This window comes from Corallococcus sp. AB018 (assembly GCF_003986945.1).
Classification (GTDB): Bacteria; Myxococcota; Myxococcia; order Myxococcales; family Myxococcaceae; genus Corallococcus; species Corallococcus exiguus.
Window position 1 is genome coordinate 1 of sequence record NZ_RAWR01000015.1, and the last position, 55,507, is coordinate 55,507.

Below are 55,507 nucleotides of genomic sequence, written 5' to 3' on the forward strand. Positions count from 1 at the left end.
GGACATGGGAGGATGACCCTTTACGGGACAGGGCGGCTTGACGGAATGTCTGGCCTACAGCGGTGTTGAGCCGGACGCCCGGGAACCCTAGGCTGCCCGCCGCCCAGGCCGACAGAGGGGACATGAACACCGACATTCGCGCGCTCACTGAACGCGTGCAGCAGGAAAGCAGCTTCGTCGAGGTCCTCAACCAGGAGACCGGCAAGGTCATCGTCGGGCAGCGGTACATGCTCGAACGCATCCTCATCGGCCTCTTGTGCAACGGCCACGTCCTCCTGGAGGGCGTGCCCGGACTCGCCAAGACGCTGACCGTGCGCACCGTGGCGGACTCGCTCAGCGCCACCTTCATGCGCGTGCAGTTCACGCCCGACCTGCTGCCGGCGGACCTCGTCGGCACGATGATCTACAACCAGCAGACGGCCGCGTTCACCGTCCGCAAGGGGCCCATCTTCGCGAACATCGTCCTCGCGGACGAAATCAACCGCGCCCCCGCCAAGGTCCAGTCCGCCCTCCTGGAGGCCATGGCCGAGCGCCAGGTCACCATCGGCGACCAGACCTTCGGCCTGCCCTCGCCCTTCCTGGTGCTGGCCACCATGAACCCCATCGAGCAGGAGGGCACCTACCCCCTCCCCGAAGCGCAGGTGGACCGCTTCATGCTCAAGGTGAAGGTGGGCTACCCGACCCGTGATGAAGAAAAGGTCATCATGGACCGGATGTCCGGCGGCTCGTCGCCCAAGGTCCAGCGGGTCATCGCGCTGGAGCACCTGGTGCGCGCCCGCGAACTCGTCCACGCCATCTACATGGACGAGAAGGTGAAGGAGTACATCCTCAACGTGGTGTTCGCCACGCGTGAGCCCGCGCGCTACGGCCTCAAGGACCTGGCGGACTACATCCAGTTCGGGGCCTCACCTCGCGCCACCATCGCGCTCGCGCAGGCGGCCCGCGCGCACGCGTTCCTGCGCCACCGCGGCTTCGTCACCCCGGAGGACGTGAAGGCCATCGCCTTCGACGTGCTCCGCCACCGCATCGCGATGACCTACGAGGCGGAAGCCGAGGAACTCACCCAGGAGAAGATCATCCAGCGCGTCTTCGACCGCGTGGAAGTCCCCTGAGAAGCTCCAGGTAAGAGCGCGCCCGTGCTGCCCAAGGACCTCATCCGCCGCATCCGCAAGTTGGAGATCCGCACCCGCAAGGTGGTCTCCGACATGCTGGCCGGCCAGTACCACTCGGTGTTCAAGGGCCGCGGCATGGCCTTCTCCGAGGTGCGCCAATACCAGCCCGGCGATGAGATCCGCTTCATCGACTGGAACGTCACCGCGCGCATGAACGAGGCCTACATCAAGGTCTTCACCGAGGAGCGCGAGCTCACGGTGATGCTCCTGGTGGACGTGTCTGCCTCCAACGAGTTCGGCTCCAAGGAACGCACCAAGGCGGAGGTCGCCGCGGAGGTGGCCGCGCAGATTGCCTTCAGCGCCATCGCGAACAACGACCGCGTGGGGCTCATCCTCTTCTCGGACCGGGTGGAGAAAGTGGTTCCGCCGCGCAAGGGCCGCACGCACGTGCTGCGGCTCGTGAGCGACATCCTCACCTTCAAGCCGAAGGGCCGCGGCACGGACCTGTCCGCGGGGCTCACGTACCTGACGCAGGTGTCCAAGCGGAAGGCCGTGACGTTCCTCGTGTCGGACTTCATGGCCACGGGCTACGAGAAGCCGCTGCGTCTGGTGGGCCGCCGCCACGACCTGGTGCCGGTGGTCATCGAGGATCCGCTGGAGCAGCGCTTCCCCGCCCACGGCCTGGTGGAGATGGAGGATCCGGAGACGGGCGAGCGCTTCGTGGTGGACACCAGCTCCACCGCCGTGCGCGGCAAGTTCATGCGCGCCATGCAGGCCCAGCGCGACGAGCGCCGCAAGCTGTTCAAGAAGCTGGAGCTGGACCACGTGGAGCTGCGCGCCGGGGATGATCACGGCAAGGCGCTGGCGAACTTCTTCCGCGCGCGGGCCCGGAGGATGGCGGCATGAGACACGCGCTCATCCTCGCGGCCGTCCTCTTCGTCAGCGCGCCAGCCGCATGGGCCCAGGCCCCCGCGCCCAAGGCCCAGGTCCAAGCCGCCCTGGAGACGGTGACGCCCACGGGCGCGTCCGGGCGGGTGGAGCCGGAAGCGGTCCACATCGGCGAACCCTTCACCTACCAGGTGACGCTCACGCACCCCAAGGACCAGCGCTACGAACTGGTGGCGCCCACGGGTGAGAGCGCGGTGGAGCTGCTCCAGCAGACGCGCCAGCGCCAGGACAACGCGAACGACGCGACCACGACGTTCGGCCTGCGCTTCTCCGCGTTCGAGCTGGGTGACGTGCAGCTGCCCGACCTCGCCTTCGACGTGGCGACGCCGGAGGGACCGCGCCGCTTCGTGCTCAAGGGCAAGACGGTGGAGGTGACCTCCACGCTGCCGCCGGACGCGCAGGGGCAGGGCGCGGAGCTGTTCGACTACCAGCCCCCGCAGGAAGTGCCCATCCGCTCCTGGACGCTGCTCTACGCGCTGGCGGTGGCGCTGGCGGTGGCCGTCGCGGCCTGGATGCTGGTGCGCTGGTGGCAGCGCCGGCCCAAGCGCGAGAAGGTGGTTCCGGTGCTGCCGCTGGACGTGCGCGTGCGCCAGTCCCTGGACGCGCTCAAGCGCGAGGACCTGCCCGGCCGCGGCCACGTGAAGGACTTCTACTTCCGCCTCTCCGAAATCGTGCGCGGCTACCTGGGCGAGCGCTACGGCTTCGAGGCCCTGGAGTGCACGTCGTCCGAATTGATGGCGTCCCTGCGCAAGCTGCCCACGCCGGGCCTGCCGGAGGACGCGCTGATGCGCTTCGTCTCCGAGTCGGACATGGTGAAGTACGCCCGCGCCGACGCGTCCCCTGAATCCTGCAATCAGGCGCTGGCCTTCGGCTACGACCTGCTCTCGAAAACGTACGTTCCTCCCGCTCCCCCCAAGCCCGATGCTGCCCCCGGACCTCGCGTTCAATAACCCGGAGGCACTCTGGGCCCTGCTGTTGGCGCCGCTGCTGCTGGCGCTCGCGTTCTGGGAACGCAAGCGTCGCGCCACGCTGCGCTTCTCCGCCGCGCACGTCTTCGCGAAGGGCGGCCGGGGCTTCCGCACGTACCTGCTGCCGCTCTTGCCCCTCCTGCGCGTGGCGGCGCTGGTGGCGGCGGTGGTGGCCATCGCCCGGCCGCAGTCGCGCGACTCGCGCGTGCGCGACCTGTCGGTGGAGGGCATCGACATCGTGGTGGCGCTGGACCTGTCCACGTCCATGGAGGCCGGTGACTTCCGTCCGCAGAACCGCCTCAACGTGGCGAAGGAAGTGCTGACCGAGTTCATCTCCGGCCGCGTGAACGACCGCCTGGGCCTGGTGGTGTTCTCCGGCGCCGCATACACGCAGTCCCCGCTGACGCTGGACTACGGCGTGCTGAAGGAAGTGCTCAAGCAGCTGCGCACCCGCGTGTTGGAGGACGGCACGGCCATTGGTGACGCCATCGCCACGTCGCTCAACCGCCTGCGCGACTCCGACGCGAAGAGCCGCGTGGTGGTGCTGATCACGGACGGTGACAACAACGCCGGGAAAATCTCCCCGCTGGACGCGGCGAACATGGCCGCGTCGCTCCACATCCCCATCTACACCATCCTGGTAGGCAAGGGCGGCAAGGTGCCCTTCCCCCAGGGCACGGACCTGTTCGGCAACACCGTGTGGCGCGAGACGGAGATCCCCATCAACCCGGAGCTGATGCAGGACATCGCGGACCGCACCGGCGGCGAGTACTACCGCGCCACCGACCCTGAAGGCCTCAAGCGGGGTCTGCAGAAGGTGCTGGACGCGCTGGAGCGCTCGAAGCTGATGGAGGGCGGCGCCAGCGCCACCTACAAGGAGAACTTCCACCCGTTCCTGCTGGTGGCCTTCGGGCTCGCCGCGCTGGAGCTGCTGCTGCGCGCCACCATCCTGCGGGTGTTCCCATGATGCCCACGATGGAGGCCTGGCGCTTCACGCTCCTGGGTTACCAGGTGGGCCTGGCGCAGCCGCTGTACCTGGGGCTGCTGCTGGTGGGTCTGCTGTTGGGGGTGCTCGCGCTGCTCAAGGCGCTGGGCCGCAGGACGCGGCTGTCGGCGCTCATCGCGGAGCGCCACGTGACGGCGCTCGCGCCCGGCGTGTCCGTGTGGCGGCCGGCGGTGCAGGGCGGCCTGTACGGGCTGGGGCTGATGTTGTTCGGGCTCGCGCTCGCGCAGCCCCAGTGCGGCACGAAGAGCGAACTGACGAAGCGCCGGGGCATCGACGTGGTGGTGGCGCTGGATGCGTCCAAGTCCATGCTCGCGCGTGACGTGCAGCCCAGCCGGTTGGACCGCGCGCGGCTGGAGCTCAACACGCTGCTGGATGAGCTGAAGGGCGACCGCGCGGGCCTGGTGGTGTTCGCGGGCGATGCGTTCGTGCAGTCGCCGCTCACGTCGGACTATTCGGCGGTGAAGTTGTTCCTGCGCGCGGTGGAGCCGGACGCGATGCCCCAGGGCGGCACGAACGTGGGCGCGGCGCTGCGGCTGGCCAAGCAGGTGCTGGACAACGCGGACCGGGGCTCCAAGGAGCGCGTGGTGGTGCTGCTGTCGGATGGCGAGGACCTCACGGGCGACGTGCGCGAGGCCACGGAGGCGCTCAAGGACGCGCGTGTCCAGGTGCTCGCGGTGGGCGTGGGTTCGGACTCCGGTGAGCCCATCCCCGTCTACGACCGGCGCGGCGAGTTCGTGGACTACAAGAAGGACTCCAACGGCGACACGGTCATCACGCGCCTGGACCGCGCGGGCCTCACGGCCATCGCGGACGCCACGGGTGGCGCCTTCTTCTACCAGCCCAACGGCGTGGCCATGGGACAGGTGGTGGAGCGCATCGACCAGTTGCAGAAGAGCGAGCTGGAGAGCCGCGTGACGGTCCGCTACGACGAGCGCTTCCAGTGGTTCGCCGTCCCCGGCCTGGTGTTGCTGGTGTTGGGCATGGCGCTCATCCCTTCGCGCCGGAGGGCCGCATGAGCACGCAACCGATGCGGCGGCGCGCGGCGCGAGCGATGGCGGTGGGCCTGGCGGGACTGCTGGCGCTGCCTTCGCCCGCGTGGGCGGTGGGGCCGCTGGAGAAGGACCACCCGCTGGTGCAGCGCGGGCGCGAGGCCTACTCGGCCGGACGCTACGAGGACGCGCTCCGGGACTTCGAGGCCGCGAAGAAGGAGCGGCCCAATGATCCGACGGTGGAGTTCAACCGCGCGGACGCGCTGGCGAAGCTGGGCCGCTCGGCGGAAGCGCGCGAGGCCTTCAAGCAGGTGGCGGAGTCCTCGCGCCAGCCCGACCTGGCGCAGAAGAGCTGGTACAACCTGGGCAACCTCGCGGCCACGGCGGGTGACCGCTCGGAGGCGCTCAAGTCCTACCGCAAGGCGCTCACGTTGGATCCCACGGATCCGCAGGCCCGGCACAACTACGAGGTGGTGCTGCGCGACCTGCCTCCGCCCCAGAACGGCCCGGATGGCGGCACCGACGGAGGCCAGGACGGCGGCAACGACGGCGGACGTCCGGACGCGGGCGAGGACGGCGGCCAGAAGGGTGACGGCGGCACGCCGCAGGACGGAGGCCAGGACGGCGGTTCGGATGGCGGCGCCGACGGTGGGGTGGATGGCGGGGCTGACGGAGGCCAGGACGGCGGCGGGCAGGATGGTGGTCAGGACGGCGGCGCGGACGGCGGCGGCGGCGATGCCGGGCCCGGTGACGGGGGTTCGGATGGGGGGCAGGACGGCGGCGGCGATGGCGGTCCCAGCGACGGCGGCGGAGATGGTGGCCAGGGCGACGGAGGCCAGGACGAGGGCGAAGGCGACTCGCGCGATGGCGGCGCGGACGGCGGCAGCGAGAGCGAGGAGGAGACGGAATCCAACCCGCGCGACGGCGGAAGTTCGCCGGGCGACGTCGACCGGCAGGAGGCCGAGCGCCTGCTGGATGCGATGAAGCAGAACGAGAAGAATCTCCAGCTCTGGCGTTTCCAGCAGAAGAAGAAGCAGAGGAAGCCCAATGAGAAGGACTGGTAGCGGACGCACGGCGCTGCTCGCCGTGCTCGCCCTCCTGGCCACTGCGCCGGCGTGGGCGGCGGACATCGAGTTCTACCAGACGGTGGACCGCACCGAGGTGGGCACCGACGACACCTTCAAGCTCACCGTGGTGATGGTGGACGCGCCGTCCAACGCCCAGGTGCGCCTGCCCGCGTCCAACGACTTCGAGGTGCTCTCTTCGTCGCGCGGCAGCCAGCGCTCCATCTCGTTGTCCGGAGGCGGCCCCGCCGTCATCCAGGACATCACCCGCCACGAGCTGCTGATGCGCCCGCTGCGCGCGGGCAAGCTCACCATTCCGCCCTCCACGCTCACCGCGGGAGGCCGCACGTACCGCACGGACGCCGTGCCGTTGACCGTGCGCGAAGGCCGCGTGGGCAACGCGCCCCAGGCGCAGCAGGGCGGCAGGCAGCAGCTACCGGATCCGTTCCGCAACTTCCGCAACATGCCGGACCCGTTCGGGGACGACGACTCGGACACTCGGGACGACGAACCGGTGATTCCGCGCGGGGACTCGGACCTGTTCCTGCGCGCGAGCCTGGACCGCGACGACCTCTACGTGGGCGAGCAGGCCACGCTGTCGCTCTACATCTACTCGCGCGTGGACCTGTCCAGCGTGGACGCGGTGACGATGCCCAAGCTGGAGGGCTTCTGGACCGAAGAGGTGGAGAGCCCCACGCAGCTCACGGGCGAGCAGAAGGTGGTGGACGGTATCCCTTACCGCGCCTACCTGCTGCGCCGCCGCGCGCTGTTCCCGGTGAAGTCCGGCACGCTGCTGATCACCCCGGCGGAGGCGGACATCACCACGGGCTTCCTCTTCGCGGGCCACCGCGTGCACCGCGTCTCCAACGGCCTGAAGGTGAAGGTGCGGCCCCTGCCGAACGGCGCGCCGCCGAACATGTCCAACGCGAACGTGGGCTCGTGGCGCATGTCGCTGGACGTGTCGCAGACGCGCGTGGAGCTGGGGCAGCCCATCACGGTGAAGGTCATCCTGGAGGGGCAGGGCAACGTGAAGAACGTCACCCCGCCGAAGCTCACCGGCCCGGCCTCGCTGAAAATCTATGAGCCCACGACGACGGACCGGCTCACGCCCAACCGCAACCGCATCCAGGGCCGCCGCGTGGTGGAGTACCTGGTGATGCCGCAGCGCACGGGCACCTTCACGCTGCCGGAGCTGCGCTTCCCGTACTTCGACCCGTCGCGGCGTCAGTACGAGACGGCGCGCACGGACCCCGTGACCATCACCGTGGAGGCGGGAGCGGGCGGGGTGTCCTCGCTGCCGTCGACGATGACGCCCTCCCAGATGGCGGACGCGGCCAACGAGCAGAAGAACGTGCTCACCACCGGGGGACTGCGTCCTGTGCGCGCTCGGGCCCACTTCGTGGAGCCGTCGCAGCCCGTGTGGACGCGGCCCTTCTTCGTCGCGGGTGTGCTGGCGCCGTTGGGCCTGCTGGCGGGCGTGGCGTTCATGGGCGGCATGCGCGGCCGGCTGGCCACGCGCTCCGAGGCGGGCCGGGGCCGTCAGCAGGCGAAGGCCGCGCGCAAGAGGCTGGCGGAGGCGGAGAAGCTCAAGGCTGGCTCGGACTCGGGCGCGTTCTACGTGGAGGTGGAGCGGGCGATGGTGGGCTTCCTGGAGGCCCAGCTGGGCTTCCCCGTGGGCGGGCTGACGCGCGAGGCGCTCGGGGAGAAGCTGGCGGCGGCGGGCGTGGACGCGGAGCGGCGCTCGCGAGTGCACTTCGTGCTGGAGGCCTGCGACCTGGGACGCTACGGCGGCGGGGTGGACCCGGGTGAGCGGCGCAAGGTGCTGGCGACCGCGGCGGCGGTGATGGAAGGCTGGGCGTGATGAGCGACGCGGCGACGCAGGGCTACTACACCGCCGAGGAAGCAGAGGCCGTCTTCCAGCAGGCCAACGACGCGTATGGCCGCGAGGACTACGCCAACGCGCAGGCCCAGTACGAGAAGCTCATCGCCCACGGCTTCGGCGGACCGGACGTGCTCTACAACCTGGGCACCACGCACCTGGCCCGCGGCGACCTGGGCCGCGCGGTACTGTCGCTGGAGCAGGCCCGGAAGCAGGGCGGACGCGCCGAGGACCTGGAGGCCAACCTGGCCCTGGCGAGGGCGCGGCAGGTGGACAAGGTCGTGGGCGCCTCCGCGGACGAGGCCTTCCTCCCCCGGCTGGCGGCGGCGACGGATGGCGCGGCCGTGGCCTGGGTCTTCTTCGTCGCGTGGCTGGTGGGCTTCGCGCTGCTGCTCTTCCGGCGCGCCTTCCCCTCGATGCGGCGCACGGCGGTGGCGGTGGTGGCGGGCCTCTGCCTCACGGCGGCGGTGCCGGCGGCGCTGCTCCTGGGCGCGCACATCTGGGTCCACCAGAACGTGCATGAGGCCGTGGTGCTGGCGCCCACGCTGGTGGCGCGGGAGCTGCCTCGCTCGGAAGGGCGCTCCCTCTTCGAGGTGCACGCCGGCCTGAAGGTGCAGCTCCTGGATGAGACGGGGAAGTACGTCCGCATCCGCCTGCCCAACGGCCTGGAGGGCTGGGCCGAGCGCGACGGCGTGGCCGAAATCTAGGCGGGGCCGGAGCGACCCCGCCCGCGTGGAAAACCGGCGGGGGACCGCTTTCGTACAGAGGGGCTACCGGGAGGTGTCGCTTCGCTGGACGTCGCCAGGGCAATGGCCTACGAGGGGCCCCGAGGAAACATGGCTGGCAACGCGCAAGCGCCCTTCCACATCCTGCTCGTTGAGGACGAGCCCGTCATCCGCGAGCTGGTTCGCTCCATGTTGAGCGACGGCGCGGTGGACGTGGTTTGCGCGGCCAATGGCATCGAGGGCCTGAAGCTGGCCCGCGACCGCGACTTCCACCTCATCCTGATGGACGTGGTGCTGCCGCAGCTGGACGGCGTCTCCGTGTGCCGCATCCTGAAGAGCGACCCGGCCACGGCGAAGGTGCCGCTCTACATGCTCACCGCGAAGGCGAAGAAGGCGGACGTGGCGAGCGCGACGCAGGCGGGCGCGGACGGCTACATCCACAAGCCCTTCCGCGGCGCGGAGCTGATGGACCTGGTGGAGCGTCTGCGCACGGCCCGTTCGGCCGCGGACTGACGCTCCTCCGCAAGGCCCTTACGGCAGGTGAGGGTGGAGGAAGCGGGCCAGGGCGATGAGGTCGTCCCAGTCCAGCTCGCCAAACTCCAGCGCGACGCCGTCCACTTCCCGGCGGCGGATGGTGCACATGGTGACGAGCTCCCGGTCGCCCGGCAGCGGCAGGGCGATGGTGAGCGCGCGCTGCGAGTCCGCTGGGTGGGCCTGGAGGAACAGGCCGTTCATGGAGATGTCGCGCGCCTGAGCCGTCACGGTGCGGCCCGACAAGAGCACCTTCACCTGGAGCCGGGCTTCGACGCGCGGGTGGTAGCGCTCGCGCTCGTTCGGACGGGGACCGTTGGAGGGGTTCATCATCGGGTGCTCACCTTCGGGTGCGACAGGACGCGACAACTGTGATGCAGGTTGGAGCGGTGGCAAGTTTTCGGGTTTTCGCCCGCCGTCCCGCGCCGTGGACGTAGCGCGCGCGCCGCGGAGACGCCTGGCACGGAGGTGACGGAGCGCGCCCCTGTCGTTTCAAGGGGTTGGCCCCTGGCACGGACGGTGGAAGGCAACCCCGGCGAATCCCTGCCGGAGGCACCCCTTGGAAGACCGTCGCATCCCGTCGTTGAGCATCGCCCCGTCCATCGCGCGCCAGACGCCGAAGACGGAGTTCGGCCCCACGCTGGCGCGAGCGGCGCGCGAAGTGGTGCGTACGGGCGCGGGGCTCGTGGGCGGCATGTTGCCGTCAGGTCCCATCTCCAGCGCGGTGGTGTCCACGCTGAGCGGCACGGTGTCCGCGGCGGTGCCGGCTGAAGCGGTGTCGTCGGTGCCGGCGGCGGGCGGTGCCTCCGCGATGTCGGCGCGCGCGAGCACGGCGGGGACGACGGCTTCGACGGGGAGCGCGGCGACGGGGCAGGGGGACGCGTGGGACCTGCTGGAGGCGCAGAAGCTGATGGCCTCGGACGGCCAGAAGTTCAACATGGCCTATGTGGCTCTCCAGAACGAGATGCAGAAGGAGAGCCGCGAGCACAACGCCATCTCCAACATCATGAAGGTCCGCCACGACTCGGCGAAGGCCGCCATCAACAACATCCGCTGAGGCGCGTTCGCGATGGCCATCGACAAGTTGGGAGCCGTGGGCGGTGCGGGCCCTTCGCCCGCGGTGGAGTCCAGCAGGGAGACGTTCGGCAAGGTGCTGGAGGGCGCGCGTACGCCCCAGTCGCGCCCCGTGCCGGTGACGACGGAGGGGCCGCCGAAGCCGGTGCGCACACCCTCTGAGGCCACCGCCGGCGCGTCGCGTGCGGACGGCGTGGAGCGGGCGAAAGCGGGCTGCGCGGAGGTGAAGCCGGGGGCCCGAGTGGATTCGGCCCAGGCCGCGCGCAGTCAGCAAGCGGTGGAGGTGTTGGACCGCGTGGGGCAGGCGCAGCAGCGGCTGGACCACATCCTGAAGCTCGCCGAGTCCGGCCGCACGTTCAGTCCCTCGGAGTTGCTCGCGCTCCAGGCCCATGTCTACCGCGCCAGTCAGGAGCTCGATCTCGCCGGCAAGGTCGTCGAGAAGGCCACCGGCGGCGTCAAACAGGTCCTCCAGACCCAGGTTTGAGGAGTCCTTCCTTCCATGCGTTCCGCTCCCCTTCGTTGTCTCTGTTTCCTCCTGCTCCTGGGCGCCTCGGCGTGCCGGGAGCGCATCCAGCACGGCCTCGACGAGCGTCAGGCCAACGAACTGCAGACAGTGCTCGTCGAGCGGGGGCTCGACGCGCGCAAGGTGCCCGAGCCGGGCAAGAAACCCACCTGGGCCATCGAGGTGACGGACGCGCAGTCGTCGGATGCGGTGCGCATCCTGGCGGAGCTGGGGTTGCCCCGGCTCGCGGCGGAGACGGGCTGCGACGTGTTTGGCGGAAGCGGGCTCGTGCGCTCGCCGCTGGAGGAGCAGGTCTGCCGCGTCCGGGGAATGGAGCGGGAGTTGGAGAGGACGCTCCAGACGGTGGACGGAGTGCTGCTGGCGCGAGTGCACCTGGTGGTCCCGCCGCCGCCGAGGCCAGGACAGGCTCCCGCGCCCTCTAAGGCCTCGGCCATGCTGCGCACGGCGCCCGGTGGGGCGACGCGCGTGCGCAAGTCGGCGGACATGCTGCGTGAGCTCATCGCGGGAGGTGTGGAGGGGCTGTCACCGGAGGCGGTATCGCTGCTGGTGGACGAGGTGACGACGCACGTGGAGGCGCCGGCCCCGAAGGGAGGACCCGTCCCGCTGCGGCTGCGGGTGGTGCTCGCCCTGCTGGGCGTGCTGGTGACGGGCCTGTCCGGAGCGCTCGTCTGGACGACGCTGCGCTGGAGGCACTACCGGGCCCTGGCGGAGCAGCCCCCCGCGGCGCCTCCTGTACCGCCCACGCCCGCGCGGCCTGTGGTGACCCCGGGCTCCACGCGCAAGCTGGCCTGAGCACGCCATGGACGTCACACGCGTGGGGCGGGTGCTACGAAAGGCCCGGAAGCTCCTGCCCGCGAGGAAGGAAGCACCGCGGGCCCCGGTGGCGGAGGTCACGCTGCCTGCGTTGTCCCTGCCCCTGGAACGCATCGCGCTGGTCGTCTGTGTCCTGGCGCGGGAGCGTGCCGCGGAGCTGCTGGGAGGACTGGTGGATGCCGAAGCGGGCAGGGCGCTGCGCCACCTGGAGCGCTTCGTAGCCATGCCCTCCGCCCAGCGGCAGGCGAAAGTGTCGGTGGAGTTCGGCGAGCGGGCGGACGGCGCGAACCGGTTGGCGCTCTTCCTGGAGACAGCTCCCGAAGCCCTGCGCCAGGAATCCTTGCGCGGGCTTCCGCCGTACCACCGCAGCCGGTTTCCCCAGTGGGAGGGGACCGCACCGCGAGCGGATGCCGCTCCGGCCCTGACCGCCCTGGCGGAGCGGCGCATCCGCGAAGCCCTGCGCTGAGCGTCCTCGGGCGTGGAGGGCCATCCCGAAGAAGGACCTCCATCCTCTGCCAACACCCTGATTCCACGAGGCGGCCACCTGGTCATGGCCGTGCACAGGGGACGTGTGTCCCATCGCCGTCCCGGAGTTCCGGATGCAAACGAATCCAGTCAGGTCCCCCAGCGCATCGAAGAAGCCCATGCGTCCGTTCCGCCCGGGAGCACGCCGGCTGACGCGAGCCCACCTGGTGCTGGGACAGCGGCCCCAGGTGGGACGGTGGGGCGCGGAGCTCCTGCGTGACGTGGGCGCGGCGCTGTCGCGGGACCTGGTCGCGGCGGTCAATGTGGAGGGGCACCTGGTGCCGGCGGCGGTCCATCCGGAGCGCGAGCTGGCGATGGGAATGGTGTTCGCGCTGGTGGAGCTGTCCGCGGTGGGGGGCACCGCCATCGTGGAGCTGGAGGTGCCGCTGGTCTTCGCGGCGCTGGCGAGGCTGGCGGGGACGGGACCGCGGCCGGCTCCCGTGGCGGAGCTGACCCGGTTGGAAGAGTCCACGCTGGTGTACCTGCTGCTGTCCGCCCTGGCCGCGATGCGCGGGCAAGGCGAATGGGTGCGACGGCTGGGACCTCGTTTGTCCGCGGTGTCGATGCGGCGCGGTGACGTGCTGACGCGAATCGACCCGAGACAGCCCTACGTGGCGGTGTTGCTGACGGCGACAGTGGAGGGCGCGACGGTGGGAGGCCGGGTGCTCCTGCCCTCCCGTGCCGTGCAGACCGCGTTCCAGGAACTGCCTACGGAGTCAGGAGGCGCGGTGGCGCCCCAGGTGCTGGCGGCATCGGTCCCCGCGCGCTGCCTCATGGGGCGCAGTCCACTGCAGGCCTCGGCGGTGGATGCGCTGTCCGCGGGAGACGTCGTGCTCTTCGATGGCGTGCGCCTCCGGGATGGCCGGGTGGAGGGACAGGGACAGCTGATCACCCGGGGCTTCTCGCTCCGGGGCGAGTTTCTCGCGGAAGGCTTTTCGACAGGGAGCGTGCACTCGCGCGCGGCCCGACAGGAGTCGGACATGGTGGCGACGAACAAGCGGAGCGAGGCGATGCCGCCGCTCCCTGTGGATGTGGAGATCGAGCTGACGCGGTTGATGTTGCCCCTGGCGGAGTTGGCCGCGCTGAAGCCGGGCACGTTGCTGCCCCTGCACGTGAACGCGAGCAGCCCCGTGCTGCTGCGCGTGGGTGACCGCGTGGTTGCGCGTGCGGAGTTGGTGGAGATCGAAGGCGAAGTGGGCGCCCGCATCCTGGCGTTGCTGCCGTGAGCACACCCGTGAACACGCTGCTGTCCTCGTTCTCCCCACGCGGCAGGTTGCTGTTCGCGTCAGCCCTGCTCGTGGGGCTGGCGACGCTCGCGCCCTTGGGAGGCCTGTCGCTGGTGGGCACCTCGCGTCTGTTGATTGGCGCGATGGCGCTGGCCGGACTGGGCTGGGTGTTGCTCCGCAAGGGAGGCATGGCTGCGCGTGCTGCTGCGGCCGCTCCGGAGCCCCTGAGCATCGTCTCGCGGACGGGGCTTTCCCAGCGCTGTGGCCTCGCGCTCGTGGAGGCGGATGGAAGGCGCTACCTCGTGGCCTACGGCGACACCTTCGCGGAGATCCATGAGCCCCGGGCCATGGCGGTCCTGCCCGGCGCCACGCCCGGTCCTACGGTGAAGCCCCGGTTCGACCTGGAGCCGACGGTGCTCTTTCCTCGCGCGCGACAGACACAGACGGCGTGTGGCGCACTCCGGAAGCGGGGTGGGGGATGAAGGCCCTCGGATTGGGATGCGGAGTACTCCTGCCCGCGAGCGCGTTCGCCGCGGAGCAGTCCCTGTCGCAGGCCTCCTATGCCGGCAGTCCGCTGGCGATGATGGGGATGCTCGCGCTCTTGTCGCTGCTGCCGTTCGCGGTGCTGATGCTAACGAGCTTCTCGAAGATCGCCGTGGTGCTTTCCCTGGCCCGCTCGGCGATGGGCACGCAGCAGGCACCGCCGACGCTGGTGCTCACGGGGCTCGCGGTGGTGCTGACGGGGCACATCATGGCGCCGGTGATGGAGCGCATGTACGACGCGGGGCAGGCGGCGTACGACGAGGTGCATTCCGGAGCGCAGATCCTCACCGCCGCGAAGCAGGTGACGGAGCCCCTGCGCGCCTTCCTCATGAAGCATGGCGGTCCGGAAGAACGGGCCCGCTTCGTGGACCTGGCTCGCGAGCTGCGTCCTCCCGAGGAAGCCGAGCAGGTGCAGGAGACGGACCTGTTCGTCGTCATCCCGGCCTTCGTCATCACCGAGCTGAAGGAAGCCTTCCAGATTGGCTTCATCGTCTTCTTGCCCTTCCTGGTGCTCGACATGGTCATCGCCAACGTATTGCTCGCGTTGGGCATGCAGACGTTGTCGCCGGGCCAGGTGAGCCTGCCCTTCAAGATCCTCCTCTTCGTCGCCGTGGATGGCTGGGCCCTGCTCGCGCGGGGACTCATCCTCGGCTACCGGTGACGCCATGAGCCAGGACGTCCTGCTCACCCTGGGGCGTGAGGCCCTGCTGTTGATGGTGCTCGCCTCGCTGCCGCCCATCGGCGCGAGCCTGCTGGTGGGCTTTCTGATGAGCCTCTTCCAGGCAACGACCCAGTTGCAGGAGAGCACGCTGTCGGTGGTGCCCAAGCTGTGCGCCGCGGTGTTGTCCCTGGTGCTCGCGGGGCCGTGGATCGCCGGACAGCTCACGCGCTTCACCCAGCACCTCCTCATGCTCATCGCGGAGGTGGCGCTGTGAATCCGGACGCGCTGGGCGAACAGCTCCTCGCCCTGGGACCGCACGTGGTCGCGGTGGCGCTGTGCGCGGCGAGGCTCGTGCCCATCGCGTTCCTCTGCCCATTGCTGGGAGGCCAGGCCGCGCCGACGACGGTCCGGCTGGGATTGGTGCTCGCGCTCTCGCTCTTCCTGCACGTCGAGGCGGGCGTTGAGTTCAGCGGCACGGTGGAGACGCCGGTGGTGATGGCGGCGCTCGTGGTGCGAGAGCTGGCCTACGGTGTCTCCGTGGGGCTCGTGGCCGCGCTGCCCTTCGATGCGGCGAGGATGGGTGGCCGGTTCATCGACCTGTTCCGGGGAACCTCCGCGGAGGCGAGCCTGCCGCAGGCCGGAAGCCGTGAGTCCGCCACGGGCGACGCGCTGTACCACCTGCTTGTGGCGAGAGTGGTGTCGGGAGCGCTGTTCCCCGTGGTGCTCTCCTCCCTGCTGCGCGGCTTCGGCGTGGTTCAACTGGGGGCCTTCGTGCCCACGGAGGCTTCGGCCCTGCACGTGGTGGTGATGGTGGGCGGTGCCATGGCCACGGGACTCGCGGTGGGCGCCCCGGTGGCGGCTGCATCGCTCGCGGTGGACTGCTTCCTGGGCATGGCATCGAGGGCCGCGGCCCAGGTGAACCTCCAGGAGCTGGGGGCTCCGCTGCGCATCCTCGGAGGTGGCGCGCTGCTGTGGCTGGGCGTGGGCCTGCTGTGTGAGCGGCTGCTCGCGGGCATGGCGTCGACGGAGGGCGCGCTGGCACTGCTGGGCGAGGTCTCCCGATGAGCGGCGAGAAGACGGAGCAGCCCACCGCGAAACGGATGCGGGAGGCCCGGCGCAAGGGCCAGCTTCCGCGCAGCCGGATGTTGACCTCCAGCGCGACGACGCTGGGCGGGCTGCTGGGCTTCATCGCGTTCGCGCCAGATGGCTTTGCTCGGCTGAGGGACTGGACCGGGCGGTTGATGCTGGAACAGACCGCCGCTGGCGCTTGGGAGGAGGGGGCCTGGGTCGCCGCCCGGCTGTGCGGCCCTGCCTTGGGCGGAGCGCTTGCGGCCTCGCTGGCGGTCTCCGTGGCCACCGTGGGCTTCGAACTGGACGCTCGCCATGCCGCGCCGAAGCTCGAGCGCATCAACCCCGCCGCGGGCCTCAAGCGCCTCTTCAGCGTCCGGCCATGGGTCGAGCTGGGCAAGGCGCTGCTCGTGGCCGCACTGCTGGGCCTCATCGTCTGGAACGAGGTGGATGCGGTCGGCCCCGATGCCTTGCGGACCGCGTGGCTCGAAGGAACCCGGGGAATGGAGTTCCTGCTCGGCCGGCTGGCGGCGCTGCTGACGCGACTGGCGTGGGTGGTGCTGGGGTGCGGTGTCGTGGACTACGCGCTCGCCCGTCGCAGTCACCGGCGCGAGCTGATGATGACCCGCGAAGAGGTCAAACGGGAGCACAAGGAGAGCGAGGGCGACCCGCGTCACAAGGGACAGCGGCGCGCCCTGCACCGCCAACTGGCGCAGGGCGGTCCGGCACGTGGAGTGCAGAAGGCCACCGCAGTGATCGTCAACCCCACGCACATCGCGGTCGCGCTCCGTTACGACGCGGGCGAATGCGACGCGCCCTACCTCGTGGCGAAGGGCCGCGAACAGGACGCGCTCGCGCTCAAGGAGGAGGCGCGCCGGCAGGGCATCCCCGTACTTCGGGACGTGCCACTGGCCCGCAGCCTCATCCACTTCGACGTAGGGGAGTCCATCCCCGAAGAGCTGTACCAGGCGGCGGCCGTCGTGTTGCGGACCGCGATGGAGCTTCGCGAGCCGGACGACCGTCCACGGAGACAGACGTGATGCCCCCTTTCCTGAAGGTCTTGTTGAAGGCCCGTCAGTCCTCGGAAGTCGTGCTCGCGGTGGCGATGGCGGCGGTGCTGGGGGCGCTCATCATCCCGCTGCCAGCGTGGCTCCTCGACATGGGGCTCGCGGTGAATCTGGCCGCGGCGGTGGCACTGCTGGTCGCCGCGCTGAACGCGAAGGACGCGCTGCGGGTGACGTCGTTCCCCACGTTGCTGCTCTTCACCACGCTGTTCAGGTTGTCGCTCAACGTGTCGTCCACCCGGCTGGCGCTCTCCGAGGGCCATGCGGGCGAGGTCATCCAGGCCTTCGGCGAGTTCGTGGTGCGAGGCGACTACGTGGTGGGCGCGGTGGTGTTCGCCATCCTCACGCTGGTTCAGTTGCTGGTGGTGACCAAGGGCGCGGAGCGGGTCGCGGAGGTGTCCGCCCGATTCACGCTGGACGCCATGCCCGGCAAGCAGATGTCCATCGACGCGGACCTGCGCGCGGGTGCCATCGACCAGACCCAGGCCCGGCGCAGGCGGCGCGATCTGGAGCGCGAGTCCCAGATGTTCGGCGCCATGGACGGCGCGATGAAGTTCGTGAAGGGGGACGTCATCGCGGGGCTGGTCATCGTCGCGGTGAACCTGCTGGGCGGCACCCTCATCGGCGTGTTGCAGAACGGCCAGTCCTTCTCCGAGGCCGCCGCCACCTTCGCCCTCATCGCCATCGGCGACGGGCTCGTGTCCCAGGTGCCCTCGCTGTGCATCGCGGTGGCCGCGGGCCTCGTCGTCACACGGGTGGCGTCGGAGAAGGAAGAGGACTCGCTCGGGGCGGAGATCGGCTCCCAGTTCTTCGGCGACTTCCGCACCTTGCTCACCGTCGCGGGCCTGTGTGTCGCGCTGGCCTTGATGCCGGGCATGCCGCACCTGACCTTCCTCTCGCTGGCGGCAGGCCTCGGCGGGCTCGGGTATGCGCTGCGGCGCAAGGGGCAGGCGCCGGAGAAGTCACCCTCGAAGGATGGCGCCTCCTCGGAAGCCGCGGTGCCCGCTGGAGCCGCGGGCAAGCCGCCGGAGAGCGCGAAGGCACCCGTCGGGGTGACGCCGCTCACGTTGGACCTGTCCGCGCAGCTGACACCGCTCGCGGAGGCCGATGGAGGCGCCTTCGTGCACTCCGTGCTGAACGCCGTGCGTGACGAGCTGTTCTTCGAACTGGGCGTGCGCATCCCCGGCATCCGGGTGCGGACCCATGCCGCCTACCTGGGCCCGGGCGAGTACCGCATCCTCCTGGACGAAGTGCCCGCCGGTGGCGGCGTGGTGCAGCCCGGCGCCCTGTACGCGCTCGTTCCTCCCGGCGAGCTGGCCTTCCTGGAGGTCCAGGCGGAAGCGGCGGTGGAGCCCTCCAGCGGGCGCCCCATCAGCCGCGTGGGGGAGGGGGCCCGCTCCCGGTTGGAGCTGGCCCAGGTGCCGGTGCGCAAGCCCTCGGAGCTCATCGCGGACCACCTGCGGGCCGTGCTGCGCCTGCGCGCCGCTGCGCTGCTGGGACTCCAGGAGGTGCAGGGACTGCTGGAAGGGCTGGAAGCCCAGTCTCCCGTGCTGGTGAAGGAAGCGCTCCAGAAGGTGCCGCTGCCGCTGCTGGTGGACGTGCTGCGGCGGCTCGTGCAGGAGCAGGTGAGCATCCGCGACCTGCGCGCCATCCTGGAGGCGCTCGTGGCGCCCACCACGGAAGGCGACGCCACGGCCCTGGCAGAGCGCTGCCGTCAAGCCCTGCACCGCTACCTGAGCCACCAGTTCGCGCCCACGGGCCCGCTGTACGCGTACCTCGTGGACCCGGACGTGGAGGAGGTGCTGCGCGCCAGCGGTCCCCGGGGGCACGCGCCGGAGCCGGAGCGCATCATGGAGATCCTGGAAGGGGTGCGAGTCATCGCCAACGGGGGCCGGGCGGTGCTGCTCACGGCTCCGGACATCCGTCGTCCGCTGCGCAAGCTGTGCGAGGGCCCGTTCCCGGACGTGGCGGTGCTCACCTACGGCGAACTGGACGGGGACCTGCAGATTCGCCCCATCGGCCGGCTATCGCCGGTCGCCGTGGGGCGGTGAGGCCTAGAGGGTGCCGGTGCCGCTGCTGCCCTTGAACTCGGAGGAGGGCGGCAGGTCCGACTGGGCCTGCAGCGGCGCGGGGCGGTTGACCCGGTCGCGCAGCTCCTTGCCCGTGCGGAAGAGCAGGCCGCGCTTGGGCTTCACCGGGATGACCTGGCCCGTCTTCGGGTTGCGGCCCTGGTAGCCCTGGTAGTTCTTCACGTGGAAGGCGCCAAGCCCGCGGATCTCGATGTTCTCCCCGCGGCAGAGGGCGTCCTTCATCGACTCGAAGATCGTCTCGATGGTCGCCTCCGCCTGCTTCTGGGTCACGCCTCGTTTGGCAACGAGGATGTTGATCAGATCAGACTTGAGCATCGGACGCTCCCGCAAACCCCGTGACCCCTTGGTGACAGGGCTCTCTGGCCCGTTGTCGAGACCTGAATACATAACAGAACACCTCCTCCTTGCAAGCCGGGTGGGCTTCCAACCCTCTAAAAACGTTACGGATTTCCGCCGCTGGCCGCTGCCTTGGGGGCCTCGGGGGCGGGCGGGGCGACCAACCCCGGGCGCAGCGGCGTGACCAGGTCCAGCCACCGGGTGCGGCGCAGCAGGTCGACCCCGGCACAGTCGGCCGCTTGGAACAGGGGTTCGAACTGTTCGAAGCCGGGGGCCTTGGGGCTCGTCCAGGTATCGGGGCCGCCGGTGATCATCACTCCGTGCACTGCGAGCGTGGTGTCGGCGAGCGTGATTTCCGCGGGGTCCCGCGTGGGGCGCAGGCCACCCCGCCGTCCCCGCTCCAGCAGGCGGGCATCCACCATGCGGTCCACGACCTCGTGTACCAGCGACTCCGGCACGCGCAGCCGCGTGGCCAGCTCCCGGGGCAGGGGCGGGGTGGCGCCATCCACCCAGCACAGGGTGACGTCCTGGGCGACGCGCGCGGCCACCAGCTCGTGCGCGCGCGGGTGGGTGCCGAAGGCGAAGAGCGAGTCGCGGAAGGAGACGTGCTCCACCGCGTAGGACAGCCGGGCGCCGAACAGCATCACCAGCCAGCTGACGTACACCCAGGCGAGGAACAGGGGCAGGGCGCCCAGCGACGCGTAGAGGGGGTTGTAGAGGAAGCTGCGCGCGGCGAACTCGGCGTACACCTGCTTCGCCAGCATCCAGCCCAGGCCCGAAACCAGCCCGCCCGCAAGCGCCGAGCGCACGCGCACGTGGGCGTAGGGCGTCCACAGGTACAGCAGCGTCAGGCTGCCCATGGCGATGAGCATGGTGCCCACCCCGATGAAGAACGGCGCGGAGGGGGCGTAGGTCTGCAGCAGCACGCGGACCCGGCCGGTGCCGGAGAACGAGATGGCCATGAAGATGGGGCCCAGGAGCAGCAGGCCCGCGTAGATGGACAGGCGCGTCAGCCACGGGCGCTGGCGCCGGATCCCCCACAGCTCGTTCACCGCGCCGTCGATGTGGCGCAGCAGCGAGCCCGCAGACAACAGCACCGCGAGGAAGCCCACGCTGCCCACCGCGATGGAGTCGCCCGGGTGCAGGAACCGGTCGAGCAGGGTGGCGGACTCCTCGCTGACCCCCGGCGCGAGCACCTCGGAGATGACGAAGCGCAGCTTCCGCTGGAACTGGTCCTGGTGGAGCGTGCGCAACAGCACGATGCCCACGGTCAGCAGCGGCACCAGCGAGAACATGCTGATGTACGTGAGCGCGGCGGCGCGCAGGCGCAGGTTCTCGCCCATGAAGCCGCGCGCCACGGTGCGCCCCGCGAAGAAGATGTCCGCCGCGAAGCGGCCCGCTGACGTGGCCCCGATGGGCGCCCACACGCGGGCCGCTGTCTGGACCGCCCAGGCCCGTGCACGCACCAGCGCGCGCCGCGCGCGCCAGGACAGCTTCCGGAGCCTCACGACTCCCTCCCGGTGTGCTTCCAGCCCGATGCGGCCGGGGCGCGGGAGTCCAGGAGCGTGCGAAGGCGCGAAGGCGAGCGGTTCATCCCAGGCGATTCAGATGGGCCAGGGACTCGACGACACCCCCGGCGTGGAAGTGCCACCGTAGCCAAACCCCGCCCCGCTGAACCAGCCCTCCCACCCCAACAGAGCGGACGTTGTCAGCACCTGCACGGGCCTCGGCCGCCTGGTCGGTCACCATGCGGGAGGCCGTATTCCAGCTCCAATGCAGAAGGCCCGGCGGGATGTACCCACCGGGCCTTCGCGGTCACTCACGGTCCGGACTCAAGGGTCCGGCGTCACTCGAGCGCTCAGCCTTCGCTGCTCCCACTGGACGGCTCGGACGAGCCCCCGCCGGACGCCGCGGGAGGCGCGCCGCCGCCATTGCCACCGTTGTGGCCTCCGCCGGAGCCGCCTCCGGACCGCTCGCCGCGCTCCCCGCCACGGCCCTCGCCACCGCCGCGACGCTCACGGTCGCCACCCCGGTTGCGGTCACCGCCGCGCTCGCCGCGCTCGGGACGGCGGCCCTCGCGACGGTCACCGCCGCCGCGCTCGCCTCCGCGTTCCCCGCCACGGCTCTCCGCGCCACGGCTCTCTGCGCCACGGCTCTCTGCGCCGCCACGGCTCTCACCGCCGCCGCGCTCACCACGGTCGCGGTCCCGGCCACCGCCACGGCGGCCCTGGTCCTGACGGCCGCCGCCGTAGTTGCCCTCCGGACGGCGCTGCTGCATCGCCAGCTCGCCGTCACCGGAGCCCGGCGACGAGGCCACCTTGTGCTCGGGGCCCGTGGCCGACCGGCCGTAGATGTCGTACTGCTCGCGGTGGTAGTTCTGCTGCGCCTTCACCTGGATGGACTTGTTGTAGCGGTCCATCAGGTGCCGCAGCTCGTTGCGCTCCTCGCCCTGCAGCAGCCGCGCGACCTCCGCGTTGCAGTTGATGACGAGCGTGGAGTCCTTGTAGCCCGGCGCCTCGCGACGGATCTCCCGGAAGATTTCGTACGCGACCGTGGTGGCCGTCTTCACGAAGCCCTTGCCGTCGCAGTACGGGCAGTCCTCGTGCAGCACGCGGCCAATGGACTCGCGCACGCGCTTGCGCGTCATCTCCACCAGGCCCAGCTCGGAGATGCGCAGCACGTTCGTCTTGGCCTTGTCCCGGCCCAGCGCCTCCTGCAGCGACTTGAAGACCTTGTCGCGGTTCTGCGCCTTCTCCATGTCGATGAAGTCGCAGATGATGATGCCGCCGATGTTGCGCAGCCGGAGCTGGTAGACGATTTCCTTGGCCGCCTCGACGTTGATCTTGGTGATGGTCTCCTCGAGGCTCTTCTTGCCGACGTAGCGTCCCGAGTTGACGTCGATGGCGGTGAGCGCCTCCGCCTGGTCGATGATCAGGTAGCCGCCGCTCTTCAGCCACACCTTGCGCTGGGTGGCGCGCTGCAGCTCCTGCTCGATGCCGTAGGCGTCGAAGACGGGCTCGTCGGTCTCGTGCAGCACCACGCGGTCGCGCAGCGCCGGGTCCTGCGCGGTGACGAAGCCCTGGATGCGCTCGTACTCCTCCGCGTCGTCCACGACCAGCTTCTCCACGTCGTGGGCGAACAGGTCGCGCGTGGCGCGCAGGATGAGGTCCAGGTCCGGGTGCAGCAGGCCCGGTCCGCCGCGCTTCTCGTTGCGGCGCACCACCTGGTTCCACACCTCGATGAGGAACCGGATGTCGCTCTCCAGCTTCTCCTGGGGAACGTTCTCCGCCACGGTGCGCACGATGAAGCCCGTGCCGGGCGGCCGCAGCCGGTCCACGATTTCACGCAGCCGGCGGCGCTCCTTCTCGTTGGAGATGCGGCGGCTGATGCCCACGTGGTCCACCGTGGGCATGAACACCAGGTGACGGCCGGGGATGGAGATGTGCGAGGTGAGCCGCGCGCCCTTCGTGCCGATGGGGTCCTTGGAAATCTGGACCACCACCTCCTGGCCCACCTTCAGCAGGTCTTCAATCTTGTCCGTCTTGCGCTGCTTGGGCTTCTCCTTCTCCTCGTCGCGCTTCTCGCGGCGGGGCGGCTCCTGGCGGCGCTTGTCCTTGTCCTTGTCCTTGTCCTTCTCGCGGCCTTCCCGGTTGCGCGGCTCACGGGCCTCGCGCGCCTCACGCGGCGTGCGGCGCTCGCCGGAGACCTCGGCGGGACGGGCGTCGGCGGCGGGGGAGGGGATGAGCTCGCCCAGGGCGGCCGCGTGCGGCGGCGGCTCGGCGGCGCTGCCGTCCGTCGCGGGCGCCACGCCGGACTCGGCGACGGCGGCGACGGCGCTCTCCGCGGGCGTCTCCTGCACCACCGCGGGGGCTTCCACCGAAGGCGTGCTGTTCTCCGTCAGCGGCACCGCCACGGCGGCGGTGGACACCTCGACCGGGGACTCCTGCGTGGCACCTTCGGCCGGGGTCTCCACGATGACGGCCACGGATGACGCGGGCTCGGCCGGCTCGGACGAAGCCTGGGCCTCCACAGGGGCAGGAGTGGCCTCCGGCGCCGGCTTCACGGCCTCGGGCGTCGCGTCATGCGACGCTTCCAGGGACTCCACCTGGGGGGCGGCCTGGGTCTGGACGTCCAGCGCCAGCGCGCCGTCGTGCGCCAGCACCGGCTCCGGAGCGCCCGTGGGGGCTTCCGTGCCAGCGGGCAGCGCGTGCGTGGCGTCCGGGACGTTGGCGGCCGCGAACTCCACGGCGTCGGCCTCGGATTCGGTGGGGACGTCCGGGGCGTCCTCGTGCTCGCCCTCGGTCAACTCGAACTGCGCGCGGGCGAAGTCCGGGTCGTAGACGACGTCGCTGACGTACAGGAAGGCGGCCTTCTCCAACCCGATGTCCACGAAGGCCGCCTGCATGCCCGGGAGCACCCGGACGACGCGACCCTTGTAGATGTTTCCGACGACGCCCTTGTCCTTCTTACGCTCGAGGTAGAACTCCGCGATATGGCCGCCCTCGACGAGGGCGACCCGGGTCTCCCGACCCGCGGCATTGATGACGAGCACACTGCTCATGGATGAATCCTGGTAGCGCGCGCGGTAGGGGGGACCTCACCGGACGGGAGGCGGCGAGACGCCACACCTCCGAGCACGCCGCGAGGGGAGAGGCGGCCAGCAGCCCCCCGGCGTGTGGACGCCTTCCGGTAGACCCGGAGGGAGAACGCAACACCTGGGTGGGGGCCGAGGACATCGCCGCCTGCTCCTCCGAGTTCATGTCGCCCCGCATTGCGACCGGCACCGTGCCGGGCGGGGCTGCTTCTCTTCACGCGCTCGAGGCTTCCACCACGCCCGTGCCGTCCGCCCCCTCTTCCGCACCCGGTCGGTGCCCGTCATGTGGGCCACCTTGGGGGGGTGTCTGGGGGCCCCGGAGCAGCAGGGGCATCCGGAGGAAACCGGAAGCGCAACCCGTCGAAATTCCTGCCTGGGCCTGATGTCCCGCCAACGCGGGGCGTCACACAACCACCCAGAAACACGGAGAGTTTTCCACGCCCCTCCAGGTGTGTAAAGGCCCGATGCACCCGTTCATCCACTGTCGGGCAGATGGAGGGCGGGCCCGCCCGCCGGGTGCACGGGCGCTCGGAAACGGACGTTCAGGCCTGGGCAGGGGCCTGCTTGCGCCCTTCCGGCTTGTCCAGCTTCCCTCGCGGACGCCGCACCAGCCGCAGGCCGGTCCAGGTCTCGTCGATGATGCAGATCTTGTTGTCGACGAGGCCGATGTCGAGCGCCGCCTGGCGCACGAAGTCCTCGGACAGGCGCGTCTTCACGCCCTCGCCAGCGGGCCAGCAGACCCAGATGCCGCCGTTGAGGGTGGTGGCGCGCGACAGCGCGGGCAGCCGCTGCACCAGCTCCGTGGCGTCGGAGGTGAAGAAGAGGATGACGTCCAGCCCCGTCTGGGCCGTGACGAGGAACTCCACCCCGTCCGGCAGCGGGTTGAGCTTCTGCACGAAGCCCCGCGGGGGGTTGATGACGGAAACCTTGGTGCCGGACCGGATGCCCAGCATGGCCGGCAGGGAAGCCAGCGCGTAGGGCGTCATGATGTGCGCTCCACGGTGAAGGTGCGGAATTCGCCAGAGGCCTGCCCGTCCGTGCGCGCCACGTCCGTGACGCGCGCCATGCGGGGACCCGAGTGACACCAGCGGATGAAGTCTTCCAGCGCGCCCGGTTCGCCTTCCACCGTGGCCTCCACGGAGCTGTCGCTCCGGTTTCGCACCCAGCCAGACAGGCCGAGGCGCAGCGCCTCCTGGCGGGCGCTCTCCCGATAGGAGACGCCCTGGACCATGCCCTGGATGCGCAGGGTCACCCGGCGCTGCGTGCTCATGCCTCTGGCCTCATGCTCTGGCATCCCCTTCTAGCAGCTTCAGGAACGCCTGCTCATCCAGGATTCTTACGCCCAATTCCTGAGCCTTCTTCAGCTTGGTACCCGCGTCCTCGCCGGCGACGACGAAATCGGTCTTGCGCGAGACACTTCCGGAGACCTTACCGCCGCGCCGTTCGATTTCCTCCTTGGCCTGCTCGCGCGCAAGCCGCTCCATGGTGCCGGTGAGCACCACCGTCTTGCCCACGAAGGGGCCGCCCGTGGCGACCGCCGGGGGGGCAGGGTGGACTCCCGCGTCCAGGAGGGCCTGGATGGCGGCCTGGTTCTGGGGCTCCTGGAAGAAGGTGTGGATGACCTGTGCCATCACCGGGCCCACGTCCTTCACCCGGCTGATGTCCTCCAGGCTGGCCGTGAAGAGCGACCTCACCTCCGGGAAGGACTCCGCCAGGGCGCGCGCCGTGGAGTCGCCCACGTGGCGGATGCCCAGCGAATACAGGAAGCGGCGCTGGGTGGTGTCCTTGCTGCCCGCGATGGAGGCCAGCAGGTTGTCCGCGCTCTTCTCCCCCATGCGCTCCAGCTTGAGCAGCGAGTCCCGGGTGAGCGCGAACAGGTCCGCGAACGTCTTCACCTGCCCGGACGTCACCAACTGCATGGCCAGCTTGTCCCCCAGGCCTTCAATGTCCAGGGCGAGGCGGCTGGCGAAGTGGCGCACCTTCTCCACCAGCTGCGCGGGGCAGGACGCGCCCGTGCAGCGGATGATGGCGCCGTCCTCGTCCTTGGCCGCCACCGCGCCGCACACCGGGCAGTGGGTGGGGAAGGTGAAGGGCTGGGAGTCCTCCGGGCGCTTGGACAGCACCACGGAGACGATCTCCGGAATCACGTCACCCGCGCGGCGCACGAAGACGGTGTCGCCCTTGCGCACGTTCTTGCGGCGCAGCTCGTCCTCGTTGTGCAGCGTGGCGCGCGACACCGTCACGCCGCCCACCTTCACCGGCTTCAGGTGCGCCACCGGCGTGAGCGCGCCCGTGCGGCCCACCTGGATGCCGATGTCCTCCACCGTGGTGGACTCCTCCTCCGGCGGGAACTTGTAGGCCACCGCCCAGCGCGGGCTCTTGGACACCTGGCCCAGGCGGCGGCGCAGGTCCTCGTCGTCCACCTTCACCACCATGCCGTCGACTTCGAAGGGCAGGGCGTGGCGGCCCTTCAGGGACTCGTCGTAGCGCTGGCGCACGCCGTCCGCCCCGTCCGCGTGCTGGTAGCGGTTGATGGGCAGGCCCAGCGTCTTCAGGTACTCCAGCTTCTCCGTGTGCGTCTTGAAGGCGGGCACGCCGTCGCCGGGCACGCATTCGTACAGGTAGACGGACAGGGGCCGGGCGGCGGTCTCCTTGGGGTCCAGTTGGCGCAGGCTGCCCGCGGCGGCGTTGCGCGGGTTGGCGAAGAGCGACTCGCCCGCCTCTTCGCGCTTCTCGTTGAGCTTGCGGAAGTCCTCCTTGCGGATGAAGACCTCGCCGCGGACCTCCAACCGCCTGGGCACCTTCACGCCGTCCTGGGGGAACAGCTCCAGGGGCAGGCTCTTGATGGTGCGCAGGTTGCCCGTGACGTCCTCGCCGGTGGTGCCGTCGCCGCGCGTGGCACCCTGCACGAAGCGGCCGTCCTCGAAGCGCAGGGAGATGGCCAGGCCGTCCAGCTTGGGCTCGCACACGTAGCCCACCTGCGACAGGCCCGTCAGCTTGCGGATGCGGTCGTCGAACTCCGTGAGCCCGGCGTCATCGAAGATGTTCGCCAGAGACAGCATCTGCGTGGTGTGCACCACCTGCCCGAAGTCGTCCACCGCCGCGCCGCCCACGCGCTGGGTGGGCGAGTCCGGCGTCATCAGCTGGGGGTACTGCTCCTCCAGCCCCTGGAGCTCACGCATCAGCGTGTCGTATTGGGCGTCGCTGATTTCCGGCGCGTCCAGCACGTAGTAGCGGTGGTTGTGGTGGGCCAGCTCCTGACGGAGCGCTCGGGCGCGGGCTTCGGCTTTCGGGAAGGTGTCCACGGGGTGTGTCCTTACCCCAATTCAGGGGCGCGGCCAGTTGCGCACGCCCCGCGTTGGAGGAGGAGCACTCTACCGGCACCACCTGACAGGGCCGCCTCACGCACTCGGGAAGGGGAACCCGGGGACGCGTGTTCACGGCAAGAGAGCGCATCCGCCGCCCCAGTAGGCCCGAATTTCAGCTACATAGCGGATTCCCTGTTCGCAATACCCCCACCCTCCAGTGCAACCCCCTGAAAAACGGGACAGAGCCAGGCACGGATGCCTTGACAGCTCTGGAGTCGGTCAATAGTTTCCAGCGCGGTTCCTGGCGCAGGGGTTCCCCCGGCGCCGTCTCTTCCCAACCACAGGCCCACGCGCCCTCCGGTCCGCTCCCAGGACTTGGGTGGTGCTGCCCCCTGGAAGGTGCTTCCGAGCGCCGCGCGGACGGATCGCCGTCCCGCGTACAGCCTGCCCGAGCCTTCGGGCGCTTCCCCCCCTACTTCCGTACGCAGACCGTCATGGCCAAAGCCCGTTCCCCCCGAGAGAAGGTAGTCCAGCCGGTGTTCACCGAGGAGAAGCCCCGGCGCAAGCGCGCGGCGGCGAAGGAGGCGGAGAAGCCCGCTCCCCGGACGCGTCGTGCGCCGGCTCGTCGTGAAGAGGCTCCCGCCGAGGAGGCCGAGGCCCCCGAGGTCGCCGCGGAAGCGCCCCGTCCGGTGCTCACTCCCATCTCCCGTCCCGTGCGCGACGACGAGCTCCAGGAGCTGCGCGGCACGGAGGAGGAGACGCCCGCCGAGGAGGCCGCTCCGGCCGCCCCGCAGGAGTCCGCGGAAGGCCCCGCCATCACGGAGGTCGAGCGCGACGGCACCCCGATGCAGGTCATCAAGCTCAATGACCTGAAGCGGATGAAGATCGTCGACCTGGCGAAGATGGCCCACGACACGGGCATCGAGGGCTACCAGGGTCTGAAGAAGCAGGACCTCATCTTCGCGCTGCTGGGCGGCATCGCCGACAAGCGCTTCGAGGTCCACGCGGAAGGCGTGCTGGAGCTCTTGAGCGACGGCTTCGGCTTCCTGCGCAGCGCGGACAGCGACTACCAGCCGTCCCCGGACGACATCTACGTGTCGCCGTCGCAGGTGCGCCGCTTCAACCTGCGGCCCGGCGATACCGTGACGGGCCCCATCCGCCAGCCCCGCGAGGGCGAGCGCTTCTTCGCGCTGCAGAAGGTGGACAAGGTCAACTTCGCGGACCCCATGTCGGACGCGGCGCGCGAGCGCATCCTGTTCGACAACCTCACGCCGCTCTATCCGACGCGCAAGCTCAAGCTGGAGCACGAGTCGTCGGAGATGACCACGCGCATCATCGACATGTTCTGCCCCATTGGCCTGGGCCAGCGCTGTCTCATCGTGGCGCCTCCGAAGGCCGGCAAGACGGTGCTGCTGCAGAACATCGCGCACGCCATCAGCCGCAACCACCCGGACGTCTACCTCATCGTGCTGCTCGTGGACGAGCGCCCGGAGGAAGTGACGGACATGGAGCGCAGCGTGCGCGGCGAGGTGGTGTCCTCCACCTTCGACGAGCCCGCCACGCGCCACGTGCAGGTGGCGGAGATGGTCATCGACAAGGCCAAGCGCCTGGTCGAGCAGAAGTACGACGTCTGCATCCTGCTGGACTCCATCACCCGTCTGGCGCGCGCCTACAACACGGTGGTGCCCGCGTCCGGCAAGATCCTCTCCGGCGGCGTGGACGCCAACGCGCTCCACAAGCCCAAGCGCTTCTTCGGCGCGGCCCGCAACATCGAAGAGGGCGGCAGCCTCACCATCATCGGCACGGCGCTCATCGACACCGGCAGCCGCATGGACGAGGTGATTTTCGAGGAGTTCAAGGGCACGGGTAACTCCGAAATCGTCCTGGACCGGAAGTTGATGGAGAAGCGCATCTTCCCAACGCTCGACATCAACAAATCCGGCACCCGCAAGGAGGAGCTCCTCTTGTCTCAGGCGGACCTGGTGCGCATTACGGCGTTGCGCCAGGTGCTCCACCCCTTCACCCCCATCGACGCGATGGAGTTCGTGCTCAAGCACATGCGTCCGACGGCGGCGAACGCGGAGTTCCTGGGCTCGATGAACCGGTAGTTCCCTTCCGGCCCAAGGAGCCCCCCATGCGTCGTGCCCGCCTCCCTCTTCTTGTCGCCCGCGCTGTCGCGGGCCTCACCCTGGGGCTGTTGGCGGGCTGCGACCTGGGGGTAGAGGACCTGCCCATTGGAGACACCCCACCGGTGCTCTCCAGCCAGGTCTGCTACGACGACTCGGACTGCGTCGCGAACGCGTGCTGCGGTGAGGGCACCGCCATCACCCACCGCGACGTGGGACCGGACTGCACGAACGTGCGGTGCGACGGGACGTGTACTCCCAACAGCGTGGACTGCGGCCGGTGCATCCCCACGTGCCGCAACGCGCGCTGCGCCGCCGCCTGCCAGTAGCGGGCGGCCGCACGTCCGGATTTCAGCTGGCCAGCCCGGTGGCCACGTCCACCGGCGGGTCCCTCAAGGGCAGCGTCACGCGGAAGGTGGTGCCGCCGCCCGGCGTGTCCTCCACGTCGATGCGGCCCTGGTGCGCTTCCACCACCTGACGCGACACCCAGAGCCCCAGGCCCAGGCCACCGTAGTGGTGCGTGGACACGGCGCGCTCGAAGCGGTCGAAGATGCGCTCGCGGTCCTCCGGCTTGATGCCGATGCCGTGGTCCACCACGGACAGGCGCACGACCTCTCCATCCGGCTGCAGCGTCACGTCCACCGGACGGCCCCGGCCGAACTTCAGCGCGTTGGCGACCAGGTTGTGCACCACCTGCGAGATGCGTGACGGGTCGAAGGTGCCCATCACCGGGCCCTTCACGTCCACGGTGAGCGGCGTGCCGTCACGGCGCGCTTCTTCTTCCGCGAAGCGCGTCACCTCCACCAGCAGGTCACCCAGGTCCACGTCCGTGCGGGTGATTTTCAGCCGGCCGCTGGTGATGAGCGACACGTCCATCAGCACGTCCACGAGCATCGCCAGCCGGCGGATGAAGGACCGCGCCTGCTTCAGGCGCTCCAGCGCCTTGGGCGGAGCATCCTTGCCCAGGCCGCGCTCCACCAGTTCCAGGTGCAGCTGGAAGGCCGCCAGCGGCGTGCGCAGCTCGTGCGCCGCCACGGAGAGGAAGTCGTCGCGGGCGCGCAGGGCTTCCGTCAGGTTCTCCGCGCGGACGCGCTCGTTGGCCATCTCTCCGCGCATCCTCGCGAGCTTCAGGTTGGAGGCGATGCGCGCGAGCAGCTCACCCGCGGAGAAGGGCTTCACCAGGTAGTCGTCCGCGCCGGACGTCAGGCCCTGCACCGTGGCCTCTTCTCCGGCCTTCGCGGACAACAGCAGGATGGGCAGCTCGCGGGTGGTGGGCGCGGCGCGCAGGGCCCTCAACAGGCCCATGCCGTCCAGCTTCGGCATCATCACGTCCGACAGAACCAGGTCCGGTGGCCGGATCAGCGCGGCCTCCAGGCCTCTCTCGCCGTCCGTCGCCACCTCCACGTCGTACTCGGTGGAGAGCACGCGCTGGATGTAGTCGCGCATGTCCCGGTTGTCGTCCACCAGCAGGATGCGCGCGCGAGGCGCGGGGGCCACCGCGTGGCCGTCCGCGGACGCCGGGTGCTGGTGGTGCGAGGACTGCGTGCGGTCCTTGGGCTTCGCGCTGCCCCACAGCAGCGCCTCCTCGACGTAGGCGGACGTGGCCTCGCGCGCCGCGGAGCGCTGCCGGGCGGTGGTGCGGATGCGCTCCTGCGGCAGGTGCGCATGGCCCAGGGGCAGCTCCACGCGGAAGGTGCTGCCTTCGCCCTCCGTGCTGCTCGCGGACACGGTGCCGCCGTGCAGCCTGGCGAACTCCTGCACCAACGCGAGCCCGATGCCGCTGCCCTCCACCGTGCGCGACGGCGAGCCCGTCACGCGGTGGAAGCGCTCGAAGAGGCGGGGCAGCTCGTGCGTGGGGATGCCCGAGCCGGTGTCCTCCACCTCCAGCGACACCCGCTGCCCGTGCTCGCGCAGGCGCAGCGTGACGCCGCCCTGGAGCGTGAACTTGAACGCGTTGGAGACCAGGTTGAGGACGATCTGCTCCCACAGGTCCGGCGCCACGTAGACGGGCTGGGACAGGGGAGGGCAGTCCACCGTGAGCTTGAGGCCCGCGCGCTCCATGGCGGAGCGGAAGCTGGACGCCGCGTCCTTCGTCAGCGCGGCCAGGTCCGTGGGCGCGAAGCGCTCCTCCTTTGGGCCCGCCTCCAGCTTCGACAGGTCCAGCAGCGCGTTCACCAGCTTGAGCAGGCGCCCGGCGTTGCGGTGCACCCGCTCCATCTCCTTGCGGACCTCGTCCGACAGCGGGCCCGCACGCCCGGCGAGCAGGTCCTCCGTGGGGCCCAGCATCAGCGTCAGCGGCGTGCGGAACTCGTGGCTGACGTTGGCGAAGAACTCCGACTTGAGCCGGTCCAGCTCGCCCAGCTGCTCGTTCGCCACGCGCAGCTGCTGGTTGGCCTCTTGAATCTGCTGGGCGCGCCGGAAGATTTCGCCCTCCATCTCGTCCGCGCGGGCGCGGAGCTCGGCGTGCTGGCGGCTCTGCTCCTCGTCCAGGTGCTTCAGGCGGATGAAGTCGGTGACGTCCTCCACGCGGTGGATGACGTAGCGCACCGCACCATCCTCGCCGCACACCGGGGTGTTCAGCGGGCTCCAGTAGCGCAGCTCGAACCCACCGCCTGCCTGCTCGGGCCGGGGAATGTCGTACTTCTGGACCGCCATCGCGTCCGGAGTGCGCGTCTTCACCGCGCGCTCCAGCGACGCGCGCAGGTTGGTCACCCCGCTGGCCCGTGGGTCCCGCGGGTTGTCCGGGAAGACGTCGAAGATGTTGCGGCCCAGGATGTCCTCGCGCCGCGTCCGCGTGGCGCGCAGGTACGTGTCCGTCACCGCGATGATGACGAACTCCGGTGTCAGCACCAGGTACGGGTTGGGTGCGGCTTCGAACAGGCTCCGGTAGTCCGGGGCCGGTGAGGGGCTCGGGGGCATCACACGTCCTCAGAGGCGGAGGCGTGCCTGGAATTAGTCATTCGCCCCTGGGATGACCAGGGGGGAAGTGGGAGACAGCCCCAGGTTTTCCACCGGTGGACGCTTGGGGACGCCCGTCGTTCAAGCCGCGGGGGCGGCGTCCGTGGAGGCGACCGCCTGCTGGGTCGTCGCGGCCACCAGCGGAGGCGGCTGCGCCTTGAGGCGCGCGTAGTCGAAGCAGGCCACCGCGATGGAGGCCACCGGCACCGCGAACAGCGCTCCCCAGAGGCCGAAGAGCTTCTCGCCCGCGATGAGGGAGAAGGCCACCACCACGGGGTGGATGCGCGCGGCCTCGCCCATGATTTTCGGGTTGAGGAAGTACGCCTCCAGCGCGTGGATGCCGATGATCCACAGCAGGAGCGCGACGCCCTTCTGGAAGCCGTCCGCCAGCGCGATGAGGACGATGGGCACCGAGCTGATGATGGTGCCGAAGATGGGGATGAGGCTGAAGAGCGTGGCGATGGTGGCCAGCAGGAACGCGAACTTCACGCCGAACAGGAGCAGGCCCACCAGCGTGAGGCCGCCGTTCACCAGGCAGATGGTGACCTGCCCGCGCACCACGCCGGACAGCGACTTGTCGATGCGGGCCACCAGCGTCTTCGCGTCCGGCAGGAACTCCGCGGGGACGAGCGTGCCGAAGTAGCGGCGGATGGCCTGCGCGTCGATGGAGAAGAACGCGGCGACCATCAGGATGAAGAACAGCATGAAGACGCCGGTCAGCACCTCCGTGACGATGTGGCGCGACACGTTGACGATGTCCGCCAGGTTCTCCTTCGCGAGCGACGTCACGCGCGCCACCGTGTCCGTGAGCATCTGCTCCAGGTCCAGCGCCAGGCTGAAGCCGCCGGACGAGCCCGCCGCCGCGCCCTCCATGGCCCGGTCCGACAGGGCCACGGGGATGCCGTAGGTGTTGAGCCACTCCTCCGCGCGCTGCGCGAGCCCCTGCACGTGCTCCGGCGTGAGCGCGCTGGCGAAGGTGGCCATCTCGCGGCTGATGCGCGCCACCTCGCGGTAGAGCTGCGGCACCAGCGCGACGAAGAAGAGATACACCGCGAGGAAGAACCCCGCGTAGATGAGCAGGATGGCCACCCAGCGCGGCACGTAGCGGCCGGCCACCTTCAGCCGGGTGATGCGCGCCACCAGCGGCTGCACCAGGTACGCGATGAGCGCCGCGCCCGCGAAGGGCATCACCACCGAGCGCAGGGCGAAGAGCGTCACCGCGATGGCCACCCACAACCCGGCGAGGAGGAGCAGGCGCTTGCGGCGTTCGTCGGGGGCGGTGGCTTCCACGGGCTGCGACATGCACCCGGGCTTAAGGCAGCGGCCTCCCTCCTGACAAGTTCCCGGCGGAAAGCTTCCGGCGGGCCCGGGCTCCTATGCCCCCCAAGGGTCCGGACCCCCTCTGAAGAAAGGCAGGCAGCCGGCCCGGGGCATGCCCGGGCTTCAGGCCTGGGGCATCCGGGACCGGTCGCCCAGCCGGGGCTCCAGGCGGTCCAGGCACTCGCGCATCAGGGGGCGCTTGATGCGGCCCTGGGTGGCCTCTCCCAGGCCCAGCATCTGCTCGGTGAGCCAGCGGGTGAGGAAGAGCAGGGGGACGCGGTCCTCGGGGACCAGGCCCCGCTCCAGGTAGCGCTTGTTGCGCACGTAGTCGTCGAAGGCGTCGAACTCGCGGGCCAGGTCCCACTTCGCCAGCCGCAGGGCCTCCGTGTAGACGGCCGGGTCGGGGCGCCGGGTGGCCTCCTGGAACAGCGGGGCGAACTCGCCCAGGGTGGCGGGGTCCAGGTCCTGGACGGGTGGGGGCCAGGACTCCAGGTCCTTGGCGAGCAGCCGCGCCACCTCGTTCAGCAGGTGGTCCATGAGGGCGACGGGCTTGAGGTCGAAGAGGTGGTCCCAGCGCGAGGGCATGTGTCAGGGGCTGGCGGCGGCGGGCAGGGCCACCGGAAGGGGAGGGAGCGGAAGCGCGGCGACGGGTGCTGCCACGGGTCTGTCAGCATAGCCCAGGGCCAGCTCGCGCTGGATGACCTCCCACACGGCCCTGCGCGTGAGCAGCTCGCCGTGGGGTACCACGCCCGACAGCTCCACGTTGAAGACGTTGGGCTGGCCGTCCACGTCCAGCACGGAGGACGGGTAGGGCGCGATGACGTCGTCGCGCGAGTAGATGGAGGTGAGCCGCACGTGGCGTGGGAAGGCGCCCACGCCCAGGCCCTTGATGAATCGCGACGTCGGCGTGAGCTGCCACATGCTGCGGCTGAACCAGCCGAGCGTCGCGCAGCCCAGGTAGGCCATGCGCGTGCCCCGGTGCGGCGTGCCCAGGGTGATGAGGCTCTTCACGCGCGTGTCCCCGCCCAGCCGCTTCACGTAGTACGTGCCGATGAGGCCGCCCTTGGAGTGGCCGATGATGGTGAGCGGCCCCATGCCCGGGTGGCGCTCGTAGAGCCGGTCCACCTTGCCCTGGACCTTGCGCGCCAGCTCGTCGATGCGGTGCGTGTTGAAGCGGTCCATGGTGCCGCCCAGGTGGATGGACCAGACGCAGTAGCCCTCGCGGCGCAGGCGGTGCTCCAGCACCTCCAGGACGCGGCGCGTGCTGAAGAAGCCGTGCAAGAGGAGCACCGGCCTCTGGCAGCGCTTGAAATCCGTGCGGCGCACGACCTGGTTGCCGCGTGGATCCAGATCCACGTAGCTGGCCAGGTACTTCAGCTGGCACTTCAGCTTCCGGTACTGCATCACGAACGGATTCATCCCAGCGCCCCCGTCCCTCCTGAACGGGAGAAAGCTAGGGAGCGCGTCAGCGCGCGGCCCGGATCAGCGCCCGTCCGGTCAGGTGAAGTGTTCGAGGAAGTTCATCAGCACCCGGTGCGCGTGCGGCGTCGGGGTGATGCCGGACAACAGCCGGGGAACGTACTCGCCCTCGGGAATGCCCTTCTCCCGCCCGAGCGACTCCAGCGTGTCCTCACGAGCGAGGATGACCGCGCGCATGGCGTCCGTGGGCATCTCCGGGTGGAACTGCACGCCGCGCACGTTGGGCCGGAACGCGAGCGCCTGGTTCGCGGTGTTGGCGTTGCCCGCGAGCACCATGGCGCCTTCCGGCAGGCGGGAGACGATGTCCTCGTGGGTCTGCTGCACGGTGAAGCGCTCCGGCAGGCCGGTGAACAGCGGATCCGCGCGGCCCTCGGGTGAGAGCGTCACCTCCACGGTGCCCGTCTCGCGGCCGTTGGGGTTGCGCGACACCTTGCCGCCGTAGGCCTCCGCGAGCAGCTGTTGACCAAAGCACACGCCGAGCACGGGGATGCCCTGCTCGCCCGCCTCCACCATGAAGGCGCCCGCGCGCTCCATCCACGGCTCGCGCTGCGTCACCGACAGGGGCGAGCCCGTCATCATCACCGCGTCGTAGCCCTTCGCGTCCTTGGGCAGGGGGGCGCCCTTGTGCACGGGAAGGATGTCGAAGCGCTGACCGGACAGTCCAATGGTTTGCAGAAACCACCGCTCATAGTCGCCCACGGAGAGCTGGACGGAGGTCGCCGCGTCGCCGGCTTTCAGCAGGAGGACGTTCTTCATGGGGGCAGGTTGCCGCGTCATGTCCTCATTCCTACCGTGTCCAGCCGTCCGTGTCCGGTGCCCGCCACTCCCAGGTCGCTCGCGCGCCGTGCTCACCCGAGGCCTCGCCATGACCGACGCTCGTTCGCTCACTCCCAAGCTCCCTGTGCTCAAGCTGCTCATCGACGGGCAGCAGGTGGACCCCATCGAAGGGGGCACCTTCGCGGTGGTGAATCCCGCCACCGGCCAGAAGATCGCGGACGTGCCCGCGGGCACCGCCGCGGACGTGGACCGCGCGGTGAAGGCCGCGCGCCGCGCCTTCGAATCCGGGCCGTGGGGGAAGATGACCGGCCGCGAGCGCGGCAAGCTCATCCGCAAGCTGGCGGACCTGCTCTACGAGCGCCGCGAGGAGTTCGCGCTCGTCGAGTCGCTGAACAACGGCAAGACGTTCAAGGACGCCATCCGGGGTGACGTGGCGCCGGCCTCCGCGACGCTCGCGAACTTCGCGGACATGGCCAGCACCATCACGGGCGAGGTGCTGCCCGTGGACGGCCCCTTCCACACCTACGCGCTCAAGGAGCCAGTGGGCGTGGTGGGCGCCATCGTGCCGTGGAACTACCCCACGTGCATGCTGGGCTGGAAGCTGGGGCCCGCGCTGGCCGCCGGCTGCACGGTGGTGGTGAAGCCGTCCGAGTACACGCCGCTCACCGCGCTGAAGCTGGGCGCGCTGGCGCTGGAGGCGGGCTTCCCGCCCGGCGTCATCAACATCGTCACCGGCCTGGGTGACCCCGCGGGTGAAGCCATCGCCCGGCACCCGGACGTGGACAAGATTTCGTTCACCGGCTCTGGCCGCACCGCGCGCCGGCTGCTCCAGGCGTCCGCCGCGAGCAACCTGAAGAAGCTGACGCTGGAGCTGGGCGGCAAGAGCCCGCAGATCATCTTCCCGGACGCGGACTTCGACCGCGCGGTGGAGGCGTGCTTCTGGGGCATCTTCGGCAACAAGGGTGAGACGTGCAACGCGGGCAGCCGCGTGCTGGTGCACCAGGACGCCTACGAGTCCTTCGTCGCGAAGCTCGCGGAGAAGGCGCGCACGATGAAGGTGGGCGACCCGCTGGACGTGTCCACGGAGATGGGCGCGCTGGTGAGCCAGAAGCAGATGGACGTGGTGCTGGGCTACATCGAGAGCGGCAAGCAGCAGGGCGCGAAGCTGCTCGCGGGCGGTGGCCGAGACACGGAGGGCTTCAAGGCGAAGGGCTGCTTCGTGAAGCCCACCATCTTCGGTGACGTGAAGCCGGACATGAAGATTGCCCAGGAGGAGATTTTCGGCCCGGTGCTCAGCTGCCTGCGCTTCCGCGACGACGCGGAGGCCATCGCGATGGCGAACAGCACGCAGTACGGCCTGGCCGCGTCCATCTGGACGGGCGATGTCGCGAAGGCCCACGCGCTGGCGAAGCAGGTGAAGAGCGGCGTGGTGTGGATCAACTGCTTCAACGAGTTCGACGACGCGGCGCCCTTCGGTGGCTACAAGGAATCCGGTTGGGGCAAGGACCTGGGCCACCACGCGCTGGATGGTTACCTCCAGACCAAGGCCGTGTGGACGAAGTTGCCGTCTCCCTGACTCACCCCGCGCGCTCCACTCCATTCCATCGCTTCACCGCCGCATGACGAAGAAAAGGAAGGTCCGCATGGCGTCGCGTCCCAAGGCCAAGGTGCTCACCCATCCGGCGATGGCCCGCCGGGCTCGCGCGAAGGAGCGGAGCGAGGGAGGGCCGCGAGCGGTGCCCGGACAGCAGGGGGACATGGACTCCCTGCGCCGGTGGATGGACGAGAAGGGCGTCCGCAAGGTAAAGGTGGGCGCCATCGACATGGATGGCGTCTGGCGCGGCAAGTACATCTCGCTGGAGAAGTTCTACAGCGCCGCGAAGAGTGGCCTGGGCTTCTGCGACGTCGTCTTCGGCTGGGACCTGGGCGACGAGCTGTTGGACAACACGAAGGTGACGGGCTGGCACACGGGCTACCCGGACACGCCCGCGAAGGTGGACCTGTCCACCGCGCGCATCATCCCGTGGGAGCCGGACACCGCGGCGTTCCTGCTGGACTTCGTGAACCCGGACGGCACGCCCTTCGAGGCGAGCCCGCGCCAGTTGCTCCAGAAGATGGGCCAGCGTGCGCGCAAGCTGGGCTTCCTGCCCAAGTTCGGCGCGGAGTACGAGTTCTTCCTCTTCAAGGAGGGCCCGCAGAGCCTGCATGAGAAGGGCTTCAAGAACCTCACGCCGCTGACGCCGGGCATGTTCGGCTACTCGTGGCTGCGCACGTCCATGAACGCGCCGCTGGTGCACGCGCTCATCGACGGGTGCAACGCGTACGGGCTCAACATCGAGGGCTTCCACACGGAGACGGGCCCCGGCGTCTTCGAGGCCGCCATCCGCTACGACACGCTGGAGCTGGCGGCGGACCGCGCGGCGCTCTTCAAGACGGTGGTGAAGGAGATCTGCGCGAAGCACGGCGTGTCCGCGTGCTTCATGGCGAAGGTGGATCCGAAGCTGCCGGGCTGCTCCGGCCACGTGCACCAGTCGCTGTGGAACCTGAAGGAGGAGGAGAACCTCTTCCACGACCCGTCGCAGAAGCACGGGATGAGCAAGCTGATGCGGCACTACATCGGCGGGCAGGTGGCGCTGATGCCGGAGCTGACGGCGCTCTACTGGCCCACCATCAACAGCTACAAGCGCAGCGTGGAGAACACCTGGGCGCCCACCACCGCGACGTGGGGCCTGGAGAACCGCACCTGCGCCATCCGCGTCATCGGTGACAGCGGCAAGTCCATGCGCATCGAGTACCGCCAGCTGGGCGCGGACATGAACGCGTACATCGGCATGGCGGTGAGCCTGGCCGCGGGCCTGTGGGGCATCGAGAACGAAATCGAGCCGCCCGCGCCCGTGCTGTCCAATGCCTACGAGGCGAAGAACACGAAGCCGCTGCCCCGCACCCTGAAGGACGCGGTGGCCCTCTTGAAGAACAGCGAGCGAGCCCACGAAATCCTGGGCGAGGGCTTCGTGGATCATTTCGTGCGCACCCGCGAGTGGGAGGTGCGCCAGTACGAGCGGGCGGTCACCTCCTGGGAACTGGAGCGCTACCTTGAGCTCATCTGAAGGAGGACCTTCCATGAAACCTTTCGACATTCCCTCCGAGCCGCGTGTCACGGAGATGGCGTGGCCCACGCGCATCGTGTTCGGCGCGGGCGCGCTCCAGAAGCTGCCCGCGCACGCGGCGCGCTTGAACATGAAGCGCCCGTTGCTGGTGACGGACGCGGGTGTGGTGAAGGCGGGCCTCGCCGCGCGCGTGGCGGACGTGCTCAAGGGCGCGGGCCTGGAGTGCGCGGTGTTCGACCGCGTGGAGCCCAACCCCACGGAGCGCGACGTGTTCGCGGGCCTGGAGGCGTACCGCGCGCACAAGGCGGATGGCATCGTCGCCCTGGGCGGTGGCAGCGCGCTGGACGCGGGCAAGCTGGTGCAACTGCTCACCACGCACGAGCCGCCGCTCAGCCGCTACGACGACGCGAAGGGCGGCGACCAGTACGTGCGCGACGACCTGCCTCCGCTCATCGCCATTCCGACGACGGCGGGCACGGGCTCTGAGGTCGGGCGCTCCGGCGTGGTGACGCTGGCGGACACGGGCCGCAAGACGGTCATCTTCAGCCCGCACCTGCTGCCGAAGGCCGCGGTCATCGACCCGGAGCTGACGCTGGGCCTGCCCCCGTCCGTCACGGCGGCCACGGGCATGGATGCGCTCACCCACTGCATCGAGGCGTATGTCGCCAATGGCTTCCATCCGCTCGCGGACGCGGTGGCCATCGACGGGGTGATGCGCGTGGGGCGCTCGCTGGTGACGGCGGTGAAGGAGGGCCGCGACCTGGCGGCGCGCACGGACATGATGGTGGCGGCGATGGAGGGCGCCATGGCCTTCCAGAAGGGCCTGGGCGCGAGCCACGCGCTGGCGCACGCGCTCACGCCCATCTCCAACGTGCCGCACGGCCTGGCGAACGCCATCGTCCTGCCCGCGGTGATGGAGTTCAACCGCGCGGCCTGCACGGCGCGGCTGGCGCGCATCGCCACGGCGCTGGGGGACACGTCCAACGCGCGCGAGGAGGTGCTCGCGGCGAACGCCATCGACCGCGTGCGCAAGCTGGCGGCGTCCGTGGGGATTCCGACGCGGCTGCGCGAAGCGGGCGTGCAGGAGAAGGACCTGGAGCACATCGCGCAGAAGGCCTTCCAGGACGCGTCCCACCAGGGGAATCCGCGCACCGTGACGGAGGCGGATCTGCTGGCCATGGCCCGCGAGGCGTACTGAAAAGCGGCTTCACTCCGACTTGATTTCAGAGTGTTTCAGCGGGGCCTCTTCCGAGGGAAACGGGAGGGGCCCCGTGCCTTTGGTGCGCTTGAATCAAGCAGGGCCTCCCCCGTCAGAAGGTTCAGAACGCAGCAACAACGCGGCTCAACGGAGGCAGGTCATGAAGGCGATGCTCAAGAAGATGGTGGTGGCTGTGGCGCTGGTCGCGAGCTCCCCGGTGATGGCGGCGGACTACCACGGCGCCTCCCCCCTCGTGAGCCGTCAGGACCAGGCTCGCATGGAGCGCGAACGGCACGAGCGGGAGCGGACGGCGCGGCTGGAGCGCGAACGGCAGGAGCGGGCGCGGATGGAGCGCGAGCGTCAGGCCCGGCTGGAGCGTGAGCGCAAGGAGCGGGCGCGGATGGAGCGCGAGCGTCAGGCCCGGTTGGAGCGCGAGCGGTTGGAGCGGGAACGGCAGGCGCGGATGGAGCGGGAGCGCAGGGAGCACGAGCGTCTGGCTCGGCTGGAGCGCGAGCGGCAGGAGCGGGAGCGCCTGGCCCGGCTGGAGCGCAGCCGCTACCGGGGCAGCTGGGTGAACTAAGCCGCGATGGTGCCACAGCCTGAAGCAGCACGGAGGCCCGGGGGCGGATGACCACCCTCGGGCTTCTTCGCGTCTGGAGGTCAGTGGGCGGTGCTGCCCGCGTCCACGACGGCGCCTGTCTCCGGCGTGAACTCCAGCGTCTCCACGAAGATGCGCCCCGGCAGCCGCAGGTCCATGGCGGTGATGTGCTCGCGGTCGCGCAACTCATAGAGTTGCCGTGCCACCCAGTTCGCCTGCACGGGTTCGTCGGAGAAGAAGACGTAGACGCGCACCTTCCCCTCCTGCACCGGCACACGGAAGCGGGTGTTGGCGACAGGCCGGTTCGCCTCGCAGCGGATGGAGCGGTTCTCCCGAGTGAGCGTGAGCTGCCGGATGATGCCCTTCTCGGACGTCGTGAAGAGCATGCAGTAGGGGAGCTGTCCCTCGACGGGGATGATCTCCATCGTCGCGGGGCCCGTGCGCTTCACCTGCGCGCGCGTCACCTTCGCGGGCTTCGCGTCGTCGCAGCGCACGGAGCCCGCGCCCAACGCCATCACCGTCAACAAGCCCGTCCAGCGCGTCACGTGTTCTTCCCAGGGAAGGATGCCGACCGCGAGCCTACCCCTCCTGTCCGCGTGAGAAGCGGCTTCACTCGGGCTTCATTTCAGAGTGTTTCAACAGGGCCATCTTCCGATGGCGCGGTTGAATCAAGCAGGGCCTCCCCCGTCAGTAGGTTCAGAACGCAGGACAACGCGGCTCACGGAGGCAGGTCATGAAGGCGATGCTCAAGAAGATGGTGGTGGCTGTGGCGCTCGTCGCGAGCTCCCCGGTGATGGCGGCCGACTTCCACGCCGCCACCCCCCTCGTGAGCCGCCAGGACCAGACCCGCATGGAGCGCGAGCGGCAGGAGCGCGAGCGGCAGGCCCGGCTGGAGCGGGAACGGCAGGAGCGCGAGCGGCAGGCCCGTCTGGAGCGCGAGCGGCAGGCGCGGGAGCGGCAGGCCCGGTTGGAGCGCGAGCGGCAGGAGCGGGAGCGGCAGGCGCGGGTGGAGCGCGAGCGGCAGGAGCGGGAGCGCCTGGCCCGGCTGGAGCGCAGCCGCTACGGCGGTGGGTGGCTGAACTAGGCGGCCACGGTGTCACGGCTTGAAGCAGCACGGAGGCCCGGGGGCGGATGACCACCCTCGGGCTTCTTCGCGTCTGGCGCTCAGTTGGCCAGCGGCTCCACGGTCAGCTCGCGGGTACCGGCGTCCGGGGCCGTGCCTCCGTCGGACGTCACCACGCCGCCCGCTCCCACGATGCCGCCCGTCGCTTCCGGCTCGCCCGTCTCCGGCGTGAACTCCAGCGTCTCCACGAAGATGCGCCCCGGCAGCCGCAGGTCCATGGCGGTGACGCGCTCGCGGTCGCGCAAGTCGTAGAGCTGCTGCGCCACGGAGCCCGCCGGCACGCGCTCGTCGGAGAAGAAGATGTAGACGCGCACCTTCCCCTCCTGCACCGGCACGCGGAAGCTGGTGTTCGCGACGGGGCGGCCCGGGTCGCAGCGGATGGAGCGGTTCTCGCGCGTGAGCGTGAGCTGCCGGATGACGCCCTTCTCGGACATCGTGAAGAGCATGCAGTAGGGGAGCTGTCCCTCGACGGGGATGATCTCCATCGTCGCGGGGCCCGTGCGCTTCACCTGCGCGCGCGTCACCTTCGCGGGCGGCTTCGCGTCGTCGCAACTCATGATGCCCGCGCCCAGCACCATCACCGTCAACAAGCCCGTCCAGCGCGTCATGTGTTCCTCCTCGGGAAGGTGGAATGGCCGACACCGCCAGCCTACCCCGGCCCCATGCCTTCCGGTCCTGTCCGCTTTTCGTGGACGCCCGTGAGGCCGCCGAGTGCACGGTCGTGCACATGGCTTCCTGCGTCATCCGGGCCCGGACCTACTCCGGGCGTTGGTAGACAATGACCTGCGGCGTTTCGTCCAGGTACAGCCCGGTGACCGGCGTGCGCGTGCCGAAGGCCTGCCACGTGAGGAACTCGTGCTCGCGGAACTCCTGGTGGTACTGGTACGCGACGATGTCCGCGTCGAACGGGCTGTTCACCGCTCGCACGTCCGCGCGCAGCATGCCGTTGCGCTGGTAGTCGCGGAACGAGAAGCCGTTCACCTCGTGCAGGTAGACGCGTGCGCCCTGCTTCGCGTGTTCGTTGATCCACGGCAGCACGCCGGTGACGTGGCTGGACCAGAACTGCCGCTGCATCCCCAGCGTCGCCGAGCCTGGCAGCCCGCCCGCCAGCTCCGAGTACGCCGCCGTGCCGTACGGGAACACCCGCACCAGCCCCAGCAGCGCGGGCGCCATGAGCAGCGCGAACACCGGCACCGTCACCGCCAGCGGTGACACCGAAGGCCGCCGCGCCTTCAGCACCTCCCACAGCGCGAAGCACCCGCGCGCCACCGCCGCGCCCGCGAGGATGCCCAGGAAGGGCATGGACGGGAACCAGTGCTTCACGCCGCCGAAGTGCGGCACCTGCGGGTGGCTGATGATGAGGATGGACGTCACCGCGTTGACGCCCACCAGCGCCTCCGCCGCCGTGGGCATCCGCACCCAATCGCGCGTGCGTTCACTCACGCTGAGCAGCGCGCGGCCCACGAGCGCCACGAAGCCCGTCACCATGGGCGCGAAGAGGCTGGTGGGCACCGTCAGCGCCGTCTTCACCAGCACGTAGCTGAGCGGGAAGGGCGGCCCTCGCATCAACGTGCCCAGGTAGAACCAGGCGTAGTGGTTGTGCGTCGCGTGGAAGGCCAGGTACCACGCGGTGCGGTCCACCGGCGCGTGCCAGAGGTAGGGCCAGTGCAGGTAGAAGAGGACGGGGCCCAGCACCGCCATGGCCGCCAGCGGAACCAGCGCCTGCGTCACCGGCAGGCTGACGCGCCGCAGCTCCCTCAGCAGCACCGCGCAGCCCACCGCGAGCCCCACGAAGAACAGCGTGTGCGGGCTCAGGAGCAGGAACTTCTTCTGGAACCCGGCGGGCCCGCCCAGGAACACCACCAGCAGGCCGTACAGCACCGCCACCGCGGCGAAGAGCCCCACGAAGCGGAAGAGCCGCACGCGGGCCTCGGGGTTGCCTTCGCTTGCCTGCCAAGCGCGCCACAGCGCGAACGGCGACAGCACGAACGGCAGGAAGAGGGCGTTGTGCTTCGTGGCGAGGGCCAGGCCGAACGCCACGCCGCACGCGACGCCCCAGCGGGTGCTCTCCAGCGCGCGCCAGAAGCAGTACACGACGAGCAGCCACATCGCGGCCACCGGCATGTCGAAGCACGCCAGCTCCGCGTTGAAGTACTGGCGCGGCACCAGCAGGAAGGAAAGGGCGGCGAACCACCCCGCGGTGCGGCCGTACAGCGCGCTGCCCAGGAGGAAGCACAGCGCGGGCACCAGCGCCGCCATCGCGAACGCGGGCAGCCGGTAGGCCGTCGCGTCGCGCATCACGCCCAGCGTGTCGTGGAAGAGCAGGTGGCTCAACCCGAACAGCGTCTTCATCAGCGCCGGGTGCTCGTGGTTGTAGTCCCACGAGCGCACGATGGCGCTGTCCGTGAATGCCTGCGCGGGCGAGTGCAGCAGCAGCCGGAACCACTGCGAATAGCCCTCCGCCGCGGCGAAGTAGACGCTCTCGTCGCGCGTGAAGCCCACGGCGGCTTCCGTGCTCCACAGCGCCGCGAACGCCAGCACCCACAGCGCCAGGGCCGTGAACTTCTCCTCGCGCGTGGCGGGGCGTCCGGTCATCTGAAACGTCACCGGAGCTGTCATGGCTTCACCCCCACCGCGGGCTCCAGCGCCATCACGTCCAGGCACACCTGCCGCGACTCCGCGTTGTCCGCCTGCACCCAGACCTTCACCGTGCGCGGCGGCCCGGGCGGCAGCACCACCTCCGCCTTCTGCACGCCCTCGCGGCCCGGGGGAATGGGCACGTCCAACAGCCGCTCGCCCGAGGCCGCGTCATCCACGCCCAGGTACGAGGTGGACAGGCGCGGGTCCTTCGGGTGCGCGAACTCGAAGATGATGCCGCCCTCCAGCCGCAGGCCCATGCCGGACGGCACGTTGGCGAACTCCGCCACCAGCCGCTGCGCGCCTCCGGGCGCGTGCATCCACAGGCAGTGCCGGGGCTCGTAGAGGATTTCGTGCCACTCCGGCGCCACGTACAGGTGCGGCGGGCCAGGGCAGCGGTGCACACGCCCGTCGAAGGGGCAGTCCCGGCGCGAGCCGTCCGGCTGCTCCAGGTACACGTGCGCCGCGTTCGCGGACTCGCTCGCCACCCAGTGGCGCGGGCGGTAGCGGCCGTTCTCGTAGAGGCGCAGCGACAGCGGGCCCATGCGCGACTCGGGCCCCAGCGCCTTGCGGCTGGGGAGGAAGGCCGCGTCGAACGCGCCCACGTCGGAGCGGGGCAGCTCCGGCTGGCCCAGCACCCAGATGCGCGGGTGCGCGCTCAGGTCCGCGCCGTCCGACTCCAGCCACCCGTACACGGGCACGGAGGACGGCACGAACAGACGGGCGCGCTCGGTCCACCAGGGGAACAGCAGCACCGCGTCCCCGGGGCGCGCATCGCGGGCCAGCACGTCCGCCATGGCGCGCTCGTCCGCGTCCGTGGGCAGCCGGCCCGGAAGCCTCAGCTGGAAGACCAGGCACAAGAGCGCGACGAGCAACAAGGCCCCCAGCTCCACCAGGGGCAGGGCGCGCAGGGCCTTAGGACTTGGCAAGACGGATCTTCTGCTCGCTCTTTTCGCGGCAGAAGGTGCAGAAGATGTGGTCGCCCTGATTGAAGGACGGCGTCCAGGGCGGGTACATCGAGCAGCGCGGATCCAGGCAGTGGTGCAGCTCCCAGAGCGTGCCCAGCTGGTGCAGCGCGTGGCGCGCGATGGGCTTGAAGTCCTTCTCCAGGTCCTTGAACGGCGCGATGGAGAGGATTGCCCGGTCCTTGCCGTATCTGGCGAAGCCCGACGTGGGCGCCTTGCCGCTGGGCAGGTCCCGGTCCTTCAGCTTGCGCGAGGTGAGCAGCAGCACCTTGTCGTCCTTGTAGGCCCGGATGCCCTTCACCTCATCGAGCAGCTTCTCCGCGTCCAGGGGCTCGGACATGCCCGCGGGGACTTCCGCGGAGCCGCTGTGCTCGCTGCCCACGCCAAAGGCCGTGTAGAGCGTGCGGTTGAACTTGGCGAGCTGCTTGTCGTCGAAGGGGTCCAGCGTCACGACGCGAATCACGGGGCGTCACCTCGGCGGGAAGGCCCTCGCGGTGCCGGGCGCGCGCTTGCGGCGCGACGCGGGCGGCCGGAGGGCCGTGGGGTTCACTCGTCCTCGGGCGGCTTCGCCTTGGGAGGACGGCCACGCTTCTTGGGCGCGGCGGGCTCCGCGGGTGCGGCGCCCTCGGGTGGTTTGGCCTTGGGCGGACGGCCGCGCTTCTTCGGGGCGGCGGGCTCGGCGCCCTCCGCCACCTCGGGCTTCGGCTTGGGCGGACGGCCGCGCTTCTTCGGAGCGGCGGCCTCCTCGCCTTCGGCCGGCTTGGCCTTGGGCGGACGGCCGCGCTTCTTGGGAGCATCCTCGCCCCCCTCCTCGCCGCCTTCCTCCTCGCCGCCTTCTTCCTCGGAGGACTCCGCTTCGGACTCGGACTGCGGCTCCTCGTCCGAGGGCAGGTCCAGCTCCCCGCCCTCCAGACCCATGAGGTCGCCGTCCAGGTCCATGTCGTCCTCGTCGCCACCGGGCCGCGCGAACTCCGCGGCGGTGCGCTTGGGACGCTCCTTCCCGGGCGGGAAGAGGACGATGTCGATGGAGTCCTCGGCGTTGGCCTCGGCGGTGCCCAGCGCGGCGGCGACCTCCGAGACCAGCAGGTGCCGGGCGTTGTCGTAGAGCTCGCGCTCCTTGGTGGGCAGCGGCCGCAGCTCGCTGAGGACCTGGAGGCCCTTGACGACCTCCGCCAGACCCAGGATGCCGCCCTGGGTCATTCGGTCCAGGTTGGTGCGCGCGCGTTGCTTCCAGTCCAGGTCGGCCTTGTCACTGTCCGAGCGGAGGAACGCGTAGATCTCCTCCACGTCGGTGGGACTGGCCACCTTGCGCACGCCGATGGAGAGGATCTTCCCCTGCGGCACCATCACGACCGCGCCGTCTTCCTCCCGGCGCATGGTGACGAAGGTGAGGCTCTGGCCCGCCACCTCCTTCACGTCGATGGCGGCAACGCGGCAGACCCCCTGGTTGGGGTAGACGACCCGGTCTCCAACCTGGAGCTGGAGTGCAGCGGACCCTTCTGGCATGGCCCCCTCGTGGGCGGGTGGGATGATCACCGAAGCGAGCGCCGGTCGTAGCACCGAGCCTCGCCGGATGCCACGAGATTACCGGGGAAGCATTGTCATCCGGTTGGCATTGCGCTGCGCTTCCAACAGCTTGGCCATGACCTCGTGCGCCTGTGAGTCCAGGACAGCGTCGATTTGGGCGTCGGTCGGCCCCTCGTCCGCCGTGCTTCCGGGCCGTGCGTCCACGCGGGTGGAAAGTCCCACCGTCGCCATCACCGCGATCCCCAGGGCCAGCACCGCCAGCAGCTTCTTCATGAGCGTCCTCCGTGGCGGCCCAGGGTAGGGGCGGCGCCCGGATGATCAATTTTTCGGCTACAGGCTGGCGGTGTCCTGTAGCGGCCCGTCGCTCGCTACTGGTGCAGCGGCGCCACCGGCGTCACCTCCAGCGTGAGGCCGCCGGAGTTGTCCTGGACGTCGTCATCCGGGAACGCGAGCCGCAGCCAGCTCGCGCCGCGCATCACCGTGGGCTGGTTGACCTCCAGCACCTCCAGCGTGCCCGGGGCCACGGCCGGGGACGGTCCCGCGCCGTGCAGCGCGAGCACGCCGCCCACCTCGCCGCCGCCGAAGCCGCGCGTGCGCGCCGGTTCCCCGGCCGAACGCACGACGACGCGGTAGGTGGTGGACGGATCCAGCTCCCGGAGCGTGAAGCCGTCGTGGGGTGACAGCGAGACGGCGTGCCGGCGCGCGTCCAGGAGCAGGGTGGTGATGGCGCCGCTCGCCTGTTCGCGCACGTGCACCTGGAGCGCGCCGCGGTTGTCGTCGGGCCGGTCGTCCCAGAGGAACACGTAGAGGACGGAGGCGTCGCGCACCAGCACCTCGTCGGCGCCCACCAGTCCGAAGCTGTCGCGCGCCGTCAGCGCCGTGCCGCCCTCCAGGAAGTACACGGCCTGGGCCACCGGCAGCGGGCCGCCCACCGACACGCGGCCCTCCACGCGCAGGCCGTAGGCGCGGGAGGGATCCAACCGCATGCGCGCCGCCTGGGACGGGGGCACGCGCAGGGCATGCGCGACCGCGCTGAGCGCGAACGGGCCGCCGGAGGAGTAGCGGGCGAAGGATGCGGGCGTGTCGCCCGGACCCGCGCGGGGCAGGGCGCGCGCCGCGACTGCTTGCTTCGGCGCGAGCCGCGCATGGACCGCCAGCGTGGTGCCGCGCTCGGCGTGCACGCGCTGGCTGAAGGGCACCATGCCCGGCATCAGCACCTCCAGCACATGGTCGCGGTCCGACGGCAGCTGGGTGATGAGCGTGGGCGTCGTCTCCGCCAGCGTCCGGCCGTCCACGCGGATGACGGCGCCCGCGGGAGAGGAGCTGAGCTCCACCGCGAACGTGTTGGAGCCGCCCATCACCAGGCCCAGCCACATGGCTACGAGCGCCGCCACCGCCACCGGCGCGCCGCGCACCGCCCAGCCGCGCAGGGAGCGGTGCCACGCGGGCGGCGGCTCCGGAGGCATCGCTTGCGGGGGCAGGGGCTGCGTCGTCAAATCGCCTCGGGGCTCACCCCCGGGCTCGGAGTCGTGGAGGGGGACCTCCGGAGGCGTGGCGATGGGCGGCGGTTCGGCGACGCCGCTCCAGCGGCCCACCCGTGCGACGAACTCGCGCGGCAGCTGCACCGGGCGGCCGGACTCCACGAGCTCCGGCTCGAAGAGGTAGCCCATGAAGTGGCCCAGGTCGCTGGCGGACACGTCCGGCGCGGTGACGTGGAGCTGTCGCGCCAGCGCCTCCGCGAAGGCCTGAGCGGTGGGGTAGCGCTGCTCCGGGCTGGTGGCCATCGCGGTGAGCAGGATGCGCTCCAGCGCGGCCGGGATGTTCGGCGTCCACTCGCGCGGGCGGGGGAAGTCGCCCTGGGAAATCTTGCGCAGCACGTCCTGGAGCGAGCCCTCGAAGGGGCGCCGTCCGCAGAGCATCTCGTAGAGGACCGTGCCCGCGGCGAACACGTCCGTGCGCGCGTCCAGCGCCTCGCCGCGCGCCTGCTCCGGCGCGAAGTAGACGTACTTGCCCTTCGCGGGGTCCGCCTTCGTGTCGGAGCGCCCGGCGAGCCGCGCCCGCGCGATGCCGAAGTCCACCAGCTTCACCTGCCCCTCGAAGGAGAGGAGCACGTTCTGCGGGCTCACGTCCCGGTGGACGATGTGCAGCGGGCGGCCGTTGTCATCCAGCCGCGTGTGCGCGTACGCCAGCCCCCGCAGCATGTCGATGGCCACCAGCACCGCCAGCGGCGGCGGCAGCGCGGGCAGCCCCTTCTCCCGCGCCCGGCGAAGCACGTGCGAGAGCGGATGGCCGTCCACCCACTCCATCGCGAGGAAGTACTCGCCCTCCACCTCGCCGAAGTCGAAGATCTGCGCGATGTTGCCGTGCGACAGCCCCAGCGCGATGCGCGCCTCGTTGATGAACATGGACACGAACGCGCTGTCGTCCGCGTAGCCCGGGAGGATCTTCTTGATGACCACCGGCTTCGTCACGCCCGCCACCGCCGTCATCCGGGCGCGGTAGATCTCCGCCATGCCGCCCGTCGCGATGCGCTCGAGCAGTTTGTACTTGCCGAACTGGAAGCCGGCGGAAGGCGGCGGCACGTTCGAATCGGCTCCGGTGGAGGGGAGTCCTTCGCAAAAACCGCGAGAAGCTATCATGAGGCCATTCAGACGCTCTGGGTGGAATATTCCGCTACGCTCGCCAGCCTGTTCCCGTAACCGTGCATTCTTCCTCCTGGTGTGGAGCACCCTCACATGGGGTGGCTGCCGGGAGTCACCTCCCGCCGAACCGGCACGCACGGTAGCCCCGGAGCCAGCACTCCGTGTGGATCCGGGAGCCCCTCCACCCGCTCCCGCGGACGCGGGCACCTGGGCGGATGCGACCGTCACGCCCGTGTCCGCGCCCGTCTGGGGCGAGCCTCTCCCGGAGGACGTCCTCCGGCTGGAGCTGTCGGGAGATCAGGTGCGCCTGGGCGCGGAGACCTTCACGCCAGCCCGCGCCCGGGACGCGGCCAGCCTGGCGGAGCGGGTTCGGGGCAAGGACGTGCTCGTCGCCGTGGAGGACTCGGACACGTTCCTCGCGCAGGTGTCGGACGCGCTGGCGGTCTTGCGCGCGCAGGCGGCGGAGGTGTGGCTCCAGCACCCGGACGCGCCGGTGGCCTACCGGTTGGTGCTGCGCGACGAGCAGGGCTTCCGGGCGTGGCTGGAGGAGGTGGCGCCCGGCAAGCTGCGCATCATCCAGCGCGCGGACGGCTTCGAGCTGAGCACCAGCGTGGGCAAGCTGCCGGGGCCGGACCGCAACGGACCCTCCGTGCCGGTGCGCGGCGGGCGCCAGGACATCGCGACGCTGCGGCGGGAGCTGGCCCGGCTGAAGACGCGCTTCACCACATCGGACGACCTGTGCCTCGTGCCGTCGTTCGGTACGGAGGTGGGGCAGGTGGCGCGGGCGCTCGGCGGCACGTACGTCGCGCCGGAGGAGGGGCTCTTCGACACGCTCTGCCTCGTGTACCCCACGCCCCGGTCCGCTCCGGACGCGGGTTCCCCGTAACACAGGGACCAGGAAGCCTGCCGCCTGCAGGCCGGGCACGCACCCCGGGTGGAGTCCCACGTCGCCTTGAGGTGGTGGGGCCGCGCCGCTACTACCCGTGACAGTCCGCGCGCCCTAATGTCCCGCGCGCGTTTCCCCTGAAGGCTTCGGAGGGCAATGCTCCCTCCCCGGAGGTCGTTGATGGTCGCCGCAACCGAGCCCGCTTCCCGTCCCCAGGATGTTCTCGCCGGGGCCACCTTCCTCTTCCAGGAGGTGGGCTCCACCCGCATCCTCACGCCGGAGGGGTTCTCCGAGGAGCAGCGGCTCTTCTTCAAGACGGCGCTCCAGTTCTGCCGTGAGCAGGTGCTGCCCCAGGCCGCGCGCATCGAGGGCAAGGACAACGCTCTGCTGCGCGACCTCCTGCGCCGCGCGGGCGAGCTGGGCCTCTTGAGCGTGGACATCGCGGAGACCTACGGCGGCACGGGTCTGGACAAGACGACGTCGCTGCTGCTCGCGGAGGCCATGAGCCTGTTGGGCTCGTGGTCGGTGACGTCCAGTGCGCACACCGGCATCGGGTCGCTGCCCATCGTGTGGTTCGGCAACGAGGCGCAGAAGGCGAAGTACCTGCCCAAGCTCGCCACGGGTGAGTGGGTGGCGGCGTACGCGCTGACGGAGCAGGGCAGCGGCAGCGACGCGCGCGGGGCGAAGACGAAGGCGGTGAAGTCCGCGGACGGCAAGCACTACGTCCTCAACGGCTCCAAGCTCTACATCACCAACGCGGCCTTCGCGGACGTGTTCGTCGTCTTCGCGCAGGTGGACGGCGACAAGTTCACCGGCTTCATCGTGGAGAAGGACACCCCGGGCCTCACCGTGGGCCCGGAGGAGCACAAGATGGGCATCCGCGGCTCGTCCACGTGCCCGCTCTACTTCGAGGACGCGCAGGTGCCCGTGGAGAACCTGCTGGGCGAGCTGGGCAAGGGCCACCGCATCGCCTTCAACATCCTCAACTACGGCCGCCTGAAGCTGGGCGCGGGCGTCATCGGGAGCATGAAGCTGCAGCTGCGGAGCGCGCTGAAGTTCGCGCAGGAGCGCAAGCAGTTCAAGGCGCCCATCGCCACGTTCCCGCTCATCCGCGAGAAGCTCGCGCGCATGGCCACGCTCGTCTACGCGGTGGAGAGCATGACGTACCGCACGGCGGGCCTGGTGGACGGGCGGCTCGCGTCCAAGGAGCGCTCGGACGCGGACTACGACGCGCACGTCATCGCCGCGATGGAGGAGTTCGCCACCGAGGCCTCCATCATGAAGGTCTTCGGCTCGGAGGCCCTCGGCTTCCTGGTGGACGACGCGGTGCAGGTGCACGGCGGCGCCGGCTACATCGAGGAGTACCCGGTGGAGCGCGCCTACCGCGACGCGCGCATCAACCGCATCTTCGAGGGCACCAATGAAATCAACCGGATGCTCATCACCGGCATGCTCCTCAAGCGCGCCGTGAAGGGCGACCTGCCGTTGTTCGCGCAGGCGCGCTCCGTGGCGGAGGAGCTGAGCCGCGGCGAGCGGCCCCGCGCCGGCCGTCATGACGCGCTCGCCAACGAGGAGATCGCCGCCGAGTGCGCCAAGCACCTGGCCATCCACGGCATGCGCCTGGCCGCGGAGACCTTCGGCACGGAGCTGGACAAGCACCAGGAGGTCATGGCCGCGCTGGCGGACGTGGTGATGGACGCGTACGCGCTGGACTCCATGGTGACGCGCACCCGTCAGGCGGCCACCGGTGGCGTGCAGGACCCCGTGCGCGTGGCGCTGGTGCGGCTGTACGCGATGGAGTCCACCACGCGCGCCTTCGAGCGCACCCGCCGCGCGCTCTGCGCCACGCTCAAGGGTGACGCGCTCACGCTGGAGTTGAAGCGCCTGTCCGCGCTGGACGCCTTCACGCCGTACGACCCGGCGGAGCTGCGCGAGACCATCGTCGCGGGCCTGGAGGAGGCCGACGGCTACCCGTACAACCCGCTGTAACGGATGAAGCGCGCGGGTGCCCTGGACGCAGCGTCAGGGCATCCGCGACACGGCATCCAGGCCGAAGCTGACCCGGGCCCGCCAGGGCGCGGGCGGCAGGTGCTCCAGCGCCATCAAGGCCTCCAGCCGCTGGAGCATTTCCGGCCGCAGCCGGCCGAACGTCGCGCCGAAGCCCGGCGTCACCGCCTGCGCCACGCCCTTGCGCGGCACGGACGACGTCCACGCCACCTCGCCGTGGAGCAGCAGCGGCCCCTCCTTCATGTCCATCTCCATGAAGAAGGGCGTGCCCACCAGCACCTCGCGGGGCAGGGCGGGGGCGTCCACCTCCAGGCCCACGCCGCCGCGGGAGATGTCGCGCACATAGAAGAACGGCGCCCGGGGGTCGGCCTCCCTCGCGCGCAGGTGCAGCGGCAGGCGCGGGAAGCGGCGCAGGCCGTTCTGCTCCTCCTGGGCGAAGATGAACTGGAGCACCGCGTCCAGCGCGCTGCGATCCTCCGCGCCGTCGTAGCGCACGGTGAGCATGAAGCGCTCGCCGGGGCGCGGCTCCACCTTGACGACCTCGCCCAGCACCTCCACCGGCCGCGGCATGCCGCCCGCGTGCAGTTCAAAGGTGAAGCGGGTGCCCAGGGGGAGGGCCTTGCGCGTCTCCAGGGTGACGCCGCCCTGACCCACGCTGCGGGTGTACTCACCGACCAGCGACTGTGGCGTTTTGTAGGCCACCTTCAGTCGAACGTTCGTGTTCACGCGCTCGCCAGTCTCAGCCTGGGAGCGAAAGAACTCAAGTTTACCCCACCCCCAAAGGTAGGCCGTCCGGCATGTGCCCCAGCGGATGTCCGCCGGCGGGCGCGCGGTGTTCCAGCCTGTTGCGCGCTTTCTTGACCCCCCTGGGGGGGGCGCGTATGTATGCCGGCCGCAGAGGGGTAAGAAGTGGGAAGGAGTGGTGGTCCGTCCCGTGCTGGGCTGAAAAGGTGGATCGTCCCGCGTGTTCCGAGGCGTCTATGAGCACCAGATCGACGCGAAGGGGCGCACCAGCCTCCCGGCGAAGCTTCGGGAGACGTTGGTGGGCGCCTACGACGAGCGGCTCATCGTCACCACGGCCCTGGACCCCTGCCTCCACGCCTATCCGGTGCGGGAGTGGGAGGCGTTGGAGACCGCGCTCGCCCGGCGCAACCCCATGGAGCCGGGGGTCAAGACGTTGATGCGGCTGTACGTGGCCAGCGCGCAGGAGTGCCCGCTGGACAAGCTGGGCCGGTTGCTCATCCCGCCGTCGCTCAGGGCGTACGCGAAGTTGGAGAAGGAAGTGGTGTGGGCGGGGATGGTGAAGGTGATTGAGCTTTGGAGCCAGGAAGGCTGGGCGAAGGCGCAGGAGGACGCGCGCCAGGAAGCCACCTCCCCGGACGTGTTGCGGGTGCTGGGCGAGCTGCGCCAGCCGTAGCCAGGAAGTCGACAGCTTTTGTTTCGCGAGAGAAGGGTGGGCAGGCGCATGGACCAGCTTCAGGAGGTTCGTCGGACCAGGGCGGTGGTGGCGGCGTCCGAGCGCGTGGAGACGCTGATGCTGGAGGGCGAGCTGGAGGAGGCGGACCTGCTCAAGCTGTGCGAGGACCTGATGCACCGCCTGCACCGGGGCACCCGTCAGGTCGTCCTCGACTTCGCGGACGTGTCTCACCTGAACTACCGCGGCGTGCGCCCGCTGATGGCCCGCACGGACGCGTTCCGCCGCTCCGGTGGTGACGTGAAGCTGTCCGGGCTGTCGCCGTACCTGGCCGCCATCTTCCGCGCGGCCGGCGCCCATGACGCCTTCGAGCTGTACCCGCACATGAACGATGCCCGGGCCGCCTTCCAGCTCGCGCGCGCTCCCTTCGTCTGACCCTGCACCCAAGGCCCCCTCCCGTGGACTTCCAGCACCAGACCGTCCTGCTCCACGAGACGGTGGAGCTGCTGAACCCGGCGGAGGGCAAGGTCATCCTCGACGGCACGCTCGGTGGCGGAGGCCACACGCAGGCGCTGCTCGCCCGAGGCGCCACGGTCGTGGGCGTGGACCGGGACCCCGTGGCGCTGGCCGCGGCCACCGCCCGCATGGGCGTCAACGCGCGCTTCCAGGCCCGGCAGGGCAACTTCGCGGACCTTCTCAGCGTCGCGCAGGACCTGCTGCCCGTGGACGGCGTGCTGGTGGACCTGGGCGTGTCCTCGCCCCAGCTGGACGTGGCCGAGCGCGGCTTCTCCTTCATGAAGGAGGGCCCGCTGGACATGCGCATGGGCGACAGCGGCATCACCGCCGCGGAGCTCATCGCCGAAACGGACGAGCGCGACCTGGCGAAGCTGCTCAAGGACTACGGGGAAGAGCCCTTCGCGCGCCCCATCGCGCGAGAGCTGAAGAAGGCGCTGCCCCAGCGCACGCTGGAGGCCGCGGAGGTGGTGAAGCGCGCCGTGCCTCGCAAGGCGTGGCCGGACCGCATCCACGTGGCCACCCGCACCTTCCAGGCGCTGCGCATGGCGGTGAACGGGGAGCTGGAGGCGCTGGACTCGCTGCTCGCCGCGCTGCCCTCGCTGCTCAAGGTGGGCGGCCGCGCCGCGGTCATCTCCTTCCACTCCCTGGAGGACCGGAAGGTGAAGGAAGCCTTCCGTGCCCTGGTGGGCGGGTGCACCTGTCCGCCGGGCTTCCCGGTGTGCGTGTGCAACAGCCAGGGTGACTTCGTCCTCGTGTCCAAGAAGGCCGTCGCGGCTTCCGAAGCGGAAGTCGAGGCCAACCCCCGCTCTCGCAGCGCGCACCTGCGCGCGGTGGAGAAAATCCGATGAGCAAGGCCCTCTCGCGTCCCTCCGTGTCCGTGGCCGGCGTGCTGATGCACCTGCTGCCCGCCGTCATGCTCTTCACCCTGTTCGCGGCCGTGGGCATCCTCCACGTCACCAGCCGCGTGCTGGTGGTGGACATGGGCTACCGCCTGTCCAACGCGGAGGGCGAGAGCCGCTCGCTCACCCGGGAGAACGACCGGCTCAAGCTGGAGCTGGCCACGCTCAAGGCGCCGGGCCGGTTGGAGCGCGTGGCCCGTGAGCAGCTGGGCATGGCCATGCCCAAGGGCGGCGCGGTGGTGTCCCTGGCGGACGAGCGCGTGAAGGGCTCCGGCACCGCG

The 55,507-nt window shown here is 70.3% G+C and carries 54 protein-coding genes (1 of these 54 cut by a window edge); 33 read left to right on the top strand and 21 right to left on the bottom strand.

The features are described from left to right. The first annotated feature begins 122 nt into the window (after window positions 1–122). The 9 genes from D7Y11_RS05400 (at window position 123) to D7Y11_RS05440 (ending at window position 9,204) form a co-directional block, all read left to right on the top strand. The gene (locus D7Y11_RS05400; RefSeq protein ID WP_120579511.1) at window positions 123–1,112 is read left to right on the top strand and encodes a MoxR family ATPase; all 990 of its coding nucleotides are present in this window, start codon (window positions 123–125) and stop codon (window positions 1,110–1,112) included. 24 nt (window positions 1,113–1,136) lie between these two features. Then, the gene (locus D7Y11_RS05405) at window positions 1,137–2,018 is read left to right on the top strand and encodes a DUF58 domain-containing protein (protein ID WP_121755349.1); all 882 of its coding nucleotides are present in this window, start codon (window positions 1,137–1,139) and stop codon (window positions 2,016–2,018) included. Continuing rightward, on the top strand, window positions 2,015–3,010 hold the full coding sequence (locus tag D7Y11_RS05410; RefSeq protein WP_126933179.1) for a hypothetical protein: 996 nt from the start codon (window positions 2,015–2,017) through the stop codon (window positions 3,008–3,010). Before D7Y11_RS05405 ends, D7Y11_RS05410 begins: the two co-directional genes overlap by 4 nt. Next, window positions 2,985–3,995, top strand: a complete 1,011-nt coding sequence (locus tag D7Y11_RS05415; RefSeq protein WP_126933199.1) for a VWA domain-containing protein — start codon at window positions 2,985–2,987, stop codon at window positions 3,993–3,995. Before D7Y11_RS05410 ends, D7Y11_RS05415 begins: the two co-directional genes overlap by 26 nt. After that, window positions 3,995–5,050 (top strand): VWA domain-containing protein, encoded by a 1,056-nt coding sequence (locus D7Y11_RS05420; RefSeq protein WP_120579529.1) that lies wholly within the window; start codon window positions 3,995–3,997, stop codon window positions 5,048–5,050. Before D7Y11_RS05415 ends, D7Y11_RS05420 begins: the two co-directional genes overlap by 1 nt. Then, the gene (locus tag D7Y11_RS05425; protein WP_126933180.1) at window positions 5,047–6,087 is read left to right on the top strand and encodes a tetratricopeptide repeat protein; all 1,041 of its coding nucleotides are present in this window, start codon (window positions 5,047–5,049) and stop codon (window positions 6,085–6,087) included. The genes D7Y11_RS05420 and D7Y11_RS05425 overlap by 4 nt, the downstream gene beginning before the upstream one ends. Beyond that, entirely contained in the window at window positions 6,071–7,948 is a 1,878-nt protein-coding gene (locus tag D7Y11_RS05430) for a BatD family protein (protein WP_126933181.1), read from the top strand. Before D7Y11_RS05425 ends, D7Y11_RS05430 begins: the two co-directional genes overlap by 17 nt. After that, on the top strand, window positions 7,948–8,673 hold the full coding sequence (locus D7Y11_RS05435; protein ID WP_120579516.1) for an SH3 domain-containing protein: 726 nt from the start codon (window positions 7,948–7,950) through the stop codon (window positions 8,671–8,673). Before D7Y11_RS05430 ends, D7Y11_RS05435 begins: the two co-directional genes overlap by 1 nt. Window positions 8,674–8,802: 129 nt before the next feature. Further along, window positions 8,803–9,204: a response regulator gene (locus tag D7Y11_RS05440; protein ID WP_120566860.1), complete on the top strand. Its 402-nt coding sequence runs from the start codon at window positions 8,803–8,805 to the stop codon at window positions 9,202–9,204. Window positions 9,205–9,222: 18 nt separating this feature from the next. Here the strand turns inward: D7Y11_RS05440 and D7Y11_RS05445 are convergent, their stop codons facing one another. Beyond that, window positions 9,223–9,555: a PilZ domain-containing protein gene (locus D7Y11_RS05445; RefSeq protein ID WP_014398934.1), complete on the bottom strand. Its 333-nt coding sequence runs from the start codon at window positions 9,553–9,555 to the stop codon at window positions 9,223–9,225. Window positions 9,556–9,781: 226 nt separating this feature from the next. On the opposite strand from D7Y11_RS05445, the gene D7Y11_RS05450 reads away from it, so the two are divergent. The 11 genes from D7Y11_RS05450 to D7Y11_RS05500 all read left to right on the top strand — a co-directional run bounded on the left by D7Y11_RS05450 (window position 9,782) and on the right by D7Y11_RS05500 (window position 18,770). Then, a complete protein-coding gene (locus D7Y11_RS05450; protein ID WP_120579518.1) occupies window positions 9,782–10,279 on the top strand; it encodes a hypothetical protein in 498 nt (165 codons plus the stop codon). A gap of 12 nt (window positions 10,280–10,291) precedes the next feature. Further along, window positions 10,292–10,780 carry an ATP-dependent helicase HrpB gene (locus D7Y11_RS05455; RefSeq protein WP_120579519.1) on the top strand — a complete coding sequence of 163 codons (489 nt, stop codon included), beginning with the start codon at window positions 10,292–10,294 and terminating at the stop codon, window positions 10,778–10,780. Window positions 10,781–10,795: 15 nt separating this feature from the next. Continuing rightward, entirely contained in the window at window positions 10,796–11,611 is an 816-nt protein-coding gene (locus D7Y11_RS05460) for a flagellar M-ring protein FliF (protein ID WP_126933182.1), read from the top strand. A 7-nt stretch (window positions 11,612–11,618) separates the two neighbouring features. Further along, window positions 11,619–12,098: a hypothetical protein gene (locus D7Y11_RS05465; protein ID WP_120579521.1), complete on the top strand. Its 480-nt coding sequence runs from the start codon at window positions 11,619–11,621 to the stop codon at window positions 12,096–12,098. 178 nt (window positions 12,099–12,276) lie between these two features. After that, the gene (locus D7Y11_RS05470; RefSeq protein WP_233607204.1) at window positions 12,277–13,383 is read left to right on the top strand and encodes a FliM/FliN family flagellar motor switch protein; all 1,107 of its coding nucleotides are present in this window, start codon (window positions 12,277–12,279) and stop codon (window positions 13,381–13,383) included. Next, window positions 13,380–13,865 (top strand): flagellar biosynthetic protein FliO, encoded by a 486-nt coding sequence (locus D7Y11_RS05475; protein ID WP_126933184.1) that lies wholly within the window; start codon window positions 13,380–13,382, stop codon window positions 13,863–13,865. Before D7Y11_RS05470 ends, D7Y11_RS05475 begins: the two co-directional genes overlap by 4 nt. Next, window positions 13,862–14,587, top strand: coding sequence for a type III secretion system export apparatus subunit SctR (gene sctR, locus D7Y11_RS05480; RefSeq protein ID WP_126933185.1), 726 nt, complete (start codon window positions 13,862–13,864; stop codon window positions 14,585–14,587). The genes D7Y11_RS05475 and sctR overlap by 4 nt, the downstream gene beginning before the upstream one ends. 4 nt (window positions 14,588–14,591) lie before the next feature. Continuing rightward, on the top strand, window positions 14,592–14,861 hold the full coding sequence (locus tag D7Y11_RS05485; RefSeq protein WP_120579524.1) for a flagellar biosynthetic protein FliQ: 270 nt from the start codon (window positions 14,592–14,594) through the stop codon (window positions 14,859–14,861). Further along, on the top strand, window positions 14,858–15,652 hold the full coding sequence (locus D7Y11_RS05490; protein ID WP_126933186.1) for an EscT/YscT/HrcT family type III secretion system export apparatus protein: 795 nt from the start codon (window positions 14,858–14,860) through the stop codon (window positions 15,650–15,652). Before D7Y11_RS05485 ends, D7Y11_RS05490 begins: the two co-directional genes overlap by 4 nt. After that, window positions 15,649–16,695: a flagellar biosynthesis protein FlhB gene (locus D7Y11_RS05495; protein WP_126933187.1), complete on the top strand. Its 1,047-nt coding sequence runs from the start codon at window positions 15,649–15,651 to the stop codon at window positions 16,693–16,695. The genes D7Y11_RS05490 and D7Y11_RS05495 overlap by 4 nt, the downstream gene beginning before the upstream one ends. Further along, window positions 16,695–18,770 (top strand): flagellar biosynthesis protein FlhA, encoded by a 2,076-nt coding sequence (locus D7Y11_RS05500; protein ID WP_121755342.1) that lies wholly within the window; start codon window positions 16,695–16,697, stop codon window positions 18,768–18,770. The genes D7Y11_RS05495 and D7Y11_RS05500 overlap by 1 nt, the downstream gene beginning before the upstream one ends. Before the next feature lie 3 nt (window positions 18,771–18,773). On the opposite strand, the gene D7Y11_RS05505 is transcribed toward D7Y11_RS05500, so the two are convergent. The 6 genes from D7Y11_RS05505 to ligA all read right to left on the bottom strand — a co-directional run bounded on the left by D7Y11_RS05505 (window position 18,774) and on the right by ligA (window position 27,044). Next, entirely contained in the window at window positions 18,774–19,124 is a 351-nt protein-coding gene (locus D7Y11_RS05505; RefSeq protein WP_043321998.1) for an HU family DNA-binding protein, read from the bottom strand. 125 nt (window positions 19,125–19,249) lie between these two features. Continuing rightward, window positions 19,250–20,638: a YhjD/YihY/BrkB family envelope integrity protein gene (locus D7Y11_RS05510; RefSeq protein ID WP_126933200.1), complete on the bottom strand. Its 1,389-nt coding sequence runs from the start codon at window positions 20,636–20,638 to the stop codon at window positions 19,250–19,252. Window positions 20,639–21,003: 365 nt separating this feature from the next. Continuing rightward, window positions 21,004–23,706 (bottom strand): Rne/Rng family ribonuclease, encoded by a 2,703-nt coding sequence (locus D7Y11_RS05515; protein WP_126933188.1) that lies wholly within the window; start codon window positions 23,704–23,706, stop codon window positions 21,004–21,006. 575 nt (window positions 23,707–24,281) lie between these two features. Then, window positions 24,282–24,725, bottom strand: a complete 444-nt coding sequence (locus tag D7Y11_RS05520) for a DUF3052 family protein (RefSeq protein WP_014398919.1) — start codon at window positions 24,723–24,725, stop codon at window positions 24,282–24,284. Then, window positions 24,722–25,009, bottom strand: coding sequence for an acylphosphatase (locus D7Y11_RS05525; RefSeq protein WP_120575454.1), 288 nt, complete (start codon window positions 25,007–25,009; stop codon window positions 24,722–24,724). Before D7Y11_RS05525 ends, D7Y11_RS05520 begins: the two co-directional genes overlap by 4 nt. Window positions 25,010–25,019: 10 nt before the next feature. Continuing rightward, entirely contained in the window at window positions 25,020–27,044 is a 2,025-nt protein-coding gene (gene ligA, locus D7Y11_RS05530; protein ID WP_126933189.1) for an NAD-dependent DNA ligase LigA, read from the bottom strand. Between the two features lie 497 nt (window positions 27,045–27,541). Here ligA and rho point away from each other — a divergent pair, with 497 nt between their 5' ends. Both rho and D7Y11_RS05540 read left to right on the top strand, forming a co-directional pair. Continuing rightward, on the top strand, window positions 27,542–29,155 hold the full coding sequence (gene rho, locus D7Y11_RS05535) for a transcription termination factor Rho (protein ID WP_120575452.1): 1,614 nt from the start codon (window positions 27,542–27,544) through the stop codon (window positions 29,153–29,155). Window positions 29,156–29,181: 26 nt separating this feature from the next. Continuing rightward, on the top strand, window positions 29,182–29,502 hold the full coding sequence (locus D7Y11_RS05540; RefSeq protein ID WP_120575451.1) for a hypothetical protein: 321 nt from the start codon (window positions 29,182–29,184) through the stop codon (window positions 29,500–29,502). A gap of 22 nt (window positions 29,503–29,524) precedes the next feature. On the opposite strand, the gene D7Y11_RS05545 is transcribed toward D7Y11_RS05540, so the two are convergent. The 5 genes from D7Y11_RS05545 to D7Y11_RS05565 form a co-directional block, all read right to left on the bottom strand. Then, window positions 29,525–32,092 carry an ATP-binding protein gene (locus D7Y11_RS05545; protein ID WP_126933190.1) on the bottom strand — a complete coding sequence of 856 codons (2,568 nt, stop codon included), beginning with the start codon at window positions 32,090–32,092 and terminating at the stop codon, window positions 29,525–29,527. Between the two features lie 120 nt (window positions 32,093–32,212). Then, window positions 32,213–33,433 (bottom strand): AI-2E family transporter, encoded by a 1,221-nt coding sequence (locus D7Y11_RS05550; protein ID WP_120575449.1) that lies wholly within the window; start codon window positions 33,431–33,433, stop codon window positions 32,213–32,215. 141 nt (window positions 33,434–33,574) lie between these two features. Beyond that, on the bottom strand, window positions 33,575–34,036 hold the full coding sequence (locus D7Y11_RS05555; RefSeq protein ID WP_126933191.1) for a hypothetical protein: 462 nt from the start codon (window positions 34,034–34,036) through the stop codon (window positions 33,575–33,577). 3 nt (window positions 34,037–34,039) lie between these two features. Continuing rightward, window positions 34,040–34,870: a triacylglycerol lipase gene (locus D7Y11_RS05560; protein WP_120575447.1), complete on the bottom strand. Its 831-nt coding sequence runs from the start codon at window positions 34,868–34,870 to the stop codon at window positions 34,040–34,042. Window positions 34,871–34,948: 78 nt separating this feature from the next. Beyond that, window positions 34,949–35,707, bottom strand: coding sequence for a glutamine amidotransferase (locus D7Y11_RS05565; protein WP_172808344.1), 759 nt, complete (start codon window positions 35,705–35,707; stop codon window positions 34,949–34,951). 88 nt (window positions 35,708–35,795) lie between these two features. On the opposite strand from D7Y11_RS05565, the gene D7Y11_RS05570 reads away from it, so the two are divergent. The 4 genes from D7Y11_RS05570 to D7Y11_RS45130 all read left to right on the top strand — a co-directional run bounded on the left by D7Y11_RS05570 (window position 35,796) and on the right by D7Y11_RS45130 (window position 40,592). Then, window positions 35,796–37,283, top strand: a complete 1,488-nt coding sequence (locus D7Y11_RS05570; protein ID WP_120575445.1) for an aldehyde dehydrogenase family protein — start codon at window positions 35,796–35,798, stop codon at window positions 37,281–37,283. Between the two features lie 67 nt (window positions 37,284–37,350). Continuing rightward, window positions 37,351–38,814, top strand: coding sequence for a glutamine synthetase family protein (locus D7Y11_RS05575; protein ID WP_169824918.1), 1,464 nt, complete (start codon window positions 37,351–37,353; stop codon window positions 38,812–38,814). A 13-nt stretch (window positions 38,815–38,827) separates the two neighbouring features. After that, window positions 38,828–40,012 (top strand): iron-containing alcohol dehydrogenase, encoded by a 1,185-nt coding sequence (locus D7Y11_RS05580; protein WP_121752275.1) that lies wholly within the window; start codon window positions 38,828–38,830, stop codon window positions 40,010–40,012. A gap of 160 nt (window positions 40,013–40,172) precedes the next feature. Next, complete coding sequence (locus D7Y11_RS45130; protein ID WP_121752276.1) at window positions 40,173–40,592, top strand: ATP-dependent DNA helicase; 420 nt, start codon at window positions 40,173–40,175, stop codon at window positions 40,590–40,592. An 80-nt stretch (window positions 40,593–40,672) separates the two neighbouring features. On the opposite strand, the gene D7Y11_RS05590 is transcribed toward D7Y11_RS45130, so the two are convergent. Further along, complete coding sequence (locus D7Y11_RS05590) at window positions 40,673–41,155, bottom strand: hypothetical protein (RefSeq protein WP_233607205.1); 483 nt, start codon at window positions 41,153–41,155, stop codon at window positions 40,673–40,675. A gap of 188 nt (window positions 41,156–41,343) precedes the next feature. Here D7Y11_RS05590 and D7Y11_RS05595 point away from each other — a divergent pair, with 188 nt between their 5' ends. Then, window positions 41,344–41,694 carry an ATP-dependent DNA helicase gene (locus D7Y11_RS05595; protein WP_126933192.1) on the top strand — a complete coding sequence of 117 codons (351 nt, stop codon included), beginning with the start codon at window positions 41,344–41,346 and terminating at the stop codon, window positions 41,692–41,694. Between the two features lie 80 nt (window positions 41,695–41,774). On the opposite strand, the gene D7Y11_RS05600 is transcribed toward D7Y11_RS05595, so the two are convergent. The 7 genes from D7Y11_RS05600 to D7Y11_RS05630 form a co-directional block, all read right to left on the bottom strand. Continuing rightward, on the bottom strand, window positions 41,775–42,341 hold the full coding sequence (locus tag D7Y11_RS05600; protein WP_120575441.1) for a hypothetical protein: 567 nt from the start codon (window positions 42,339–42,341) through the stop codon (window positions 41,775–41,777). Window positions 42,342–42,489: 148 nt separating this feature from the next. After that, window positions 42,490–44,328: a glycosyltransferase family 39 protein gene (locus D7Y11_RS05605; protein WP_121752290.1), complete on the bottom strand. Its 1,839-nt coding sequence runs from the start codon at window positions 44,326–44,328 to the stop codon at window positions 42,490–42,492. 20 nt (window positions 44,329–44,348) lie between these two features. Beyond that, window positions 44,349–45,299, bottom strand: coding sequence for a hypothetical protein (locus D7Y11_RS05610; RefSeq protein WP_126933193.1), 951 nt, complete (start codon window positions 45,297–45,299; stop codon window positions 44,349–44,351). Then, window positions 45,286–45,798, bottom strand: a complete 513-nt coding sequence (locus tag D7Y11_RS05615; protein WP_121752279.1) for a hypothetical protein — start codon at window positions 45,796–45,798, stop codon at window positions 45,286–45,288. Before D7Y11_RS05615 ends, D7Y11_RS05610 begins: the two co-directional genes overlap by 14 nt. A gap of 83 nt (window positions 45,799–45,881) precedes the next feature. After that, a complete protein-coding gene (locus D7Y11_RS05620) occupies window positions 45,882–46,841 on the bottom strand; it encodes a CarD family transcriptional regulator (protein WP_121752280.1) in 960 nt (319 codons plus the stop codon). Between the two features lie 78 nt (window positions 46,842–46,919). Beyond that, window positions 46,920–47,135 carry a hypothetical protein gene (locus tag D7Y11_RS05625; protein WP_120575436.1) on the bottom strand — a complete coding sequence of 72 codons (216 nt, stop codon included), beginning with the start codon at window positions 47,133–47,135 and terminating at the stop codon, window positions 46,920–46,922. Between the two features lie 95 nt (window positions 47,136–47,230). Further along, window positions 47,231–49,444: a serine/threonine-protein kinase gene (locus tag D7Y11_RS05630; RefSeq protein WP_120575435.1), complete on the bottom strand. Its 2,214-nt coding sequence runs from the start codon at window positions 49,442–49,444 to the stop codon at window positions 47,231–47,233. A gap of 223 nt (window positions 49,445–49,667) precedes the next feature. Between D7Y11_RS05630 and D7Y11_RS05635 the strand changes: the two genes are divergently transcribed. Then, window positions 49,668–50,390 (top strand): hypothetical protein, encoded by a 723-nt coding sequence (locus D7Y11_RS05635; RefSeq protein ID WP_120575434.1) that lies wholly within the window; start codon window positions 49,668–49,670, stop codon window positions 50,388–50,390. 180 nt (window positions 50,391–50,570) lie between these two features. Next, window positions 50,571–52,379 carry an acyl-CoA dehydrogenase family protein gene (locus D7Y11_RS05640; protein WP_120575433.1) on the top strand — a complete coding sequence of 603 codons (1,809 nt, stop codon included), beginning with the start codon at window positions 50,571–50,573 and terminating at the stop codon, window positions 52,377–52,379. Window positions 52,380–52,412: 33 nt separating this feature from the next. Here the strand turns inward: D7Y11_RS05640 and D7Y11_RS05645 are convergent, their stop codons facing one another. After that, entirely contained in the window at window positions 52,413–53,123 is a 711-nt protein-coding gene (locus tag D7Y11_RS05645) for a PilZ domain-containing protein (RefSeq protein ID WP_126933194.1), read from the bottom strand. Between the two features lie 238 nt (window positions 53,124–53,361). On the opposite strand from D7Y11_RS05645, the gene mraZ reads away from it, so the two are divergent. The 4 genes in view from mraZ to D7Y11_RS05665 are tightly spaced (at most 48 nt apart) and all read left to right on the top strand, a layout consistent with a single transcriptional unit that may run on beyond the window. Continuing rightward, on the top strand, window positions 53,362–53,814 hold the full coding sequence (gene mraZ, locus D7Y11_RS05650) for a division/cell wall cluster transcriptional repressor MraZ (RefSeq protein WP_120566798.1): 453 nt from the start codon (window positions 53,362–53,364) through the stop codon (window positions 53,812–53,814). 48 nt (window positions 53,815–53,862) lie between these two features. Continuing rightward, a complete protein-coding gene (locus D7Y11_RS05655) occupies window positions 53,863–54,246 on the top strand; it encodes an STAS domain-containing protein (RefSeq protein WP_120594392.1) in 384 nt (127 codons plus the stop codon). 23 nt (window positions 54,247–54,269) lie between these two features. Next, window positions 54,270–55,175, top strand: a complete 906-nt coding sequence (gene rsmH, locus D7Y11_RS05660) for a 16S rRNA (cytosine(1402)-N(4))-methyltransferase RsmH (RefSeq protein ID WP_120594391.1) — start codon at window positions 54,270–54,272, stop codon at window positions 55,173–55,175. Beyond that, window positions 55,172–55,507, top strand: the 5' portion of a protein-coding gene (locus D7Y11_RS05665) for a cell division protein FtsL (RefSeq protein WP_120575430.1). The gene runs 57 nt beyond the window's last position; the window shows 336 of its 393 coding nt (coding positions 1–336); the start codon lies at window positions 55,172–55,174; the stop codon falls past the right edge of the window. The genes rsmH and D7Y11_RS05665 overlap by 4 nt, the downstream gene beginning before the upstream one ends.

Excerpts from the sequence above, each read along its gene's own strand:
- D7Y11_RS05400 (WP_120579511.1), top strand. The coding sequence starts at position 123 with ATGAACACCGACATTCGCGCGCTCACTGAACGCGTGCAGCAGGAAAGC.
- D7Y11_RS05410 (WP_126933179.1), top strand. The coding sequence starts at position 2,015 with ATGAGACACGCGCTCATCCTCGCGGCCGTCCTCTTCGTCAGCGCGCCA.
- D7Y11_RS05420 (WP_120579529.1), top strand. The coding sequence starts at position 3,995 with ATGCCCACGATGGAGGCCTGGCGCTTCACGCTCCTGGGTTACCAGGTG.
- D7Y11_RS05425 (WP_126933180.1), top strand. The coding sequence starts at position 5,047 with ATGAGCACGCAACCGATGCGGCGGCGCGCGGCGCGAGCGATGGCGGTG.
- D7Y11_RS05430 (WP_126933181.1), top strand. The coding sequence starts at position 6,071 with ATGAGAAGGACTGGTAGCGGACGCACGGCGCTGCTCGCCGTGCTCGCC.
- D7Y11_RS05435 (WP_120579516.1), top strand. The coding sequence starts at position 7,948 with ATGAGCGACGCGGCGACGCAGGGCTACTACACCGCCGAGGAAGCAGAG.
- D7Y11_RS05440 (WP_120566860.1), top strand. The coding sequence starts at position 8,803 with ATGGCTGGCAACGCGCAAGCGCCCTTCCACATCCTGCTCGTTGAGGAC.
- D7Y11_RS05445 (WP_014398934.1), bottom strand. The coding sequence starts at position 9,555 with ATGATGAACCCCTCCAACGGTCCCCGTCCGAACGAGCGCGAGCGCTAC.
- D7Y11_RS05455 (WP_120579519.1), top strand. The coding sequence starts at position 10,292 with ATGGCCATCGACAAGTTGGGAGCCGTGGGCGGTGCGGGCCCTTCGCCC.
- D7Y11_RS05460 (WP_126933182.1), top strand. The coding sequence starts at position 10,796 with ATGCGTTCCGCTCCCCTTCGTTGTCTCTGTTTCCTCCTGCTCCTGGGC.
- D7Y11_RS05465 (WP_120579521.1), top strand. The coding sequence starts at position 11,619 with ATGGACGTCACACGCGTGGGGCGGGTGCTACGAAAGGCCCGGAAGCTC.
- D7Y11_RS05470 (WP_233607204.1), top strand. The coding sequence starts at position 12,277 with ATGCGTCCGTTCCGCCCGGGAGCACGCCGGCTGACGCGAGCCCACCTG.
- sctR (WP_126933185.1), top strand. The coding sequence starts at position 13,862 with ATGAAGGCCCTCGGATTGGGATGCGGAGTACTCCTGCCCGCGAGCGCG.
- D7Y11_RS05485 (WP_120579524.1), top strand. The coding sequence starts at position 14,592 with ATGAGCCAGGACGTCCTGCTCACCCTGGGGCGTGAGGCCCTGCTGTTG.
- D7Y11_RS05495 (WP_126933187.1), top strand. The coding sequence starts at position 15,649 with ATGAGCGGCGAGAAGACGGAGCAGCCCACCGCGAAACGGATGCGGGAG.
- D7Y11_RS05500 (WP_121755342.1), top strand. The coding sequence starts at position 16,695 with ATGCCCCCTTTCCTGAAGGTCTTGTTGAAGGCCCGTCAGTCCTCGGAA.
- D7Y11_RS05505 (WP_043321998.1), bottom strand. The coding sequence starts at position 19,124 with ATGCTCAAGTCTGATCTGATCAACATCCTCGTTGCCAAACGAGGCGTG.
- D7Y11_RS05515 (WP_126933188.1), bottom strand. The coding sequence starts at position 23,706 with ATGAGCAGTGTGCTCGTCATCAATGCCGCGGGTCGGGAGACCCGGGTC.
- D7Y11_RS05520 (WP_014398919.1), bottom strand. The coding sequence starts at position 24,725 with ATGACGCCCTACGCGCTGGCTTCCCTGCCGGCCATGCTGGGCATCCGG.
- D7Y11_RS05525 (WP_120575454.1), bottom strand. The coding sequence starts at position 25,009 with ATGAGCACGCAGCGCCGGGTGACCCTGCGCATCCAGGGCATGGTCCAG.
- rho (WP_120575452.1), top strand. The coding sequence starts at position 27,542 with ATGGCCAAAGCCCGTTCCCCCCGAGAGAAGGTAGTCCAGCCGGTGTTC.
- D7Y11_RS05540 (WP_120575451.1), top strand. The coding sequence starts at position 29,182 with ATGCGTCGTGCCCGCCTCCCTCTTCTTGTCGCCCGCGCTGTCGCGGGC.
- D7Y11_RS05545 (WP_126933190.1), bottom strand. The coding sequence starts at position 32,092 with ATGCCCCCGAGCCCCTCACCGGCCCCGGACTACCGGAGCCTGTTCGAA.
- D7Y11_RS05550 (WP_120575449.1), bottom strand. The coding sequence starts at position 33,433 with ATGTCGCAGCCCGTGGAAGCCACCGCCCCCGACGAACGCCGCAAGCGC.
- D7Y11_RS05555 (WP_126933191.1), bottom strand. The coding sequence starts at position 34,036 with ATGCCCTCGCGCTGGGACCACCTCTTCGACCTCAAGCCCGTCGCCCTC.
- D7Y11_RS05560 (WP_120575447.1), bottom strand. The coding sequence starts at position 34,870 with ATGAATCCGTTCGTGATGCAGTACCGGAAGCTGAAGTGCCAGCTGAAG.
- D7Y11_RS05565 (WP_172808344.1), bottom strand. The coding sequence starts at position 35,707 with ATGACGCGGCAACCTGCCCCCATGAAGAACGTCCTCCTGCTGAAAGCC.
- D7Y11_RS05570 (WP_120575445.1), top strand. The coding sequence starts at position 35,796 with ATGACCGACGCTCGTTCGCTCACTCCCAAGCTCCCTGTGCTCAAGCTG.
- D7Y11_RS05575 (WP_169824918.1), top strand. The coding sequence starts at position 37,351 with ATGGCGTCGCGTCCCAAGGCCAAGGTGCTCACCCATCCGGCGATGGCC.
- D7Y11_RS05580 (WP_121752275.1), top strand. The coding sequence starts at position 38,828 with ATGAAACCTTTCGACATTCCCTCCGAGCCGCGTGTCACGGAGATGGCG.
- D7Y11_RS45130 (WP_121752276.1), top strand. The coding sequence starts at position 40,173 with ATGAAGGCGATGCTCAAGAAGATGGTGGTGGCTGTGGCGCTGGTCGCG.
- D7Y11_RS05595 (WP_126933192.1), top strand. The coding sequence starts at position 41,344 with ATGAAGGCGATGCTCAAGAAGATGGTGGTGGCTGTGGCGCTCGTCGCG.
- D7Y11_RS05600 (WP_120575441.1), bottom strand. The coding sequence starts at position 42,341 with ATGACGCGCTGGACGGGCTTGTTGACGGTGATGGTGCTGGGCGCGGGC.
- D7Y11_RS05605 (WP_121752290.1), bottom strand. The coding sequence starts at position 44,328 with ATGACCGGACGCCCCGCCACGCGCGAGGAGAAGTTCACGGCCCTGGCG.
- D7Y11_RS05620 (WP_121752280.1), bottom strand. The coding sequence starts at position 46,841 with ATGCCAGAAGGGTCCGCTGCACTCCAGCTCCAGGTTGGAGACCGGGTC.
- D7Y11_RS05625 (WP_120575436.1), bottom strand. The coding sequence starts at position 47,135 with ATGAAGAAGCTGCTGGCGGTGCTGGCCCTGGGGATCGCGGTGATGGCG.
- D7Y11_RS05640 (WP_120575433.1), top strand. The coding sequence starts at position 50,571 with ATGGTCGCCGCAACCGAGCCCGCTTCCCGTCCCCAGGATGTTCTCGCC.
- D7Y11_RS05655 (WP_120594392.1), top strand. The coding sequence starts at position 53,863 with ATGGACCAGCTTCAGGAGGTTCGTCGGACCAGGGCGGTGGTGGCGGCG.